Origin of the sequence: Allopseudospirillum japonicum, from assembly GCF_900108915.1 — a bacterium.
GTDB lineage: Bacteria > Pseudomonadota > Gammaproteobacteria > Pseudomonadales > Halomonadaceae > Pseudospirillum > Pseudospirillum japonicum.
The window spans coordinates 115,344-172,707 of sequence record NZ_FNYH01000006.1 but is presented as its reverse complement, the minus strand read 5'-3'; the positions used below and the strand labels follow the sequence as shown (position 1 = coordinate 172,707).

Below are 57,364 nucleotides of genomic sequence, written 5' to 3'. Positions count from 1 at the left end.
GACTAGCGGTGTCCAACGAAGCGTCAAAAAAGAAAAGTTAGCGGCTTAGGCCGTTATCTTGGAAGCTCGCTGCTTTAGCTGCGAGTAGTTCACATAAGTTAAGTTACTCAGCGACAGTCTGTGCATTGACTTCTTGAATAAATTGATTGGAATGTTCAATAGAAGCTTGCATATTCCTAATAAGGTGTTGGATATTCGTTTCTAAACCTGCAAACTCCGCTTTTAATGCCCCAATGGCTTGTGCATTTAAGTTATGTTTTAAAAATAAAACATTATCACGCAAGGTGGTTAATACCGGCTGCATACTGGCTTCTGCTTTTTGCATAGCGGTGAGCATAGCTTGATAACGGCGGCGGGTTTCTCTCAAGCTACGCTCGCTGGCTTGGCGGTATTTGGCATTTTGAAAGCTGGCCAATTCTTCTTCCCATTCATTAAATAAGGCTTCAGAGACACCTTGAATCGCCGCAATGCGTGCAGAAACACGTTCGGCTGCGGCTAAACTCATTTCATATTCATCATTTAAGCTTGTATAAATTTGCTGGAGCTCACTGGGCGGTAAGTTAACAATCGAAGCGAAGCGTTCCAATGCTGATTTAAACTGTTCACCCGCTTCTGTTTGTGTATCACGGGCATCTTCAACACGCGACACCATAATATCGCGTTTTGGCACCCCGAATTGTTCCATCATGCCATAATATAAGGCATTATCCGTCAGCCCCAAGGCATAGCTGGGAAAACTGGTACCAGATAGCACTATTGCCAATCCGGTGGTCATCAACAAGCGTTTGGCGTATTTCATTACATCGACCTCATTAAAGTAGGAGAAAGCCCATGCTCACATTGGCAGTAGGCCAACATGCGATCCAGTCTTTCCGAGATTGGGATCAGTTTGCTACTTCGATGGAACATGAAGTGGCCACAGCGGCAGGTCAAGGGGCTGATATTTTAGTCTTTGGTGAGCATTTAGGGTGTTTATTAGCACGTACTTTTAGTTTAGATGTGTATACAGACTTATATGCTCAATTAGAAGCCTTGCAAACGTTGCAAAATGATTTTATTGATATTTTTGCATATTTAGCTCGAACCTACCAAGTGAACCTGATTGCACCCAGCATTCCTTGGCAGGAAGAAGCGGGCACCTCTTATCACGCCAGGACTTGGGTTTTCAATCATCAAGGTGCGGGTGCTTACCAAGATAAACAAGTCTTGACACGTGCAGAAAATGAACATTGGGGGATGCGTGCTGCCAAGGTACAGCAGGTTTTTGCACTGGCTGGTGGGCGTATTGGCATTTTGCCCGGTTATGCTGCGGAGTTTCCACAGTATGCGCGTGCCTTGTGTGAACAAGGTGCGAATTTACTACTGGTGCCTAGTTGGACGCAAACCCATGCTGGTTATTGGCGTTTACGCTATGCCTGTCAAGCGCGTGCTGTCGAGCAGCAATGTTATGTAGCACAAGCGACTGTGATTGGTGAAAGTGATTGGTCGCCCATGCTGGATCAAGGCATGGGGTCTGCGGGTGTATTTACCCCTTGTGATTATGGTTTTCCTGCGGAAGGTGTCTTGGCTTTAGGTGATGGTCAACGCAGTGGTTGGGTCTATGCCAAAGTTGATTTGGGGCGTATTGATCATATTCGTGCCCACGGACAAGTGCTTAATTTCCGTGATTGGGGGCGTTATCAAGGGATGAGTACACAAAAGGCTGCTTTGCATACAGGATTTTTTTGATTGCGCACGAATCCGCGTTAAGATTCGGGTTCGCATTGTATTTTTGCATTTTATTCATCGACATATTAGGGAACACATAAGGCTTATGCGTGCCACTCAATTGTTAATTTCTACTCTGAAAGAAACCCCTGCAGATGCAGAAGTAATCAGCCATCAATTAATGCTTCGTGCGGGTATGATACGTAAACATGGTGCCGGTCTTTATACTTGGTTGCCGCTTGGTTTGCGCGTTTTGCGCAAAGTGGAAAAAATTGTGCGTGAAGAAATGGACCGCTCTGGCGCACAAGAAGTACTCATGCCTGCAATTCAACCTGCCGAATTATGGCAAGAATCTGGACGTTGGGAACAATACGGCAAAGAGTTATTGCGTGTACAAGATAGGCACGAGCGCGATTTTTGTGTTGGCCCCACGCACGAAGAAGTGATTACGGATTTAATTCGTAAGGAAGTCAGATCCTACCGCCAATTACCGGCTAATTTTTATCAAATTCAAACCAAATTCCGTGATGAAATCCGCCCGCGTTTTGGGGTGATGCGTGCACGCGAATTTATTATGAAAGATGCCTATTCTTTCCATTTGGATGAGGCTTCCCTCAAGCAAACCTATCAAGTCATGTATGACACCTATACCAGCATTTTTACCCGTTTAGGCTTGGCATTTCGTGCAGTAATGGCAGATAACGGCTCTATTGGGGGCAGTGGTTCTCATGAGTTCCATGTACTGGCGGATTCCGGCGAAGACGATATTGTTTTTTCGGATACCTCTTCATATGCCGCTAATATAGAAAAGGCAGAAGCCTTGGTGACCAAAGCAAAGGCGGATGCACCACAGGAAACACTGCGCTTACAAGAAACCCCCAACAGCAAAACCATTGCTGATTTGGTGAAAGATTTTCATGTGCCCATTGAACGCACTGTTAAAACCCTGATTGTTCGTGCTGCTGAAGGTGGCTTGATTGCTTTGATTGTACGCGGTGATCATGAATTAAATGAGATTAAAGCCGCGAATTTGCCCGAAGTGGCTGCGCCTTTAACATGGGTTGAAGAGGAAGAAATTCGCGCACAAGTGGGTGCCGGTTGTGGTTCTTTAGGTCCCCTTGATTTGCCTATGCCCGTGATTGTGGATCGCGCTGTGGCGGTGATGAGTGATTTTTCTGCCGGTGCTAACCGTGATGGTTTCCATTATTTCGGTATCAACTGGGAGCGTGATTTGCCTCTGCCGCAAGTTGCTGATTTGCGCAATGTGGTGGCTGGTGATATTTCGCCCGATGGTGAAGGCCAATTACAAATCAAGCGGGGGATTGAGGTCGGACATATCTTCCAATTAGGTACCAAGTATAGCGAAGCGATGAAAGCGACCATCTTGGATGAACAAGGCCAGCAACGCCCTATGATGATGGGATGTTATGGCATTGGTGTCACCCGCGTGGTTGCCGCAGCCATAGAACAAAATCACGATGAACAAGGCATTATTTGGCCAGATGCTATTGCACCTTTCCATATCGCACTTGTGCCTATGAATGCACATAAATCTGAGTTAGTACGCGAAACCTCCGAGCGCTTATATCAGGAATTAACCTCAGCTGGTTTTGATGTTCTGCTTGATGATCGTGATGAGCGTCCGGGCGTTAAATTTGCGGATCTTGAGCTGATGGGGATTCCGCATCGCTTGGTTATCGGGGAACGCAGTTTAAAACAAGGCCAAATAGAATATAAGGGCCGCCGTGATACTGAGGCAACCTTGGTGGAAGCCCAAACCTTGCTCACTTTTTTGCAAAGCAAAATGAGTGTTTAAGTCATTTTTGAAGATTTTCTTTGAACGTAGCAAACAAGGATGTTTGCTGGAAACACCCCCACGGGCGTGGGGAAGATTCATTCATTAACATGAGCTTGCATCCTTGCTTGGAAACACCCCCACGGGCGTGGGGAAGACCATGACTGCACGATACTGCCACCCCAGCCGCCAGAAACACCCCCACGGGCGTGGGGAAGACGACCGTGTCGCCCCCCTCGAACTTATGAACTAGGAAACACCCCCACGGGCGTGGGGAAGACTCTATAGACCGCCACCACCACTTAATAAAGTTAGAAACACCCCCACGGGCGTGGGGAAGACATATGAACGAGGTGTATGGTGCCTTTGCGGCCAGAAACACCCCCACGGGCGTGGGGAAGACGTTACCGCGCAGAGCTGCACAAAAGTGAGATGGGAAACACCCCCACGGGCGTGGGGAAGACTAGCGTGTCATCAAGCAGTGGTGCGGGGGAGGGGAAACACCCCCACGGGCGTGGGGAAGACGAAGGCATACTTCTGTAAGACGCTATACCACTGGAAACACCCCCACGGGCGTGGGGAAGACAAGGGTTCTAAACATCCCCGCCATTCAGCGGGGGAAACACCCCCACGGGCGTGGGGAAGACAGTTGCTAGAAGTACAAAGAACCTTGCAAAGCAGAAACACCCCCACGGGCGTGGGGAAGACCCTTAGCCTCTATCGCCAAATGAGACTCCACAAGAAACACCCCCACGGGCGTGGGGAAGACAAGCAAAGGGTGCGTGCCCCCGCCAACAAGCTGGAAACACCCCCACGGGCGTGGGGAAGACTTTGCCCCAGCTGATAGCTTGGGGCGACTTTAGGAAACACCCCCACGGGCGTGGGGAAGACGGTTGGCATCAAACCCCCTAAGCACTAGTGAAGGAAACACCCCCACGGGCGTGGGGAAGACATTGTTTGCACAAAGGTTAAAAGATCACTTCTAGAAACACCCCCACGGGCGTGGGGAAGACGAAGACATAACAAACTGGGTCACGGCTCTAAAAGAAACACCCCCACGGGCGTGGGGAAGACACTTTATCCAAGCAACCCTTCCAGCGTGCCGGAGAAACACCCCCACGGGCGTGGGGAAGACTGCAAAACTCCATATCTGTATTTGATGTCACTAGAAACACCCCCACGGGCGTGGGGAAGACATGTCGGTGACGTTGATGATCTTTTAGAGTGTAGAAACACCCCCACGGGCGTGGGGAAGACAAAAAGCTCGCTTGAAAGCATCTACCAGCAAAAGAAACACCCCCACGGGCGTGGGGAAGACTGATAGCAGATATGTCCTCACCAGGATCACACGGAAACACCCCCACGGGCGTGGGGAAGACCCAAGCTTTGCTCAGTATTGCTTTGCGATCATAGAAACACCCCCACGGGCGTGGGGAAGACCGTCTGGTTTGAGTGAGGCTGGTAAAGCGTACAGAAACACCCCCACGGGCGTGGGGAAGACGGCAAAGTCGTCGGCGTTGCCGTAGCAAGATAGGAAACACCCCCACGGGCGTGGGGAAGACGCAGCTCAGCAACACGGAGACCATCTTCAATGAGAAACACCCCCACGGGCGTGGGGAAGACTGACAGTACCCAGTAATGCAGATGCTGTATAAGGAAACACCCCCACGGGCGTGGGGAAGACGATCTCTTGGCGGAATTTACGCGCGTTTTCACGGAAACACCCCCACGGGCGTGGGGAAGACCCGCTGATGACAGCTTCGGCTGGTCTGTTTCTAGAAACACCCCCACGGGCGTGGGGAAGACGTCTTGCGCAAAAGCTGCTGCATCAAGTCTTGGGAAACACCCCCACGGGCGTGGGGAAGACTTTATAACCCTTTGAAAAGTAAAATAACCCCCAGAAACACCCCCACGGGCGTGGGGAAGACTTATCCCCGTAATCTCTTAAATCAAAAAAACCAGAAACACCCCCACGGGCGTGGGGAAGACATTTCTGCGCTCTGGCTTTCTTCTGGAAAGCTGGAAACACCCCCACGGGCGTGGGGAAGACCCCACATAGCCTTTAAAGGCTTCGTGGGATAGAGAAACACCCCCACGGGCGTGGGGAAGACAGCGGTCTTTAACATCCAGATCAATCCACTTTAGAAACACCCCCACGGGCGTGGGGAAGACATTCCACTATTGAAGCAGTGAATTTACTTGGCGGAAACACCCCCACGGGCGTGGGGAAGACCTGGGGATCGTCTGCTAACAACTTGGTCACTGGGAAACACCCCCACGGGCGTGGGGAAGACTTTTGCGCTTGCGCTTGAGCAAGGCTTGTATTGGAAACACCCCCACGGGCGTGGGGAAGACTTGGTCTGCAAAACATGCGCAGCAATGGCGGCGGAAACACCCCCACGGGCGTGGGGAAGACCCGGATTCGCTAAATTTGATCAAGTTATCATAAGAAACACCCCCACGGGCGTGGGGAAGACTTACCTTTCGCCATAGCAGCCTTATGCAGATCGGAAACACCCCCACGGGCGTGGGGAAGACGATAATCTGACACCCGTTGAGCAAGAAGCGCTGGAAACACCCCCACGGGCGTGGGGAAGACCATTTGACATACATAAAACTCCTATGATGGATAGAAACACCCCCACGGGCGTGGGGAAGACTCACGAGTGTCTAAACTTGCAAAGTCCATGTTAGAAACACCCCCACGGGCGTGGGGAAGACTTAACTTAGGCCCGCGTGATGTAGTGCCCATCGGAAACACCCCCACGGGCGTGGGGAAGACCTGCTCGCAAGGTCGGCTTAGAAACCGGCAAAAGAAACACCCCCACGGGCGTGGGGAAGACGCTTAGACAAAATCGGCACGCGCTCCGAGCAGAGAAACACCCCCACGGGCGTGGGGAAGACTAGCGTCCCTCGGCATCGCGGCGGATTTGAATGGAAACACCCCCACGGGCGTGGGGAAGACCAAATGAGCCACTGGGACTATATAGAAACAGGGGAAACACCCCCACGGGCGTGGGGAAGACTCGCTCGCAAATGACGCAGCACGCTTGATTCCAGAAACACCCCCACGGGCGTGGGGAAGACATCTAGCAACGGGGGCGGGGAAGTCTTTAATCGGAAACACCCCCACGGGCGTGGGGAAGACGGTTGTAGCAAGAGCTATGGATGCCGAAAAGTAGAAACACCCCCACGGGCGTGGGGAAGACTGATAAATCAAGGGCTCGAGCCGATTCTTGGGGGAAACACCCCCACGGGCGTGGGGAAGACGATCACTGGAAGACTTTTACGCTGATGTATCGAGAAACACCCCCACGGGCGTGGGGAAGACCAGCGGAACGAATGAAAAATAAGAAGCCGCACGGAAACACCCCCACGGGCGTGGGGAAGACGAATTTTTGGGGACAAGGACTAGCGTTTTTCTAGAAACACCCCCACGGGCGTGGGGAAGACGGAAGGGAAGGCAGGTACAAAGGTGCGCACTTGGAAACACCCCCACGGGCGTGGGGAAGACAGCTTTAAAGAACTTGGCAAAGCATCAAACTTAGAAACACCCCCACGGGCGTGGGGAAGACGTAAACACTGCTTAATCAAAGCAGGAGTATTGAGAAACACCCCCACGGGCGTGGGGAAGACACCAGTATATTGTTAAAGAGCATCCTTGCAAGCACCAAATATAGTATTTATGGATTTTTTAGGGTTTCAATAATCAACTGTAATCCACAAATTTCAGTAATAGGTTTTCGGACTTTGCCTTTGTAGCGAATCTCATAACCCGGAGGTTTTGGAATACTACGAAACAGCATCAGGCCGGAATCAACCGGACAATGCTTGATCAGATAATCCACAACCGTTTGCGCAACAGAATCTTTCACACCAGAGACAAACACATTAGGACGCGGCTCGATAAACCAAAGTTTCATCCGGCCACGTACCGCAGGTGGTAGATCATTTGCTAATACGACGAGCACGACGCACCCCCATCAACTCATTGATATCCGAAGTGACCTGTTTCAGCAAATCCATCTGAATAACCCGCTTACGGAATGCTGCTGATACCTTGTGTTTATCATACCGGCCTGCCATCTCACGGGTCAGATAAAAGGCTAGATCAATACACAGGGGTTCCTTGTAAAGATCTGCCAGATCATAAACAAAGGGCAAAGGGCTGCCGGAATGAACAAAACCAATATGAGGCGAATAACCCATCGCATGTACACCAGAACATAAAATGCCATATAAAGCGGCATTACAGGCGGTCAGTATTTGATTAGTCAAATCACTAAATTCAAATTTGCCTGGTACAAACTGACGGCCTTTCCAGCCAACGCCATACTCCTCGGCTTTTTGCTGATAGAGCGCCCGCACCCGATTACCTTCCATACCCATCATGCTGTTCAGGCTTTTTCCGGCCAGATCTGCATCCGGAAAACGCTTGGCAAACATCATTCGAGCGACTTCAAGAGACTTGGCTTCATCTGCTGCAAGAGTGATCTGGCGTTTCAGATTGCGGGTATCTGCAGTGGGTAAAAAACCTGCCGCATAAAACAGCAGACTGTCTTCCCCTACCCAACTGACCGCACAGTTCGCTGCCGTGGCGGTTTTAATTGCCTCATGGGTGACTGAGGTTCCCGGCCCCAATAACAGCGTATTTAAAGTGGCCACTGGCAAAGGCACGACATTGTTATCTGAATCAATCCATTTGACGCTGCTATCATCAATCTCCAATCGGCCCCGCTCCAGATACAGAAAAGGATACTTATCCTGCACCTGAGGCAGGGATTCACGGGTCACCTTGACAAACAACCGCTCTCCCTGCACCATCTCTTATACCTCTTCGTTAATCGCTTCTAGAAGCGTTACCCGCCGGTCTCGGTAGCGTTTATTCAATCCAAACTGTACTGGCACATCATTTAAGGTCAAGACTTCACCATCGTCTGTCTCCTGCTCCACAACCTGATAACTTAGTACGCGCTCTTTCTGCTCGGCCAGCTGTTCAGCGTGCGCCCAGAGTGCTTCTGCACTGGTAAAAACACCCTGATAAATCAGTTCTGTTGGCACGCAGTTTTTACGCCCCAGATAAAGCGTCCACACCGGATTTTGTAATGCATCAGCTAAAACTTCCGCCTGGTCAGATGTGACCTGCAAGGCAACAGCAAAAGCACTGTCCTGCAGGTAATAGCGGTAGGTCATTTTGGTCCCTCCACCAACCGCCTTTTTACCTTCCGAAGTTTTGGGGATCAGCAGGTTTTGCCAAGGATCAGTATCATCGTAACCACTGCCTACCATATGGAAGTCCCGCAGTGCTGGCTCTCTCATCACTGGCTGACCGTTTTTATCAACCCGGGCATAGGCTCGGACCTCCATCTCAGACGCTGCCATTGCTTCCAGCCATTCGGTTTCAGGCCCACTCGCTCCGCGAGCGCAGCAGAGCAATCCCATCACCCCTGAGCGCGTCGGGAAACTCAGTGTATCGCGCACGCCAAATTTGGAATCGTGCCCCCACGCCTGCATCGGGCCTTCCAGCCAAAGCAGCAGATATTGATTCGGTTCACTCATCTTAAGCCTCCGCTTATAGCTGGGCTTGTAGATCGGCGATCAGGTGATCAAGGCTATATTCCAGATTTTCGCCCCACTGCAGATCAGCCTGCTTGCCAAATAAGGAGCCGGACAGTTTTTCTTTCGCATCCAACCAGTCATTCAGCGCCGTTTTACTGGCAGCAAGATAACCCTCACCTTTGGCCTTGACCGGCTGTTCAAATGAAGCCTGTAGCCCCTGCCCTTTACGTACCAGCACTCGGGCAAACTCCCACGGACACGCCCCAGCCTGAGTGGTCTGGCGGGCATTAGGTACAGCCACATAAAGTGCCTTGACGAAGGCTTCAATGGCAGGTTTCAGGTCGGCATCTTGCCCTAGGGTTTGCTGCAGCTGTCCCAGATCCAGGCTGATATAGCGGTAGTAAGTCGCTGAGTTGTATTCCAGGCTACCCATATGGGCAGAACCGCTTTCCTCGTCGGTTTTACAATCATCCACTGCGGTAAAGAACTCTACTTCGTTAGTCACTTTATGGGTTGAGATGGCGTGCGAGAAAGAGGCTGCAGCCTCCACATTCATATCCGGTGCTTTTGCCACCATACGACCAAATAAAGCGATATCCAGCGCATCCACTGCCGGATTCAGTGCTTTTTTAGCAACCTTAGCCAGTTCTTTCTCTTTAAGTGCTTTGGGATCAAAGGCTTTTTCTTGGGCGTAAGCTGCAAAGGCTTGGGCTTCAGTTTCACTTAAAAATAGCAAGGTATCATCGGCTAATGCTTTAGCCATCGCCTCAGCACAAGCCTGCGCCTCTTCTTCGTTGGCTCCTAGGGCCAAACATTCCTTGGTCAGCAAGGCAGCGATTTTTTTACTACGCACCCCCAGCTTGATACCAAACTCCGGCATCGCCAGACGTACTTGACGCTTCCAGCACTGAGACGAAACACGGGCACGAGGCACGCCACCGATCATAGCGGATTTAGGAGCGCCGACATCATCACGGTTTAGACAGGTCACTGGGAAAGACTGCAGAATGTGGAACTCAATACGGGTATTTTTTAATAAAGTCATGGTGTACTCCTTGAAAGTTAAAATTGGGCAAAGGGATTGTCGATGATGGGCACAATCTGTAACAGACCACAGCCAAAAGCGCGTCCCTTGCCAATACCGTTTTGAAAACTTTGTGCAAATAGTGCAGCGTCAGTCACCGTTAACCGACCTTGTAAGGTGGCACGCCCTATCGTCACTTGGCGCTTGGTTTTATCGATAAACTGCAGTACCTCAATGCCCTCGACCTGCAAGGTGTGCAGATCAACGGAAAAGCCCCAGCTTTTAGGAGCTCGCTCGGCAAACCACTGGGCGACCTTATCTCGGCCTTTAACCGCAATCCGCTTACCACTGGCTTTCTCTTTACGTACTGGGTTGATCTGTACTTTAAAGCAGTAGTTTTTGTGCTCCAGAAAATCAGGGCTGATCGTTTTGGTGATCACCTGACCAAACTGTCCGTCGATCTGCTCAGCCGGCTTACGATCAGAAACCATCAGCACTTTACGCCCCTGAAAATCACCACCCTGATCGGCAAAAAGAATACCGCTTGGGATATGACTCTGCTTTTCATCTTCGCTGCGCACATCAGCAAACAGGCTGTACACCACACGGTGCAGAGAGTAGATATCCGTAATTTTCAGGGCTTTAACCGCCTTGCGATCAAGATGCAGCGCACTGGCATAAAGCTCACTCATTATCCGCTCCCTCTGTGCTGTCTTCTGGCTGACGGTGGTAAAAGTCCTGTGCCCAGCGGGTTCGCACTCGTTCCTGTCCTTGTCCTGAAAACCAGAGCAGTTGCTGTAACAGCAGGCTGAAATTCAGCTTGACCCCACGGCTGGCAATCAGCGCCAGCACGGGGCGTAAAATCTGACAAAGCTCCTCAATACTGGTGCAGGCGAGAAGACGTCGCAGGCGGGCTTTGGCTTGATCGGATTGAGCACCATCCTCATAACAAGCCGCAATGGCCGCACCTAAACCCAGGGTGCCATCGCGCTCCGGTTTGGCTTTAGCCAAAGCGGCACCCAAAGTACAGTAGGGTAGCCGTTGCCAGCTTTTTTCCAGATCCACCCCAAAACCGGCCAAAATCTCCCAGCTCTGATACTCGGTTGCTGGGTTATCTGCCCGACGCAACTTGGCGGCAAAGCCGTTATCTTCTGCCTGACGTTTGAGGACATACTCGACAAAACGGGCGGCAGCTCCCACCGCTGGCTGCGGGTTTGCTTCTCCTTTGGGCTTGGGTTCCATAAAGGCCCTCTCCTTATTCTGCTTGCAGATATTTTGAAAAATTAGGTCGCTTCTGCGCCCAAGCATCCATCTGCCGGGCACTGTGATTGGGGCAAATACGATCAAACACCTCATGGGCGTAGCCGGCAAACACTTTTCGCAGTTGTAAACGCTGCTGTCGGCCTTCTTCGGTGTTGTCACAGGCATCAATCAGAGCTTGGGCCTGACGCTCGCACAGTTGCCAAAACAGGCTAGTGGCTTTTTCTGCTTGGTTGGCAACAAAGGGCTGCGCTTTGCCTGAGCCCGATTTATCGATATCAGATAGCTGGCGGAAGTAACCTACTGTTGCACCCCATAAAGCATTTTTGACTTGATCCAGCAACTGCATCTCATGCTTAAGGTTTTCCAGGAAATAGCTGCCCAAAAGGTCTGCAGTTAACCAGAGTTCTGACTGGACATAATCATCCGTGCCGGATGCGTACTGTTCACCTGCGTTGCTACTGACCCGTAAACCACCGGACCAAAGCGCAAATTCATCGCAAGTATCACGCAGTCGTTTTAACGGCAGTTGTAATTGATAGGTCTGAAAGCCGCTGCTTTTGCCCTGTTCAATAAACTGCAACAGTGATGTTAGTTCCCGCCAAGGTCTTTTTTCTGGATTCACCCAAAGCGCTTTTGGCTTTTTCTGTGAGAAATCCACAGAAGCGGTTGGATCAGCCTTGCCTTCTAGGTATCCGGCGTGTGCAATACCATCGGAATAATGAATCCCAGTTTCAGAGAACAGGCAGAATTTACCCATTGGCAGCAAGCGCCCGATAAAGGTGTTTTGCATTTTTTGCGCAATGGCATCATCTTCCCCTGCCGGCATTTGCTCCCAAGGCGGTACGCCAAGTTCCGGATACATCGCAAGTTCAGAGATATTTTCTTGGGTAAAAAGGTTAATCCAAATGGTTTTGACCAGTGAATCTGCCATCCAATACGAGTGCAGCAACCCCATATGCCCAACAGAAACACCGGCTTTACCAGTGGCTGCCTTGCCCTTGTTATTCTGCTTTCCACGATAGCCTTCTGTCAGCACGACAGTGTTATCAGTTTTTTTACCACTGAGAGCAAAACTCATTTGCTGGATCAAAATCACAGCCCGCTCTGCATCCTGTAAAGCCTGCTCTTTCTGGCTCTGTGTAAGTACGGTTGTATTGCCGGTACTAACTTCCGGTGAAACAACGCCGAGCGACTTTTCAGCCGCACGAGCTATCTGTGGCATCTGCAAAAAGGGTTTTTCACCATACAGATAAAAGCTATCGTGCCACTGGTGTAGGTATGACAAGCATTGATCAGCCATCCCCTGCCAACCCATCTGCTGCCAGTGTTCATCATCTTTGGGTGTGGCCGCAGCTTGTGCGATTGCCAGCAGTAGTTTGGTGAGTGCAATCTTCTGTACTGGGTTACCGCCCAGCGCTCTTAACTCAGGTCGGCTGAACACTGCTTGCAAGCTGACCCGACCAAAATCAGCAACCGGTATCCAAGGCTCATCAATCAGATTAAAGCGATTATCCATAACTATTCCTTATGCTTAATAACCTGGTACCCCAGGTCATCACGATATTCCAAATGCTTGTCACTGCCCACCGCCGCGCCATCTAGGGTACGGATTTCTCCCGTGTCTGTAACCAGAGCGATCCGCAGCAAAGCCTCATCCTGCTGCGGGTCTCCCAGATAAAAAACCTGCCCAAGTTGAAGCTTCTTAAGCTCGTTGTAACTCATTGCAGGCGGACAATCATCAGGTTTAATAGAAACTAACTGTTGGTGTAATGTGGCCGCCAGTGCTCGCCATTGCTGCTTCGTTAAATGCGAACGGCTGCAAGGTAATAAGTGTTCTTGATCATCTAACAAGCGAACGCGAATAGCTTTTATATTTTCGTCGTAGCTGATGGCACGCAGTAATAGGACATCCAGTGTCTGTTGATCACTGTAGCGCGTTTCGGCTTTATGCTCGGGTAATGTTTTGCCGTTGCGGGAGAGTGTCAGCCGCGCCAAGGATTCCAGCGCCTCTTCACCTGTGCGGTATCGGCTGCCCTTTTTCAACATCTGCAATAACGCAGACCATAAGCCGCTTTCTTGCCGATCCTCGTAAGTTTGATCAATCAAACCGCGAATATTTTTCGGCAATACCAAGCGCGTGATGTTTTGCCAAACTTCAAGACTGCGGCACAGCACATAAGGTGCATAAACGCTTGCAGTGGCCCCAAATGCGTTGGCTGGATTAGTTAGCGCCAGCTCAAGATCCGGCGCGATCAGCCAACATTCCCGACAGGCGGTCTCAGGACGCGGGGTTGATGCATGCCGCCATAAACGTCCGATACGCTGCAGCAGCATATCTGTAGGCGCAAACCGGCTGACCAGAAAATCAGCATCAATATCCAGCGACTGTTCAAGCACCTGAGTCCCGACAAGAATACGCCCCTGTTTCCTCCTCTCGCTCCAGCCCGCTTGACCAAAGGCATTGACCCAGCGAGTCTCATTGCGTTGCCGGTCTGCGGGAATAAAACGCGAGTGCAGTAAACTTATATCACAACCCAGTGCATAAGCTCGGCTGGCCAAATCTAGATAACGCTGCTGCGCTTCTGCCACCGTGTTTTCAATCCATAACACCTGCTGCCCCTGCTCAGCTCTTGCTAGGGCTTCTTCAAGCGCTTGCTGATCATCCGATACAAGCTGTACCGAAACTGGAGCAGTGTCTGGCTGATACACAGCCAATTCAATCGGGGGATTGCCGGAGGCATCGACTGCGGTAATCAGAGGATAATCACTTGCAGCACACGGGCTTGCAGTCAAAGCTTCTCTGCGCTGACGGCTTAGGGTGGCGCTTAGAATAATGACGGTACAGCCTATCTGGCGCAGAAATGCGGTTAATTCGTTAAGGATGGTTCCAGTATAAAGATCGTAACTATGAACCTCATCCAGAATAACGACCTTGCCTGCAAGGCCAAACGCACGAACAAAGCCGTGTTTTACATTCATGACTGCCATAAGTGCCTGATCGAGCGTTCCGACCGCAAAGGGTGCGAGAAGACCGCGCTTTTTATGATGAAACCAGGCACCACCGGGGCGGCCCTCTTCCCCCATTTCGGTATCCAGTAACCAAGCGCTAGAATGCAGTAACAAAGCACGGTTAGGTGTATCTGGATGCACGATCTGTTCAAGAAAAGCGTTAAACCTGTCATAGATCTTGTTGGAGGTCAGTTGAGTCGGTAACGCAAAATAGATACCGGTCGCTTGTCCTTGTGCCAGCAGCTTGTAAGCCGCATAGAGCGCCGCTTCTGTTTTGCCCATCCCCATCTGAGCTTCCAGAATATACACGCCTGGGCCTTGTACTTGTTCGAAAAACACCTGTTGGGCTTGCCTTGGCTGCATCTTTTTGTGCTCAGGGTCAAACACCTCGGCAAAGGACAGCCTAGGAATGATTTTTGGCCGGATAAATCCGGCATCAGTTAATGCTTGCCCGATACGGGGCTGCCAGTCTGCGTGAGGGTCTTCGAAGAATGCACCTGAACCGATCCAATCGGCCACAGAAGTTAAACCGGCCACAACCCGAGCTTGTGCTGCGGATTCGAAAACAGGCCAGTCACAATGCAAGGCAGCCTTAAGCGCTTCAACTAGCTTTTGCCGTTCATTTTGCCAGCTTTGGCCACCAAAAATTTCATCACCGGCTCTTTTGTCATCAACCGGAGGATTAAAGCCGTGATGTTGCCCCAGAATCTCAGCGACATATTTAGGAACCTGGAGCGCTTCTGCAGTCACTTGACTCACGCCCGCATGACCGCCCCACTGGGACTCCGTCTCTGGAGTCGCTTGAGCCAAAGCAGGAAGGGTTCGGTAATCCTGTCCCGTGGCCTTAAATAACTTGGCTGCAAAACTGGGGCTGACTTTACCAATATCATGGCTGGCAGAGACGAGTTCACTATCTTCAGGAAACAGCTGGTTGCGTATCGCCGACGGGAATAAGGCCATTAACTGACGGGCGGTCTCTCCAACAATCTGACAATGATTAAACACACTGCGCCCTAAACACACAGTGCCATCTGGCTGCTGCCAGGTTTTAGCGTAACATTGTTGAAAAGGAATCGCTGGGATGGCGATTGAGATGTCTTTTTTTCTTGAGCGAAACCTTGCCATAGAGACTTCCTGTATAAGTCAAAATTAACTTTTTTGTGCTAGAGACCTTGGAACGTTTAAAAACTAGCTTGACTGTATTGACCCAACGATTAATGAGGTGAACCTTTTTAGTTATTATTCGCCGTGATCTTATGGGCTACTTTACTTTAGTATAAGTAACCTAAGTGCTCGTTATTTGAGTCTCCCTTATTTACTAACCAAAGTAAATATTTTTTCTTTGTTGAGATTTTGCATGAAACTTGCAACTTTAGCCTGCAAGCTCTACCTGCTGTTTTAGGCTTGCAATCTTAATGGAGATATTGGTTTAATTGTTTTCAAGGTAGGCATTGCGCCACAATTGATGCTTTGGCAAGGTGGCTATGATCACTATTGCAGCTGACTGAAGAAAATACTATAGGGGGAGCAGTAGCAGATTATAAGGTGGTAGAGAGTGTATGAGTTTGCTAGTATGCAAACCTACTCAGTAGGTTAAGGTACTGATGGGTATCAGCTTAAAGCTTGCTAAGTCAGATACAACAAGATGTGTTAGCAATGTGATCAGGGTACTTCTTATTTATAAGCTGGTTGCAATGATTTCTGCATTAAAAGTAGCTAAGTGTGCTTGCAAAGCATGAAGGGAATTTTCTGGGAGTGTAATTAGCATCTCAACATTGCTTGAATAATTAACTAATGTAATTTCTCCAGATAGTGACATGATTAACTTTCTTAATAAAGCTTCTTCATGGAAAGGACAAGTTAATTTTATGGTTTCTAATGGTGTGTAAATTTGGGTATGCAAAGCTTGCAATGCTTTTTGGGCCGATGCTCTATAAGCTCTTACCAAACCACCAGCACCTAAACGAATCCCACCAAAATATCTCACGCTCACTAGGATAATATTACCAACATTAGCATGCTGAATTTGACTTAGAATCGGTTTCCCAGCGGTACCGCTTGGTTCACCATCATCACAACAAGCGGCATAAGTGGAGTTTTGAGGATCACCTACAAGGTATCCCCAGCAAAGATGGCGCGCATCAGGGTATTGCATTTTCAAATCAGCAATATAAGCCAGTGCTTCTTGTCGGGATGAGATTTTTTTAGCATGGCTAATAAAACGGCTTTTTTTTATTTCGAGCGTTTCACAGGCCGTATTGGTTGGTTCCATAAACATAGTAAGGTATTTTATTCCTTCAGTGATGTAAGTTAATTTCTGTATTGGTTAATATACCAATAGGGTCTAGAGTTATAAAATTAATTCCATAGAGAAGCTTTCTAAAATTTCGCCTTTTCTGTAAATTTTATTTGCTTTAATAAGCTTAAACCCATGCTTTTTGAAAAATGGTCGAGCTGCCAGTGAGGCTTCCACGTACAAGCTTTGTATTTGCTTACGCTTGGCTTCTTCAAGTAAGTGTGTATAAAGTGCAGATGCAACACCTTGCCTTTGCCATTGTGGGTGGACATACAAACAATCGATATGTCCGTCTATATCTAATTCAATAAAGCCCACGATTTTATCGCTAAATTGAGCAACTAAAGGTTTTTTGCGAGCTAAACGTTGTAGCCAAAATGTATCATCAACAGGCAAAGGTGCCCAAGCTCTTTTTTGTGCATCAGTATACAAACTGGCATCAATTGTGTAAATGGCCTGATAAAATACCTCTATAATATCTTGGATATTATTTTGGGTATATTTTTGAATGTTAAGCATCTTGATAACTTTTCCTTGTAAGCCCAGCAGATATTTATTATGTAACTTCTAATAAATGATTTAAAGTAGTCTGCTAACATGATGGCAGTTTTTTAAATTCTGGTATCTGATCAAGGTTCTGGCACCAAGTAGCCTTACTGGATGTAAAAATATGTGCTGTTGGCAATATGGAAACTTTGGTATCTAAACACCCTGCCGGAACGACAAGTAAACCCTCAAGTTGCAAATTTGGCAATGCAGAACCACAGAACTTACAAAAGCTTCTATGATGACGAGTATTTGGGAGTGTATAGGAGGTTACAGCATCGATACCAGCCAACCAAGTCAGTTTTGCTGACTGTGAAAATAGGTTTGCTGCATGTGCAGATCCTGTATCTTTTTGACAATGCTTACAATAACAAAGATAAAAGCTATCAAAAGTTCCTGTGATTTTAAATTGCACAGTACCACACAAACAAGAACCAGTATAATCTTTCAATGCGTTTCTCCCATATTAGTAAACTTAGAATACTTTTATAATCATTAAATTTTTTCTTGCTTTTTCTTTGGGTTCAGGCGTAATTTAGAATAGTATCATTAGATTACCAAAAGTGGCTTGTAATAGATTTTTCTTAAGTGATAATCTAAGAAGGTTAATTTATCTATGCTAGATGCTTGGGCATTTTATAAAAACTCATAGGATATTTACTATGTTTACACTACATTTGCAACTTATACAAGATACAGTTCCTGTTGCCAATTTCCCGCTTTCGCAGCTGTTGATGATGAAAGACAAGCGTTTTCCTTGGTTTATCCTAGTACCACGTATTGATAACATCACTGAGCTGTATCAACTTGCTGTTGATGATCGTCAACAATTTATCGAGGAATCCTGTTTGCTCGCCCGAGCACTTAAGCATGCTTATCAGGGAGATAAGGTCAATATCGCAGCTATAGGTAATAAGGTGCCTCAGTTACATGTGCACCACATTGTACGGTATCTCAACGATTTGGCTTGGCCAGCACCTGTTTGGGGTTTTGGTCTGCCTGAGCCTCTCAGCGAGCAAGAAATACAAATACGTCTACAAAAGTTAATTCCGTATTTGCAAGCATTGGCCAGTAGTGATTTCGAAGTCATTTTTTAAACTTTTTGCAAAAAAAGCCTTATTTCTTTTTTATACCGTTATATTTTTAATATTTTTTAGTTTAGGTAAAAATCAAATACTGCTAAAAAATCCTTGTCACGCTGCGCAAAAACCCAGCTTACCTTTTGAAAAGGTAAAGCCTGTTGCACGCTTTCAATTGCGGCCTTTTGCAGCCATGGGTGTGTGCTCTTTAATACTTCGATGTTAAGCAGGGCACCTTCCGCATTCAGGCGAATTTTTAATTCAACAGTTCCCTCAATACCCCGTCGACGAGCATTCATCGGATAATGTTTATATTCACTTAGATGTTGAATCAATGCTTGATAATACGCTTGTTCTAGCTCTAACTGGGGTGCTTCATCTATGTTTTTATGTGGGCTAACTGGTGCAGGTTGCATAGTTACAGGAGATTTTTCTATTGCTGAAGGAGTTTGCTCAGAAGTTGATGTTTTGGAGTGAATAGGCTGTTGTTTTTTAGGCACAGGCTTTGGCTCTGAGGTAACTGGTTGAACTCCTTTTATTTTTTTTACTGGTGCGTTTGCTTTAGGGATACTCTTTGGGGTTGTGTGCACTATTTTTTGTGTATTATCTGTTTGGGGCAATGTAGCCTTGACTGGCATTGAAGGGGCAGCACTGGGTTGCGGTATTTGATAAGCCTGCAAACTAATTTGTGTTCTTCTAGGCGACGTTTTTTCTGATGGCACCAAAGGATCCTGCCAAGCGATGCCCAACACAGCCCAAGCATGGGTCATCAAAGAGAATAAAAAGGCTAAACCAATCAGCCAAGGTTGATAAGGATGCCAAACACGCATTTTTTTATCCCAGCATTGATATGAATGAGCGGAAAAAATCTCTTTCATTCTAAATAACTTAAGTTGGCATAGACCTGTGGCAAAATGTCGCGTCTTGGGCAATAGAGAAGCTCTCTCCTTAAGTTCTTTATGGTATACTCAAAGCTTATATTTAAGATACACGCGCACTGGCTTGATTGCTCAGAGCTATTATAGCTACAGCTGTAGATGCGCATTAGCTTAAGGATCAGGAATAACTATGGGTGAGATCGCCAGAGAAGTACAAACAGTCAATATAGAAGATGAGCTCAAACAATCTTACCTCGATTATGCCATGAGTGTGATTGTCGGTCGTGCCTTACCTGACGTGCGTGATGGTCTTAAGCCAGTGCATCGACGTGTACTTTTTGCGATGCATGAACTTCACAATGATTGGAATAAGCCTTACAAGAAATCTGCTCGTGTTGTGGGTGATGTCATCGGTAAATACCATCCTCATGGTGACTCTGCTGTCTATGACACTATCGTTCGTATGGCGCAAACCTTTGCTATGCGTTATGTACTCGTTGATGGCCAAGGGAATTTTGGTTCCATTGACGGTGATGCCGCTGCCGCTATGCGTTATACCGAGGTGCGCATGGCAAAGCTTGCACATGAGATGCTGGCTGATTTAGAAAAAGAGACGGTTGATTTTGTTGAAAATTATGATGGTACTGAATTAATCCCTGATGTGCTGCCAACTCGGTTACCTAATTTGCTTATTAATGGCTCTTCAGGAATTGCGGTTGGGATGGCAACGAATATTCCACCCCATAATCTTGGTGAGGTGGTACAAGCCTGCTTAGCGTTATTGGAGGATCCGGATTTAGATACCGAGCATCTTATGGAATATATTCCAGGTCCAGATTTCCCTACAGGTGCTTTAATTAATGGGCGTGCCGGTATTTTAGATGCCTACCGTACTGGACGAGGCCGTATTTATGTACGTGCAAAGCATGAAGTTTTAGTCGACGAACGGACAGGTCGTGAAACTATCTTGATCACTGAGCTTCCTTATCAAGTCAACAAAGCACGTTTGATTGAAAAAATTGCGGACTTGGTGAAAGAAAAGCGCCTTGAAGGAATCAGCGAACTAAGAGATGAATCGGATAAAGATGGTTTACGCGTTGTTATTGAACTAAAACGTGGTGAATCTGGTGAAGTGGTGGTGAATAATCTGTTCAGCCAAACACCGCTACAAATTTCTTTTGGCATCAACATTGTTGCCTTGGAAGACGGTCAGCCAAAGGTACTTAATCTTAAACAATTATTAGAAGCTTTTATCCGCCACCGTAGAGAAGTTGTAACGCGCCGTACTTTATTTGAGTTAAAAAAATCACGTGAACGTGGTCATGTTTTGGAAGGGCTCGCAGTTGCTTTAAGTAATGTTGATGAAGTCGTGCGTGTTATTCGTGCATGTCCGAGTGCGCAAGAAGCACGAGCACAACTGCAAGCGAGTTGCTGGAACTCAGACACTTTGATGCAAATGCTCAACCAAGCAGGGCATCAATTAATAGAAGATGAAAGCCTACCTGTGGCACCTTCAGCACAAGGATATGTCCTGTCGGAAACGCAAGCACAAGCGATCTTAGATTTACGTCTTCACCGCTTAACAGGCTTAGAACAAGATAAGCTATTAGGCGAATATAAAGAAGTGCTGGATAAGATCTGCTATCTACAGGGAATTTTAGCGGATGATACGCGCTTGCTAACGGTGATTTGTACTGAGCTGCAAAGTATTCTTGATGAATATGCAGATCCAAGACGCACACAGATTCTTTTTAACCATCAAGATTTGTCTCGTGAAGATTTAATTACTCCAGAAGAAGTTGTACTGACCTTATCACGCGGTGGTTATGCCAAAACGCAACCTCTGGATGCTTATCAAGCCCAAAAACGCGGTGGTCGCGGAAAAACAGCCTCCGCGCTTAAAGATGAAGATGTGATCGAGCATCTGTTAGTTGCCAATACCCATGATACTGTGATGCTATTTTCCAATTTGGGGCGTTTATATTGGTTAAAAGTCTATGAGATTCCACAAGCGGGGCGTACCTCACGTGGACGACCGCTAGTGAACCTTTTGCCTTTAAGCAAGGATGAATGGATTACAGCTGTTTTACCCTTGTCTTCCTATGAAGCACATCAATATGTCTGCATGGCAACTGCAGCGGGGGTTGTTAAGAAAACAGAATTACGTCATTTCTCACGTCCACGTACAGGCGGTATCATTGCGCTGAATTTAGATGAAGGCGACCGCTTGGTCGGTGTTGCTCTCACCTCAGGCGAACAAGATATCGCCTTGTGTACTAACACCGGCAAGATGATTCGTTTTCCTGAAGAGGCTTTGCGTGCTTTAGGGCGTAGTGCACGTGGTGTGAAAGGGATCAACCTCACAAAAGGCGCGCAAGTGATTAGTTTGATGATCTTGCCTTCTGAAACACAGCAAACCCAAGAAGATACAAATATTTATATCCTTACTGCCAGCGAATCTGGCTATGGTAAGCGTACCTTGATCAATGAATTCAGTGCACAAGGACGTGGTGGTATGGGCGTGATTGCAATGCGTACGAGCGAAAGAAATGGTGCGCTTGTTGCGGCCTCTTTGGTACATGATCAAGATGAGTTGATGCTCATTACTGATAAAGGCACTTTAGTACGGACTCGAGTGGCTGAAATTTCTATCAGTAGCCGTAACACCCAAGGTGTGACTTTAATTCGTCTTGCAGAGGAAGAACGTTTAGTTAGTGCGGTGCGTATTCAGGAATTGAGCGAAACTAGCTTAAACGAAGACGAGGCTCTACTCGTTGCAGAAACCGAAGCGACAAGCGAAGAAGTGGCTGATACTGAAGTCACCTCAGTTGTTTAAAATGCTACCAAGTAAAATCTTATTTGATTGAAAGGATGTATCCTTGTATGACGCGTGTATTTAATTTCTGTGCAGGGCCAGCCGCTTTACCTACTTCTGTGCTAGAGCGTGCACAAGCAGAATTACTTGATTGGCAAGGTCGCGGGCTTTCTGTCATGGAAATGTCACATCGTAGCGATGAATTTGTTAGTATTGCACAACAAGCCGAAGCAAATTTACGCACGCTACTGCAAATTCCTGCAAACTATAAAGTCCTCTTTATGCAAGGTGGTGCCTCAAGCCAGTTTGCGATGGTTCCTTTAAACCTACTTGGTCAAGGGGGCACGCCTAACTATATCTATAGTGGCATTTGGGCAAAAAAGGCTATGGCGGAAGCTAAACGTTATGCTAACCAGCATGTGGCTGCGAGTGCAGAAATCAGTCAGTTGACAGCCATGCCAAGCCAAGCAGATATTCAACTCTCTGCAGATGCCGCTTATTTGCATTACACCAGTAACGAAACCATTGGTGGTTTGCGGGCGCCTGAGGTTTTTCAAACACCTGAACAAGTGCCCTTGGTTTGTGATATGTCCTCCGACATATTGAGTGCACCTGTAGATATAGAAAAATTTGGCATTATTTATGCTGGAGCACAAAAAAATATTGGCCCTGCGGGTTTAACTTTAGTGATTATCCGTGATGATTTGTTAGATCAAGCATTAGAAATCACGCCGACGATGATGCAGTACAAGGTGATGGCAGAGAATGAATCTATGTATAACACGCCGCCCACCTTTGCTTGGTATTTGGCAGGTTTAGTTTTTGATTGGCTGTTAAACGACATTGGTGGTTTGCAAGTGATGGCGCAGATCAATCAACGTAAAGCACAAAAACTTTATCAAGCGATTGATACAAGTGATTTTTATACCAACCCGATTCAGCCCGCTTATCGTTCAATAATGAATGTGCCTTTTCAATTGGCAGATGATGCTTTAAATGCACGTTTTCTTGCTGATGCCCAAGAGGCGGGTTTACTGAACTTAAGCGGTCACAGGTCTGTCGGTGGTATGCGTGCCAGTATTTATAATGCAGTCCCTGAAACCGCCGTTGATGCCTTAATTGATTTTATGCGTGATTTTGAGCAACGCCACGCCTAAGCCATTTTATTAAGGAGAAAAATACATGAGTGATCCTTTACAGTCTTTGCGTGAGCGGATTGACACCCTAGATCAACAGATCCAAGCCTTGATCAATGAACGTGCTCAATGTGCGCAAGAAGTTGCCCAAGTAAAAACTGCCAGTGAAGGCGAACAGACCGTCTTTTATCGTCCTGAGCGTGAAGCACAAGTATTACGCCGCGTGATGGAACGCAATACGGGGCCCTTATCAAACGAAGAAATGGCGCGTTTATTCCGTGAGATTATGTCTGCGTGTTTAGCATTAGAGCGCCCGATTAAAGTCGCTTTCTTAGGGCCAGAAGGTACTTTCACTCAAGAAGCCGCTTTAAAACACTTTGGGCATTCGGCGGTGTGTGTTTCTCTGCCAGCGATTGATGAGGTATTTCGTGAAGTTGAAGCAGGCGCAGCAGATTATGGTGTTGTCCCTGTAGAAAACTCTACGGAAGGCGTGATTAATCATACACTGGATAGTTTTATAGATTCTGGCTTGCATATTTGTGGTGAAGTTGTGTTACGAATCCACCATCATTTGATGATAGGGGAGAACACGCGTCGCGATAAAATTAGTCGGATTTATTCGCATGCCTCTTCTTTAGCGCAATGCCGTAAATGGCTTGATGCACACTACCCGCAAGCTGAGCGTGTGGCTGTCAATAGTAATGCGGAAGCTGCCCGTTTAATCAAAAGCGAATGGCACTCTGCAGCCATTGCTGGTGATATGGCAGCTGACTTGTATCAGTTGCAAAAAGTGGCTGAAAAAATTGAAGATTGTCCAGATAATTCAACACGTTTTTTAATTATTGGCAATCAGGAAGTCCCTGCTTCTCAGGATGATAAAACCTCAATTATGGTTTCTATGCGTAATCAACCGGGGGCTTTGCATGATTTGCTGGAGCCATTCCGTCAGCATCAGGTAGATTTAACGCGCGTAGAAACTCGGCCCTCACGGTCTGGTGCCTGGAGTTATGTCTTTTTTATCGACTTTCGTGGTCATACACAAGACAGCAAAATTCAGCAAGTCCTGCAAGATGTTGCCGAACGCGCTAGTGATCTAAAAATCTTGGGTGCTTATCCGAAAGGCGTTTTATAGATCCTGAATCACAAGGTGCGTCAAACCCCGTCCTTTTTAGGGTGGGGCAAGCGTCAATGTTTGACCCATCAACAACTGGAGCTTGCCTGTATTGTTCTCCAGTTGCTCACTGGCAAAAGTGTATAGAAAAAATAGGAGCGTCTCTGTGCATTCATGTGTCTCTGAAGCAAATGCGGGAATTTTGGGTCTGCAACCGTATCAAGCAGGTAAACCCATTGAGGAGTTGGCGCGTGAGCTGGGTTTAGATCCTCAAAAGATTATCAAACTCGCAAGCAATGAAAATCCTCTAGGGCCTTCCCCACGTATTATTGCGACTTTGGAAGCGGCAGTGACTGAAGTCAGCCGTTATCCTGATGGTAATGGCTTTGCCTTGAAACAAGCCTTAGCTGAACATTTGGATGTCCTGCCTGAACAAATCACTTTGGGTAATGGCTCTAATGATGTACTTGAGCTAATTGCGCGTACCTACCTCAATCCAAATACCGCAGCCATGTACAGCCAGCATGCGTTTGCCGTGTATCCGCTGGCAACGCAAGCGTGTGGTGCACAGCATCAATGCATTCCTGCAATCCATTGGGGCCATGATTTAGAAGCCATGGCGCAGGCTATCACAGAACATACACGGATTGTTTTTATTGCCAATCCTAATAATCCAACAGGGACTTGGCTATCAGAACAACAAATTCATAGTTTTTTAGCGCAAGTACCTGCTTCTGTGATTGTGGTCTTAGACGAAGCTTATTTTGAATATGTTGAGGAGAGTCTCTATCCCAATGGGTTGAGTCTGTTGCAGCAATATCCAAACTTGATTGTGACACGTACCTTTTCCAAAGCTTATGGGCTAGCTGGATTGCGTGTGGGATACAGTGTTTCTAGTGTAGAAATTGCGGATTTACTGAATCGTGTGCGTCAACCTTTTAATGTCAATATCATGGCGCAAGTCTGTGCACAAGAAGCGCTTGCGGATGAAGCCTATTTACAACAAAGTCGCGCGTTAAATCGTGCAGGTTTGATTCAGTTAGAGCAGGAAATCCGTGCGTTAGGTCTTGAGTATATTCCTTCTGTTGGCAACTTTTTGTGTATCGATTTTAAACAAGATGCTTTGCCTATTTATCAAGCTTTATTGCGCGAAGGTGTCATAGTGCGTCCTGTTGCTGCTTACCAAATGCCGCATCATCTGCGTGTGAGTGTAGGTACAGAAGCAGAAAACCAAGGCTTTATTGATGCGTTAACTAGGGTGCTGGAGTGAATATTAATCGACTGCTCATCATTGGTTTAGGGCTCATTGGCGGCTCGGTTGCTTTAGCGCTCAAGCAGGCGGGAAGCTGTCAGCGGGTGCTGGGTTATGATATTAAACCAGATGAGGTAGAAGCAGGACTTGCGCTTGGCGTTATTGATGAGGGAAGTGCAGACACATCCGTGTTGCCTGAATTGGTACGTGCTGCGGATATCATCTTAATTGCCGTACCTGTCGTGCGTATACAGCAAGTGTTTGCCCAGATCAAACCCCATGTGAGTGCACACACACTGATTACTGATGTGGGTTCGTGCAAATCGTCGGTTTATGACGCTGCATGTGCAGTTTGGGAAGTGTATCCGGCGAACTTGGTCTTAGGGCATCCGATTGCAGGATCAGAGAAAAGCGGTGTCCGTGCGGCAAAGGCAGACTTATTTGATCGTCATAAGGTCATTTTAACGCCTGTAGATGCCAACCCCCGTACAGCTATTGAGCAAATTACTGAGCTCTGGGCGGCTTGTGGTGCGCAAGTGCTGTGTATGCAAGTGAAACGTCACGATGAAGTTTTGGCACGCACAAGTCATTTACCCCATTTGCTTGCGTTTTCTTTAGTTGATACCTTGGCACGCCAAGATACTAGCCTAGATATTTTCCGTTATGCTGCTGGTGGTTTTCGCGATTTTACCCGTATTGCCGCCAGTGACCCACAAATGTGGCATGATATTTTCCTAGCCAATCGTGACGCGACTTTAGAAGCGTTAGACGAGTTTACCCAAGGTGTGGCGCAATTACGTACGGCAGTTGCGCAAGCAGATAGTACCGCGTTGTTAAGTGTGTTCACTCGTGCTAAATCAGCACGTGAACATTTTTCTAAAATTCTTGATCATACAGCTTATTCCCCCATGGATACCCAAAATATTCGCTTTCAAGTAACACCTGGTGGCCAAGTCACCGGAAATATTCGTGTTCCTGGTGACAAATCTATTTCGCACCGCTCCATTATGCTTGGTGCGCTTGCTGAAGGATGCACAAAAATTAGTGGTTTCTTAGAAGGCGAAGACAGTTTGGCCACTTTGCAAGCTTTCCGTGATATGGGGGTAAGCATTGATGGTCCTTATGCCGGTCAAGTCACGATTCAAGGTGTTGGTTTGCATGGCTTAAAAGCACCTGCATCTGCCTTATATTTAGGAAATTCAGGAACATCAATGCGTTTGCTAGCAGGCTTATTAGCAGCTCAGACTTTTGATACTGAACTCACTGGCGATACTTCTTTGTCCAAGCGTCCTATGGGGCGTGTGGCAGATCCTTTACGCTTAATGGGGGCTCATATTGACACCAACGAAGGTGGACGTCCCCCTTTAAAAATTCGTGGTGGTCAAACGCTCACAGGAATGGATTACGTGCTACCTATGGCGAGTGCGCAAGTTAAATCTTGTTTATTGCTGGCGGGTTTATATGCACAAGGACAAACGCGTGTGACTGAGCCTGCACCGACACGTGATCATACAGAACGTATGTTGCAAGGCTTTGGTTATCAAGTTACGCGTGAAGGGGCTAGTGCCCAAGTAGAAGGTGGCGGCTGCCTCAGCGCTTGTGAAATTGATATTCCCGCAGATATTTCATCTGCGACCTTCTTTATGGTTGCAGCTTGTATTGCACCTGGCTCTGATATTACTTTGGAGCATGTCGGTATTAATCCAACCCGTATTGGTGTCATTAATATCCTGAAGTTAATGGGCGCTGATTTAGAACTGCTCAATCAAAAATCTGTTGGTGGCGAGCCAGTAGCAGATATTCGTGTACGCTATGCGCCTTTACACGGAATTGATATTCCAGAAGATCAAGTGCCCTTGGCAATTGATGAGTTCCCCGCGTTATTTATTGCCGCAGCTTGTGCACAAGGCACCACACGTTTACGTGGTGCAGAAGAGTTACGCGTCAAAGAATCCGATCGGATTCAAGTGATGGCAGATGGTTTGACAACCTTGGGAATTGAATGCCAAGTCTATGCTGATGGTATTGATATTCTTGGTGGCCATTTGCAAGGTGGTGAAGTTGCCAGCCATGAAGATCATAGAATTGCTATGTCCTTTACTGTCGCCGCTTTACGTGCACAGGGACAAATTACCATTCATGATTGTGCTAATGTTGCGACCTCTTTCCCTGGTTTTGTGGAACTTGCGCGTCGTGCAGGGATTCAAGTGCAAGCACAAACCCAAGCTTAGGGAGTGGATCTTCTATGAGTCCAACATATCCTGTGATTACGATCGATGGCCCAAGTGGTGCAGGCAAGGGCACAGTGTGCATGTTGCTTGCTCGTCAACTCAATTGGCATTTATTAGACTCAGGTGCCTTGTATCGTTTAGTGGCATTAGCGGCAGAGCATCACCACGTCAAGTTGGATAATGAAGAAGCACTTGCCGTTTTAGCTCAGCATCTTGATGTACAGTTTTTAGTTGGTGCAGATGAGCTAGTGCAAGTGGTATTGGAAGGAGAAGACGTAAGCCGTCAGTTACGTACAGAAACCTGTGCGCAAGCGGCTTCCAAAGTGGCTGCGTTACCAGAAGTTCGTCAAGCTTTACTGGCACGTCAGCGTGCATTTCGCGATGCACCAGGTTTAGTGTGTGATGGCCGAGATATGGGCACAGTGGTTTTCCCTGATGCCTCATTAAAAATCTTTTTAACTGCTTCAGCGCAAGAAAGAGCACATAGACGCTTACGGCAGTTGCAGGAGAAGGGGTTTAATGCTAGTCTCGACACCCTTATTCAGGAAATCAGTGCGCGTGATGCTCGTGATAGTGAACGCAGCTTAGCGCCCCTGAAAGCAGCTGTAGATGCCGTATGTATCGATACTACAGCTCTGACAATTCCGGAAGTCCTGACCCGAATTTTAGCCGAGGCACGCAGCCGTAAGCTACTTGATTAAGTTAAAATTCATCCTAGGATCTTTTTTCGGAGAGCGTTTAGTCAGTGTCGTAACCAGGTAAGCTATTAACCTTTTGTGTTGACCTCCTGAAAAGCTTATCTGGTAGTAACCAGCGTTAACATCGCTAAACGCATGTCTATTGTGGCCCACGCTTGTTGGTGGCGTGGAGAATTGCGGCCTAGCCGCTGAACTTTTTATTGATTGATCACGCAGGAAACTCATGAGCGAGAGCTTTGCTGAACTGTTTGAACAGAGTTTACAAGAAGTCAACATGGAACCTGGTTCCATTGTTACCGCAGTTATCGTTGACATCGAAGGCGATTGGGTAACGGTTAACACGGGTCTAAAATCTGAAGGTGTTATTCCTTTAAACCAATTTGAAAACCCATCGCAATTACAAATCGGCGATGAAATTCAAGTTGCGCTAGAAACCGTAGAAGATGGTTTCGGTGAGACGCGCGTATCACGTGAAAAAGCACGTCGTGCAGAATCTTGGAAAGGCCTAGAAGGCGCGTTCGAGAAGAACGAAATTGTTAAAGGCGTGATCAACGGTAAAGTGAAAGGCGGCTTCACAGTCGACATCAACACGATCCGTGCCTTCCTACCTGGTTCCTTGGTTGATGTACGCCCTGTACGTGATACCTTGCACCTCGAAGGTAAAGAGCTTGATTTCAAAGTAATCAAACTTGATCCTAAGCGTAACAACGTGGTTGTTTCACGTCGTGCTGTGCTAGAAGCAGAAAACTCCGCTGAGCGCGAAGCTCTGTTGGCTGCACTGCAAGAAGGTATGGAAATCAAGGGTATCGTGAAGAACTTGACCGATTACGGCGCCTTTGTTGATCTAGGCGGCGTTGATGGTCTTCTGCACATCACAGATATGGCGTGGAAGCGTATCAAGCATCCTTCTGAGATCGTTAACGTAGGTGACGAGATCAATGTGAAGGTGCTCAAGTTCGATCGTGATCGTAATCGTGTATCTTTAGGTCTGAAGCAACTTGGTGAAGATCCTTGGGTAAATATTAAAGCACGTTACCCAGAAAACACTAAAGTCAGTGCACGTGTCACTAACTTGACTGACTACGGCTGTTTCGCTGAGTTGGAAGAAGGTGTTGAAGGTCTGGTTCACGTTTCTGAAATGGATTGGACTAACAAAAATATCCACCCATCTAAAGTAGTCAATGTGGGTGATGATGTTGAAGTGATGGTACTGGATATCGATGAAGAACGTCGTCGTATTTCCTTAGGTATCAAGCAATGCACACCAAATCCTTGGGAAGAGTTCTCTTCTAAGTTTAACAAGGGTGACCGTGTCCGTGGTGGCATCAAGTCGATTACAGACTTTGGTATCTTCATTGGTTTGGATGGTGGCATTGATGGTCTAGTACACTTGTCTGACATTTCTTGGAACGAAACTGGCGAAGAAGCCGTTCGTAAGTACAAGAAAGGTGACGAGCTTGAAACTGTGATCTTATCCATCGATCCAGAGCGTGAGCGTATTTCTTTAGGTATTAAGCAGTTGGAAAGCGATCCTTTCACTGAATACTTAGTGTCTAACGATAAAGGCTCTTTGGTAACTGGTAAGGTTGTTTCTGTTGATGCAAAAGAAGCTGTTATCGAACTCGCTGACGATGTCACTGGTGTTCTAAAAGCTTCCGAAATCAGCAGTGACCGTGTTGAAGATGCACGTAACGTGCTCAACGAAGGTGATCAGGTTGAAGCCAAGATCCTTAACGTTGATCGCAAAAACCGCGTGATTAGCTTATCTGTTAAAGCGAAAGAGCAAGCAGAAGCCAAACAAGCGATGCGTACTATTCGTCAGCAAGAGCCAGAAGCTGCAGGTCCTACCACCATTGGTGATTTGATCAAGCAGCAAATGGAAAGCAACTAAGGTTCTTCCCTTAGATTGATTTCCTGCTAGGTATTTTATACCCGACCCCATAGCCTCACCGCTATGGGGTTTTTCGTTTTTAGCAGTCTTAATAGTTAATTTCTATTGATTAAATAGAAAATGATGGCTTCCAAAAAGATAAGATTATGTTAATTTAGATTTATCGAAAAAAAGCAATGACGACCTAGTCTTTTCTTATTAGGAGTAGCATCATGGAAAATCAAGTCAGCTTTCCACGTTTAAATGAAAAAGCCCCACATTTCAAAGCGCCGACCACAGACGGTGTGAAGTCTTTAGAGGATTATCAGGGTAAGTGGTTAGTTTTGTTCTCACATCCTGCCGATTTTACGCCGGTTTGTACAACAGAGTTTATGGCATTTGCACAACATGCACCTGAGTTTGCCAAACGCAACTGTGAGCTTCTAGGGCTATCGATTGATAGCATTCACTCGCATATTGCGTGGATGCGTAACATTCAAGAAAAATTCGGCGTCGAGATTCCTTTCCCGATTATTGCAGATTTGAAAATGGATGTTGCTCGTGCATATGGGATGATTCATCCAGGCGCAGCAGATACTTCTGCAGTACGTGCCACTTTTATTATTGATCCAAACGGGATTCTACGCGCTATGGTGTATTACCCTATGAGCAATGGGCGTTCAATCCCTGAATTTGTACGTTTATTAGATGCTCTGCAAACGAGTGATACTCATAAGGTAGCCACACCAGAAGGTTGGCAGCCTGGTGACAAAGTGATTGTGCCCCCTGCAGGTACTGCGGAGGAAGCCAATAAGCGCATGAACGCTGGCGATTATGAATGTAAAGATTTTTATTTTTGCACACGCAGCTTATAAATATTTGCGAACACGTTAAACTAAAAGGCAAACATTTTTGTTTGCCTTTTTTGTGCCTTAAGCGGCAGAAAAAAAGCGATAGCAATTTTTGCCTGCCTGTTTTGCCGCATACATGGCTTGATCTGCTTGACGCAAAATATGATGTGTATCTGTGGCTAAGCCCGTGTCTTCTAGCAGGGTAATACCGCAACTCGCAGAGACATGCAAAGGCGTTGTGTGAAAGGTCACAGGTGTTGAACTCACTGCTAATAAACGTTCTACCAGAGGAAGAATCTGGTGTTCATTTTTAATCCCTTTGACCAAGGCAACAAACTCATCACCACCAATACGCGCTAGTGTATCCGTATCTCGTAAGCTAGCTTGCATGCGCTTGGCTAATGTTTTTAATAAGAAATCTCCTGCATCATGGCCGTAAGTGTCATTAATTGCTTTAAAACCATCTAAATCCACAAAAATGACAGCCATACCCTGTTGTGTACCTCGTGCATCTGCCAAGCCTTGAGTTAAACGTTCTGATAAAAGTGTACGATTTGGTAAACCTGTTAGAGCATCATAATGCGCCATATGTTGTAATTGATTTTGATAGGCTTTTTGTGCACTAATATCCATAAATAAGACAACCACATGGGTAATTTCCCCTATGTTAGAATGCACCGCTGAGAGTGTAAGATTTGTCGGATATTCTCGGCCTGACGCATGAATATTCCAGACTTCACCTTCCCAAGCACCTTGGTTTAATAAAGATCCCCAACCTTCACGGTAAAAATCTTGTCCTTGGTACTGCGAGTTTAACAAGCGTGGGTGACGCCCTAAAACTTGTTGCCGCGTATACCCTGTAATACTTTCAAAAGCTGAGTTGACATCTAAAATAATCCCTGTCGGTGAGGTAATCATAATAGCCTCACGCGCATGACTAAATACGCTGGCTGCAAGACGGGCTTCTGATTCACGCCTATGGCGCAAAATAGCGTAACGAATAGCTTTGCGCAGCTCGCTCCCTTCGGCATCTTTGGAAAGGTAATCCTCTGCACCTGCATCAATCGCAGGGCTGACAGCATCTAAATCACTCAAACCAGTTAAAACAACCAATGGGCAATCTGGCAGCCTTTTTTTACACTGTACAACCGTATTGACCCCTGTAGAATCAGGCAGATTAAGATCAAGCAAAATGACATCTGGGCGCTGTGTACGGCTAAAGTGTTCTGCTTCATTTAATGAGGCAACCAAATGTACCTGAAAAGCATCAGTTTGTTTTTCTAAGAGTTTCCAGCGAATAAGCTGAGCATCTCCAGGTTCATCCTCTATCACTAAAATAACAGGGGAATCGGACATGGCTAATTCCTGTACATCCAGTATTAATAAAAAGACGGCAATTTTACGAGGCTAATCCAATACTCCTCCAGATTTTGAACTTTTTTGATAAAATCCATTACATCTAAAGGTTTAACCACATAACCCGCAGCACCTAAATTATAAGAGGCCATAATATCAGACTCAGCTTCAGAAGTGGTCAGCACCACAGTAGGTATCATACGCCAATGGTCATTTTCTTTCTGGGCTTGTAAAAAAGCTTTACCATCCATCCGCGGCATATTAAGGTCCAGTAAAATAAGATCTGGACGTTGTGCTTGTTGGTAAGGTGCCTCATTTGCTAAATAAGCAAGTGCTTCTATACCATCTTCAACATGTTGCAGATCAATAAGAATGCGACTCTCTTTAAAAGCCATTTTAATTAAGTGTGCATCTGCTGCTTCATCTTCTACCAATAAAACTCGGAAATTTCTATTTTGATTCATAGGCACGTAAAGATCCTTTAGGTAGATCAAATAAAATACTAATGCCTCCTTCAATACCATCTTCAATAGAAATATGACCTTGGTATTTATGTACATATTTTTGTACTAAGGCCAATCCCATTCCTATACCTTGAGGGTAATCAGAAGCTTTGACTAAACGGGTAAATAGAGAAAAAGCACGTTCTCTATCTGCTGGTGCAATACCGATACCATTATCGGTGAAGCGAAAATGTACCCTGTCTTTATGGACATACCAACTGATTTTAAGACATAAAAAACGTTGTGGGTGCCGATAAGCTAACGCATTTTCAAATAAAAAGGTGAAAATTTCTTGAAATTTCTTCATTTCTAGCTGCACATATGCAGGTGTTTCTGTTAACTCTACCGATCCTTTGATCTGATTTAATCGTGGCCCGAAGTGTTGAACCAATCGATGCAAACTCATATCAACACGCGTACTTGTGTGCTGTTGCGTCACATCTGTTTGATCAACTTCTATGGCAAGATAACGCTGGATTTGTGAAACAAGAAGACTTAAACGTCTTGCTTGCTGTTCGATAAAATCTATACAAAGGCTCGCATCTTGATTTAATTCAGTCTTATATAAAGTAAGACGTTGTGAAAAATTCACTAAACGTCTCGCAGGTTCTTGAAAGTGATGTGCCATAACTTCAGAAAGACGTGCGAGTTGGATATTCGTTTGATGGATTTTTTCAATGAGTACATCTTGTGCTTTGCGTAGGCGCTTTTGCTTTTGTAAACTATAAATAAGATAAAAGATCCATGCGCTTTGCAAACTAATTAATCCTATAAGCAATTGATTAATTTGTTCCCTTGCTAATAAAAGCTTTTGTGCTTGTAAATCCACCATTTCTTCCAAGTTGGCTTGATAATTTTTTAGTAATTCTTGATGAATATCCTCAGTAGATTTTTCCGGCAAACTTAAAATGACTGACAATAATAAAACTTGTTGTGACGCTTGATGATTTTTCACTTTTAAACGCTGGCTATAGACCCTAACTTTATGAAGTTGTCCCTGTGCGTCTTGGTGACGAAAAATAAAAAACTGCCGCTCTTGCTGTGCTGCAAGCGTACGTTCTTGCGCGACTTGCTCTGGAGTAAAGGTATTAATATCTTGAATAAAAAGCTTTTGGAATTCTTCTAAATTATATGCATAGAATTGCTGTGCAGCAGGATTAGCATAATCAATTCGGCCAGTTTCTGGTTCAATTAGCAAGCTAGGAACTTGCATTTGTTGCATCAGTTGCAATAAAGAATTTCTATTAATTGCTTGATCAAGCTCAGCATAGATAGAGGCTGGGCTGAACATCAGGCATATATAAAATAATAAAGAAAATAGTAACGTTTTCATACCAGCGTATCTCGGCAACAAGGTAAGGTAAATTGAATGCAGGTGCCTAAACCTTCGCCTGCAGATTCTGCCCAAATTTGTCCACCGTGACGCTCAACAATCTTGCGACAAATCGCCAAACCTACACCAAAGCCTTCATATTTTTCTCGAGTTTGTAAACGTTGAAAGACTTTAAATAAACGCTCGATTTGATTATGAGCAATGCCTATCCCTTGATCACATACACTAAAACACCAAAAATTAGGATCTTTGTGTTGGTTAACTTGAATGGTGATTTTGGGATTTTGACCGGCAACATGATATTTAATGGCATTACCGATAAGGTTTTGAAATAAACGTGTTAGCTCATCTTGGCTTGCATATAATAAAGGCCATTCGGTTTCTGGCTCTAATCTAATCTCTGCTTGAGTTTCTTGAATTTGTGGAAAGAGAAAATGTAATGCTTCCTGAATACTCGTCTCCACATTTAATGCTTGCATTGGCATACCTTTACGCCCAACACGAGAATATTCAAGTAAAGATAACAACATTTGGTCCATACGTTGTGCACCTTCACGCAGAAAATGCATCATCTGTTGGGTGTCTTCATCTAATTGGACTTTTAATTGGCGTTCTAATAATTGCGTATAACTATTGACCATACGCAAAGGTTGGCGTAAATCATGCGAAACAACATAAGCAAATTCTTCTAATTCAGCATTTGAGCGCTGTAATTCTAAAGTCACTTCTTGCAAAGCTTGCTCAGCTTGTACGCGCTGGCTAATATCTTGAGCAATTCCAGCAGTCCGTGGCTGTTCTTCTATATCTGCCGTGATGGCATAACTACGCGCATGAATCCAACGTATCTGCTGATCTGGGCGTACAATACGATAAACTTCGTCAAATCCGCCTTGTTGTTGACGTGATGCCATCACGGCAGATAAAACACGTGCTTTGTCTTCAGGATGGATACTTTCTATAAAAGCGTTCGGGTTTTGGTATAAATATTCGGTCGTTTGTCCCCAAATATTTTCATAAGCATGATTAATATAAAGAATTTTATCTGTTGTACGTATCCAAAAAACTAAATCCACTGCATTGGCAAACTGTTGAAAGCGACGCTCACTTTCTTCTAATGCACTCTCTATTTGTCGTCGTTCACTAATATCGAAAATATATCCATGCCATAAAATATGGCCTTCAGGTGTTTTTTCCGGTGTTGCATGACCTTCTACCCAAATTAATCCTTTTTGCGGGTGTTGCACACGATAGCGACATGTCCATACACGAAGGCTTTGTGCTGAATTTTGAATGGACTCAACGACAATATTGACATCCTCTGGATAAATACGAGTAAAAATCAAATGCGCATCTTCTTTGACTTCTTCTGGTGTCACACCATAAATATCTTTAATACCTTCACTAGCATAAGGAAAGCTTGCTTGTTTGCTTTGTGGGTCCCAAGCATATTGATATACGACACCCGGAACGAGTTGAGCGAGTTTTTGTAGACGTGCTAATAACTCTTGATGTGCAGCTTGTGATGCTTTAATTTGACTTAAATCATGAAAAATTGCAAGAAAATAAGTTTGCCCTTTGACATCAATACAACAGACTTTAACTCGCATAGGTAATAAACTACCGTCTTTACAAGTATGCCAAGCCTCGAAATCTTCTACCGCACCTGTTTTTAAACGTCGAAAACGTGCTTGCGTTTCTTCTATTGCTTCATTTTGATCAATATCATTAATTGCCAGCTGACTAAACTCAGTATAGGTATATCCAAGTTGCTCATGTGCGACGCGATTAAAATGGACAGGCCGTCCAGTATCTATATTAATAAGCATAATTCCATCTGGAATACTATAAAATAAGCTCCTGAATAAAGCTTCACTTTCTTCTATTTTTAATTCGGCGATTTTTTGCTGGCTAATATCTTGATGTGTACCTGATACAAGTAGAGGCTGTCCGGCAGCATCGCGACGGATTAAACGGCCACGGTCTAAAACCCAGACCCAATGGCCATCTTTATGACGCATTCTTGCTTCGCATTCGTAATAGTCTAAATGACCAGAAAAGTGCTGCTCTAATAATTGACTCGAGCGTTGTAAATCTTCTGGGTGTGTTAGCTTCATCCAAGTATCTATATTCGTTGGTGCCAGTTCTTCTAAGGTATATCCAATCATTTCTGCCCAACGTGAATTAAACCGAGTTTCTCCTGTTTGTACATTCCATTCCCAAGTGCCTGCATGGGTACCATATAAAATATCCGCAAGTCGGGTGCGCTCTTGTTCAAGTGCTTGCTCAGTTTTTTTAAGTTCTGTTTGATCAAATAAATAAAAATGCAAAGCAAGTGCTTTACCCTGTGCATCTCTAATAATTGAGGTGAAATCATAGTACCAATGGTACTGACCTTGCTGATCTTGCAAACGATAGCTATGTTCAAAGCTTTTGACATGGGGGGATTGAATGGCTTGGTTCACTAATTCAATAAATTGATGTCTATCTTGTGGATGCAGCAAGTTAAGATAAGGTGTATTTACTAGCGCCTTCTCTTGATAGCCAGTAAGCTTGGGCGTATTGTCAGAGATTTTTTGGATTAAATAACCTTTCGTTAATTGGCAAATAATGGCAAATATGGGTCCAGAAGAAAGTAATTCATGCTCTGCGTAAAGCTTATTATGTAGCTCTTTAGCATTCTCTAAACTTAAGTGACGCTTCTTTTGATAAAAAAATAAGCCAACCCCGCTCACTAAAATAATAAAAAAGAATAATAGACTGGCAATACCCAGCTCTTGATACCAATCAAGGTAAATAATTTTTAAGTCACGACTAACAGCAACTACTAAAGGAGTATTCATATTTTCTAGATCAATACGGCTTTGTGCTAATAATCGCTGCTCACCCGTTGTGTGTACATGACCTGTCATTAAAGTAATCTTTTTATTTTGCGCTTGGTGGCGTGAGAAAAAAGAATCTGGGTTGGTGCTTAAATCCATGCCAATTAATTCTGGACGTTCAGGCATCATCAAAAATAAACGTCCTTCACCATGCGCTAAAGCGGCACGCGCATCTTGGGTATGAGTGACAGCCTTTAATTGTTGCCCAAAAAAACTAGGATCTAAACTTGCGGAAATCATACCTAAAAAAGTGCCATTAGAACTCATTAAGGCACGACTCAAGCTTAAAACCCAGTCTTGTTCAACTGATGCTGGAAAAGGAGGTGCTACAAATAATTGATCATTAAACGTTGTATCTTGCTTTGAGGCTGTATGCTGGAATGCTTGTTGTTTAACCTGTTGAAAGTGTGCGCGCTGGCTAATATTAATCCCTATCAGGTCTGGGTTGCTACTTGCAATAATCAGGCCCTGTGCGTCGACAAGCGCCAATGTCCGTATTCCAGGCATAATCTTTAATTGTGCACGTAGACGTTTTTCAATCAATTGATGGATGTAGTCACTTTCTTTTAAGCTGGCTAAATGCGGTTGCATACTGAATAAAGGGTAGGCAATTTGTTCACGTGCATTCACTAGAAGGCTATCAATAGCAGTGAGTTGGTAACGGATATTTGTGGTCAGTGTCTGTGCTTGGTGGATTAAATAATCTGATTCTTCCGCAAGCATACGCTGACGATCTTTGTATAAAACAAAGGCCAGTACGAAAGCGAGGATGCACCAAAAGCCAATGACTAGGCTCCATTCAAAGCGTATTAAAGGGGTTTGTGAGTGAACTTGAGTAAAAACACGGGTACACAAAGCACGAATGGATTTGATCATAGAGGCTGGCATCACTGAAGTTGCAAAACAAGACCTTTCTATAATGCAAGATATTTTTAGATTTTTGCAACTGTATTTAGCAAAATCTGTACTTTATGCATATTTTGTATCTGTCAGTTAATCATCTAAGAAGGCCGCGTTAATATCGACACACAAGACCACCAGCTGACCTTGTGCCTCATGCATAAAGCCTTGTGAGATAGTGATATCTAGATCCGCATCTGGTAGGCCTAAATAAGGCTGTGAAAAATGCACTTTTCCTGGTTGGGCCAGTGCATTACGAAAATAAGTGCGACGTGCCCACAAAGCGCCCTCGGCAGCACGCAAAGGCTTGTAGTGTAGCGTCGTTTTACTCGTCGTTTGTGCAGCTTCTAAACGATGCTGACAGGATGGATGAGGACTTAACGTTTCGTGAATTTGGACCCCATGCCGATTCAGTAGATAAATGCGTTTTACTGCTGGGTGCGCTAACAAAGATTGTGTTGCAGCGCTAAGATCTAAACTGAGCTGTAAACTTTGGCAAGCATCTTCGATACTTTGGCGCAATAAGGCTTTTTTATGTGATCTGCGCCTTAATTGAGCAAGCTGGCTTTGGTAAGAAATATGGTGCAAATCACGAATATGTGTACTTAACTCTCGACTGACACTCCCTTGGGCACTCGGACGTGCAAAGTAATAACCTTGTAATAAATCCGCTTCGCTATCTAAAGCCAGTAAGGCCTCGCGCTGGGTTTCAATCCCTTCAATCAGCACTAAGGCCCCAGTTTCTCTAAGTAAAGCCACTAATTTAGGCAATAGGCGCTGCTGCTTAGGGTTAGCCGCTGCATTGGCGATCATAGAACGGTCTAGTTTGACAATGTTGGGTTCAATGCGCCAAATACGGTCAAAATTGGATTGACCTGCACCAAAATCATCAATCGCGACTAAAAAGCCTTCTTCGCGATAATGATGCACAAAATCCGCTAAGAGTCCGGGATCAGAAACGGCATCTTCTAAAATTTCTAACACGATATTATCGGGTTGTAGCCCATGACGTGCCAACATACGACGCATCAAGCCAGCACGCATATTTTGCGTATTAATTTGCTCATTACGTACATTGACAAATAGCCAAGCATCTTGCTTTTGTAGACGCTGAAAATTAAATACATGCAGTAGTAAACATAACAAATCCATAGAGGCAATGGCTTCGTCTGTTTCACAACGCGCGAAAGCAGCCAAAGGTGATAAGGCTTGTTCATTTTGGCTCGCACGTAACAAAGCCTCATAACCGACTGTGCGCCTATGCGTCGGGCTGATAATCGGTTGGAAATGACTACGCAACTGCATTTGTTGCCAATGCCCAACGCATTCATTGGGTGCAGCTTCTAACTTTTGCGCCAAACGTAGCCGTTGTGCAGATAAAGTAAGTTGCCTTTGGTATGAAAAGCTGCAAGCGTTCATAAAAATAAAAGTGCTCTCTTTTTCAAGTGGGGAAGTGCACCCAAAATCTATTGGAAAAATGTGTTGGTAAATATTATTAATGCAAAAAGTGGGCCATTTTCTGCGAAACAGTTGTCTAAATGACTTAAAATGGGGCGTTTGTTAGCACTTTATGCACAAAATTGGTTAACAATGCGCCTTCATCCAGCGTAAAATGCACCAAAATACAGCATTTCGGCGAATAAACGTTTGATTGTGTTTTGCATGGTATTGTGTCTAGGGGGCTTATACAATAAGCCTCCCTATATAAGAAGCTCAAACCAATGGTGAGCTTTTTTGCTAGTTCAATTTTGATGTGCCTGTCATTAGGCTAAATAAGGTAACTCACGATTATGGAACCTACCTACACCCTGGTTATTTCTTGTCCAGATCGCACAGGAATTGTCGCGAAAGTTAGTAATTTCTTGGCCATGTATGGTGGTTGGATTACAGAGGCTAACCACCACTCAGATTTGCAAGCCAATCGTTTTTTTATGCGTCATGAGATTCGCGCTGATTCGCTGCCGTTTAGTTTGGATGAGTTCCGTACCGCATTTGCGCCGATTGCACGTGAATTTGAAATGGACTGGTATATTAGTGATTCTGAAATTAAAAAGCGCGTCGTGCTTATGTGTAGCAAGGAATCACACTGCCTAGTTGATCTTTTATATCGTTGGCATAGTGGTGAGCTGGCTTGTGATATTCCTTGCGTGATCTCTAATCATGAAGATATGCGTTCTATTGTAGAGTGGCATGGGATTCCTTACCACCATGTACCGGTCAACAAAGAAAATAAAGAAGAAGCCTTTACGCAAATTGAAGCCTTAGTTGATCAAGCACAAGCAGATACTTTAGTTCTTGCACGTTATATGCAAATTTTACCACCGAACTTGTGTCAAAAATATACGGGTCGGGTGATCAATATCCATCATAGTTTCTTGCCTTCTTTTGTGGGGGCTAAGCCTTATCACCAAGCCTTTGTTCGCGGTGTTAAATTAATTGGGGCCACCTGTCACTATGTGACCGAGGAATTAGATGCAGGGCCGATTATTGAACAAGATATTCATCGTGTGAATCATCGGCACACGCCAGAAGACTTGGTGCGCATAGGTAAAGATGTGGAAAAAGCCGTATTAGCACGTGGGCTACGTTGGCATTTACAAGATCGTATTATTTGTTGTGGCAATAAAACCGTGGTCTTTAACTAGTAAAGGATTCGCTCTAGCGTAGATAAATGCGCGCTTTTTCTCTAAGATAACCAGAGTTAGCGCATACTAAGTGTGCCTATCTCGGACTGGATTAATTCAATACAATGGGGGCTAACCCATGGCTGGGGTTCTCGATAGTGTGGATTCACGTACCCGTTTGGTGGGTGAGAATCGACTTGAACTACTGATGTTCCGTCTTAAAGGGCGGCAAGTATTTGCTATTAACGTCTTTAAAGTTCAAGAAGTCATGCGGTTACCTCGCTTGACCTCTTTACCTCATCATCATCCTTATGTTGTTGGTGTCACCCATTTGCGTGGGCAGACAGTGACTGTCATTAATCTTGCGCAAGCTATTGGCTTACCACCACTTGCAGACCATAAAGAAGCAAATATCATTGTGACCGAATATAATAACTCGGTGCAGGCTTTTCTTGTGGGCAGTGTGGATCGTATTGTCAATATGAATTGGGATCAGATTATGCCGCCACCACGTACAACAGGGCGTGCACATTATCTCACAGCGATTACACGTCTAGAGGAACAGATTGTAGAGATTATTGATGTTGAGAAAGTATTAGCAGAAATTTCCCCTTATTCTATTCAGCTAGATAGCAGTTTATTGGATGAGAAATTACAAGAAGCGGCACGACAAATGGAAGTTTTGGTGGTCGATGACTCACAAACTGCATTAAATCAAGTACGTGAAACTTTAGGATTTTTGGGACTTAAGGTCCACACGATGACCGATGGCCTTCAAGGGCTTCACCTACTGAAGCAATGGGCCGATCAAGGGGTTGATGTCCCTCAAAAATTACTGATGGTCATCACTGATGCAGAAATGCCAGAAATGGACGGTTATCGTCTCACCCGTGAAATCCGCGAAGATCCACGTCTTAAAGATTTATTTGTGGTTTTACACACCTCCCTATCTGGCAACTTTAATAAAGCGATGGTGCAGAAAGTCGGCTGTGATGATTTTCTTTCCAAATTCCAACCGCAAGCCTTAGCCAATCTGGTACAAGAACAAATCCGCCTGCGTGCGGGTTAGTTTTTATTGATTCTTTGCATTTTATTGACCTTGTAATTAGCCAACAACAGGCATGATATGACCTTAGTGCGATTAGAAAAAGCACATCTTGCTTTTGGTTTACACCCTCTCCTAGACAATGTGGATTTAGTGATTGAAAAAGGAGAGCGTATTGGTTTGATCGGGCGTAATGGCGCTGGCAAATCAAGCTTGCTGAAAGTAATGAGTGGCGAGCTTATATTAGATAGCGGTCAATTGTGGCGCCATCCTAGCTTACGTATTGGTGAGCTGACACAACACCTGCCGCATGCAGATCAGCAAAGCGTGTATGATGTGATTGCGGCAGGTATTCCTGAAGTTGGCCAGTTATTACAAGATTATCATCATCAAGTGATGGCCATTCACACAGAAGCTGACCTCAAGCGTCTAGAACATTTGCAGCATGAGTTAGAAGCACGTGACGGCTGGGCTTTAGGCCAAAAGGTAGACACCCTGATTAGTAAACTGGGATTACCTGCAGATACGCCTATGTCCGCTTTATCCGGCGGCTGGCGGCGACGTGTTGCACTTGCACGTGCTTTGGTGGTTGATCCTGATATTTTGTTATTAGATGAGCCAACCAACCACCTAGATATTGCCACTATTGCTTGGTTAGAAAAGCAGCTACTGGAATTTAAAGGGGCGATTTTATTTATCACCCACGACCGAACCTTTATGCAAGCTTTGGCCACACGGATTATTGAGCTAGATCGAGGTCACCTAACACTTTGGGAGGGAAGCTACCAAGATTTTCTTACCCATAAAGCCCACCAACTAGAAGTTGAAGCACGGCAAAATGCAGTCTTTGATAAGAAGCTTGCCCAAGAAGAGGCTTGGATTCGCCAAGGAATTAAAGCCAGACGTACCCGTAATGAAGGGCGTGTGCGTGCTTTATATGCATTGCGAGAGCAACGCCAAGCAAGACGAGAGCGTCAAGGCCAAGCCCGTTTACAGCTTGAAAAAGCCGCTTCATCAGGCAAGCTAGTCGCTGAGCTGACGCAAGTGACCCATGCTTATCAAGCCCAAGGGGCACCTGTGATTCAGAATTTAGATCTGACATTAGTGCGTGGTGATCGTGTCGCCTTGATTGGCCCAAATGGTGTAGGCAAAACCACTTTACTGAAGATTATCTTAGGCGAGCTGACACCGAATCAAGGCCAAGTCCGCTTGGGAACCAAACTCGAAGTGGCTTATTTTGACCAGTTGCGTGATCAGCTCGAGCCAGAAAAAAGTGTTCTTGATAATCTGGCCCAAGGACGCACCAGTATTAACGTGCAAGGAAAAGAAAAACACGTCATTAGTTATTTAGGGGATTTTCTATTTTCACCAGAGCGTGTTCATACTCCTGTCAAAGCCTTATCCGGCGGTGAATCAAATCGTTTGCTATTGGCCAAACTCTTTGCGCAACCAGCAAATCTATTAGTGCTGGATGAGCCAACCAATGATTTAGATATTGATACCCTAGAGCTACTTGAGGAGTTATTAATTAACTTCCAAGGCAGTGTCTTGTTGGTGAGCCATGATCGAACCTTTGTCGATAATGTGGTGACTTCAACGCTCGTCTTTGATGGACACGGCGGCATTTTAGAATATGTCGGCGGTTATAGCGATTGGGCCGAAATCAGTGGTGGTCATTTAACAGAACCACAAGCACATCCCTATGCAGCCGATCAAACATCCAGTGCAACCAAGGCAACGCCTGAGAAGCCAGCAAATACAGATACAGGGGGCTCGCCAAGTAAAGCATCAAAAAACAAGCCAAAAGTGAAGCTCAGCTACAAACAACAAAGGGAATTAGAAACCCTGCCAGAACAGATTCATGCCTTAGAAACTGCGCTTGAACAAGCACAGCAAACAATCAACCAGCCTGAGTTTTATCAGCAGCCGAGTGATCAAGTAAACGCTGAGTTACAAGCACTAACAGATTTACAAAATGAATTGGATACTAAGCTAGAACGCTGGTTAGAACTTGAGGCCTTAAGTACAGGCGCCTAAGCAGGTCCAGCTAATCACGAGGTTACCTTATGCCAGATCTGGAGAGCATTCAGGAATTTGAAGAGGTCGAGTCTTTATCCATGCCGCGTGTGCTGGTTGTGGATGATGACAGTGCTAACCGTATGGTATTACGCACTTTCTTGTTAAAAGAAGGCTACCAAGTCGATGAAGCCAGCGATGGTCTACAAGCGGTGGAGTATTGTCAGCATACGATGCCGGATATGATCTTTATGGATCTGGCCATGCCAAATATGGATGGTTATGAGGCCACGCGTCGTATTAAAGCCCTCGCAGGTGATGAGTTTGCCGGCATTATTGTGCTCACTGCTTTCAGCGAAGCCGATGCCTTAATGCGCGCGATTGAGGCAGGTGCGGATGATTATCTCACTAAGCCCATTAGTTTTGGACGTCTCAAGGCAAAAATGCTGGTGATGATGCGTATCCGAGCCATGCATGAATCCATGCGCAAACTGCATAAAGAGCGTATGCGTGAGCTAGATATGGCTGAACAGCTATTTAATCATGTGATTTTAGCCGGTGATGAAAGTCACTCCCATCCGGAAACGCTGAAAGTCCATTTACAGGCTGCCGAAAGTTTTTGTAGTGATCTTATCTTGGCGCACCGACATCCATCAGGGCAATTATTTGTTTTGCATGGTGATTTATCCGGCCAAGGTGTGAGTGCTGCTTTGGGAACCTTGCCTGTGTTGGCACGTTTTCGTGGTTTAGTCGAGCAAGGGTATGAAGCAAGACGTCTATTAAAAGCTTTAAATCAGTTAATGTGTGATTTGCTGCCTGCACAGATTTATATGAAGGCTTCTTTGATTATCATTGAGCCTGATGGCCAGAGTGTACAATTCTGGAATGCCGGCATGGAAGAAGTTTGGCTACTGGGTGCAGAAGGCGTACGTGGCTTTCCATCGCGGAACCTGCCTTTAGGCATGAGTCAAACCGACTTAAGCTATCATTTTGAGCAAATTCATCTCAACCCAGGCGAGCGTTTACTGTTTACCAGTGATGGTGTCCGTGAATGTGAAAATGCGAAAGGACAAATTTTCGGTCGCCAACGCTTATTAACTTGGTTGGCAGAGCGTGCGCAACAGGAAAGCCAGACCTCCTTACTTGTCCCTCTGATGGATACTTTGACGGACTGGAGTCAAGGTGTTGCTCTGATCGATGATATTTCTTTATTAGAACTTAAATCCGGCACGCCTTTAGCAGAACGCCATGCGCAAGAAATTGCACCTTTGGCCAAACCTGCTGCTTTATTGTGGACTTTCCGTGGTGAGGGGGACACTTTGGCATCGATTGATCCTGTCCCGCAAGTGATGACCATGCTAGATACCCTCTTGCCTTATCCACAAGTACGCCATGATTTATTTCTCATTATGCGCGAGTTGTATAACCTAGCCTTAGAACAAGGGTTACTTGGCTTGGACTATCAACAAAAACACGATGAAGAGGGGCTAGCGCTTTATTATGAAGCCCGTGAGCAAGGTTTAGCCGATTTGCAAAATGGGCGAGTTGATTTGAAAGTTTGGTTAAATGAGGGTAAGCGTTTAATTCTTGAAGTTGCCTGCGAAGGTGGCTGTGCGGATCGACTTGATATCCAAGAAGAAGCGCTGATCAGACTAAAACGCCATGCGTCCCGAGTGCATTTACAAGATCAGGGACGACGTATGCAAGCGGTTTATGAGCTAACTTCTACATAAAATTAATAAGACTCACAAAAGTGAGTCTTATCCAATGCGTTTTTATGCCCAAGCAGCGGGGTCCTTTTCGATTCTTTGTTGTGCTTCTTGCCAAGCACTAAAACCACCTGCAAGATTGACCACTTGAGTAAAGCCCATATCTTGTAAGGTGCGTGTGGCTAACACACCACGTCCACCAGCTTGGCAATAGACTAGAATTTTCTGTGCTTTATCTTGTAATTGAGGATGGTCTAACACTCGGAACTCTAATACACCACGCGGTAGCATCACGGCTTTTGGTAAATGACCTTGCATAAATTCTTGTGGCTCGCGCACATCTAAAGCGATGGCGCCTTGGTCTAGCAAGGCCGCACCTGCGGTGGGCGTCACTTCACGAATGTGGGCCTTGGCCTCAGCCACAAAATCAGTTGCAACCTTATGACTCATAAAGTACCTCATTGCTTTATAGACTAAGAAGGCCTCCAATGTAGCAGATGCTTTTAATTTAGCCAAATCTTATGTTTTATTCCCCTGATGCTGGGGTATTGAAATGGATCTTTTATGGTTGGTAATACGAACTTACAAACACGTTTAGCCTGGTTGCAACGTGCCGAAGCTTTATGCAAACAACAAGGTGCACGTTTGACACCAACACGCAAACGGGTACTTGAGTTAATCATTGATGCCCCTTGTGGCGCCAAAGCTTATGATATTTTAGATAAACTCACCCAAGAAAATGCTTCTGCTCGCCCACCAACAATCTACCGTGCCCTTGACTTTTTATTAGCACAAGGGCTGATCCATCGTATTGAATCTTTGAATGCCTATGTGGCTTGTTGCGATCCTGAGCATGCACATGGTTATCAACTATTAATTTGCGAATGCTGTGGACAGGTCACTGAACTACCTGCAGCGGCAGTAGAGGCTAAATTATATCAAATTGCTGCGAGTATCGATTTTACACTGAAGCGGCATACGATAGAGCTGCAAGGTATTTGTGCCACTTGCGCACAGGAAACATCCGCTGATTAAATTTAAGTTGGCGATATTTTTGTTATGTTATAACATAAAAACATCTGAGGGTAATATCATGTATGATATGGTGATTAGTCAGGCACAGGTTGTGAATGAAGGATGCATTCAAGTATTAGATGTGGCCATTCAAGGGGAGCGTATCGCTGCAATAGCGCCAGATTTAAGTCAAGCAGCCTGCAAACAAACTCTAGATGCTCAAGGCCGTTACTTGCTCCCTGGCATGATTGACGATCAGGTACACTTTCGTGAGCCGGGTTTGACTCATAAGGGAGATATGGCAACAGAATCAGCGGCTGCCGTCCGTGGTGGTATTACCTCTTTTATGGAAATGCCCAACGTCAATCCCTTAACGATTAATGCGCAAGCTTTGGAAGATAAATATCAGCGTGCCCAAGGCCGTGCCCATGCTAACTATGCGTTTTATCTAGGTGCTAGTAATGACAATCTAGAGCAAATTAAAAGTCTAGATCCAAAAACGGCTTGTGGTATCAAGGTATTTATGGGCGCCTCGACTGGGAATATGCTAGTAGATGATCCCAGAGTATTAGAGGAAATCTTTGCACATGCACCTACTTTGGTGGTAACTCATTGTGAAGATACTCCGAGTATTCATGCATTAGAAGCTGAATATCGAGCGAAATACGGCGAAGATGTACCTATGGCATACCATGCCAAGATTCGTTCGGAAGAGGCTTGCTGGAAATCTTCGTCTTTTGCAGTCGATTTAGCACGTAAGCAAGGGACACAACTCCATGTATTGCACCTTACAACCGCACGCGAGTTAGCCTTATTTACAGCTGGCCCAATCGCCAATAAGCAAATTACTGCCGAGGCCTGCGTGCATCATCTTTTCTTTAATGAAGAAGATTACGCCACTCTAGGCGCCTTAATTAAATGTAATCCTTCGATTAAAACCGCTGCGGATCAAGCGGCTTTGCTGCAAGCTGTAGTCGAAGATCGGATTGATGTGATTGCAACAGATCATGCGCCTCATACTTGGGAAGAAAAGCAACATACTTATTTCAAAGCGCCTTCGGGTTTACCACTGGTGGAACATGCTTTACCAAGTCTATTTGAACATTATCATGCTGGACGCCTCAGTTTAGAAAAAATCGTACAAAAAACTTCACACGCCGTAGCAGAGCGTTTTCAGGTACAGGCGCGTGGTTATCTTCGTGAGGGTTATTTTGCTGATCTTGTATTAGTCGATTTGAACGCAAACAGCCCGATTACCCACGAAAATTGCCACTATAAATGTGCATGGACCCCCTTTGCTGGGCAAACATTTCAATCGCGTATTGAAGCCACTTGGGTCAATGGCCAGCTTGCTTGGAGCCAAACCCAAGGATTAGCCCCTGCTCAAGGCCAGCGTTTGCAGTTTCTGCGTTAGTTTGTTGGGAGCAGGTAATACCTATTTACAACTTTTCTTAAAAAAGGAAAAACCACGTGAAATTTGCTTTATCTGCTCCTAATGCTTTAAAACCTCTAACCCTTGCTTTGAGTATGAGTGCCAGTGTTTGGGCAGGGCACGCCTTAGCAATGCCTCAGGTAATGGTCAGTGTCTTGCCACAAAAATACTTTGTCCAAGAGGTGATGGGGGAAGAGGCAAACATTCATGTGATGGTGCAACCAGGTCACAGCCCCGCAACCTATGAACCCACGCCGAAACAAATGGCAGAAGTTGCCAAAGCACAAATTTATTTTAGTGTGGGAGTCCCTTTTGAGACCGTATGGTTGCCAAAGCTGGCGGCGAATTTCCCAGAAATGCGCATTGTGGATACACGTGAAGGTTTAACACTCAGAACCTTAGAAGCGCATAATCATCACGAAGAAGACGACCATGACCATGACCATGACCATGACCATGACCATGACCATGACCATGACCATGACCAAAAGCATGCAGAAGAAGCACACACAGGTCAAGACCCACATATCTGGACTGATCCGGTAGGTGTGCAACAGCAAGTCAAAACGATTGCACAAGCATTATCAGCACAAGACCCTGAAAATCAACAAAAATATCAGCAGCAGGCTCAAGCTTTTATCGAAGAGTTACAGCAATTAGATCAAGAAATTGCACAAAGTTTGCAAGCCTACCAAGGCCAAGCTTTTATGGTATTTCATCCCGCTTGGGGCTATTTTGCTGATCGTTATCAGTTAAAACAGTGGCCGATTGAGTTTGAGGGCAAAGAACCCAGCGCACGCCAACTCGCTGATATTATTGAAGCCGCCAAGGCAGAAAATATTAAAGTGATTTTTGTACAACAACAATTTAGCCAACACTTGGCGCAACGTATTGCCAAAGAACTACAAGCCGAAGTGGTCACTCTAGATCCTTTAGCCAGTGATTATATGCAAATGATGCGTGATGCATCGCAAGCGATTGCGAGAGCATTAGCAACACGCCATGAATAAACCAAAGATCCATTCATAATCTCCCTTAAGCAGCCTAGCAAGACGCTAGGCTGTTTTGTCTTTGATATCAACAGGAGGCAAACAAGTGCTTGCGCTTGATATTCGCAATTTAACCTATCGCTATACCCCTAAAAGCCCTCCCGTACTGCACCAGGTGAATTTACAGGTACAACAAAATGAATTTATCGCCCTTGTCGGCCCAAACGGTGGCGGCAAAAGTACCCTGTTTAAACTTATTTTAGGGTTGTTGCCTCAACAAGCAGGGCAAATTCATCTCTATGGTCAACCAGCACCACAAAATACCCAGATAGGTTATATGCCGCAAAGTATGCATTTTCCACGGAGTTTGCCGATTAGCGTACAAGAAGTAGTCCTCATGGGACGTTTACAAGCATTACAAGGTTGGCGTGCTTGGTGTTCGCCCAAACGTTGGTGGCGACGTTATTCTGAACGAGATCTTATGTTAGCAAAAGAGGTCATGCAACAAACAGACATTGCCCATCTAGCAGAGCGTTCCATTCAAAATTTATCAGGTGGTCAATTACAAAGGGTTTTACTTGCACGCGCCTTAGTCACTCAGCCAAAGTTGCTCTTATTGGATGAGCCAACTGCTAGTATAGATGCACATATGGAGCGTGAATTATTTGATTATTTACAACAGATTAATCAAGAGATTTGTATCTTAGTGATTTGTCATAATGTGCGCTTAATTCATGATTATGCAACCCGAGTCGCTTGTGTAAATCGTACACTACATTGTCATGAAAATACGCAAATTACCCCTGAGCTTATTAGTCATATGTATGGTCAGCCTTTAGATTATCTTCCACAAAATTCGGCATAAAAGGATATCCTTGTCATGGCTTTTTTTGATGCTTTAGGGCAACAAAATTTTTTACTATACGCCTTATTGGCTGGCTGGCTAGCGAGCTTAGGATGTGGCGTCATGGGGTCTTATGTCGTTGTAAAGCGTATTGGCTATCTGGCAGGCAGTATTGCACATACGGTTCTTGGTGGCATGGGATTCGCTTATTATCTTGGTGTAAATCCCTTATCTGGCGCACTGATTAGCGCCATTTTGGCTGCCTTACTGATTGGATGGGTCAGTCTAAAATACAAACATCAAGAAGATACTTTAACAGGTGCTTTATTTGCTTTAGGTATGGCAACGGGCGTGCTGTTTATTAGTCAAACGCCAGGCTATAACGTGGATTTGATGAGTTATCTTTTTGGTAATATTTTAATGGTGACTGAACAGCAGCTTATATGGATGGCAGTTGCTGATGTCATCATATTATTGCTTGTCATTATTTTTTATCCCATCTTCCAAGCCTTATGCCTAGATGAAGAATTCGCTCATTTACGTGGTATTTCAGTCGCTTTTTTCTATATGCTACTTTTGTGCATGGTTGCAGTCACGGTTGTTTTACTAATCCAAGTGGTTGGCCTCATTTTAGTCATTGCTTTGCTGACTCTGCCAGCGGCAATTGCTTCTCAATATGCAGGGCGTTTGGTACATATGATGTTGGGGGCAAGTTTATTAGGGATGCTCTTCACCAGTGGCGGATTAGTGGTATCCTATGAATACGATCTTCCCGCTGGCGCAAGTATGGTCGTGCTGGCAGGGATTGTGTATCTGGTCTCTTCTTTTATCAATTACTTAAAACCACGCTGGTCGGGAGTTTCTTCCGCACGGGCGCCTGAGCAAGAAATCAATTCCCATGAGTAAAACTTTCTGGAAAGCACAAGAATATCAACAACAACCTTTGGATTTAGCAGAAACCTTACCCAAGCTGAATTTTAATCAAGAAGGTTTAATTGCAGCGATTGCTCAACAGCATGATACGGGTGAAGTTTTAATGTTAGCTTGGATGAACTTAGCCGCGATTCAAGCAACGTTAGCAGAAGGGCGTGTGTGCTACTGGTCACGTTCGCGCCAGCAACTATGGCGTAAAGGTGAAACCTCAGGGCAAATGCAAACTTTAATGAGTATGGCCATTGATTGTGATGGTGATGCGCTTTTATTGCAAGTGGATCAAATCGGGCCTGCTTGTCATACAGGACGTAGACATTGCTTTTTTCATCAAGTTGATACGCAACACCAGCACATTCATACGCAAGGCGAGGTTTTAATTGATGCAAAAACTTTATACGGCCATAAATAACGCCTTTGTTTTTTTGCTTTCGCTACTGGTGAAATTTTATCGCTATGCCATTAGTCCTATGATGGCGAGTCATTGCCGTTTTGAACCAAGCTGTTCAGCGTATATGCTAGAAGCCTTACAGGAACAAGGTGCGATCAAAGGGTTATATTTAGGAATCAAACGTATTTTACGTTGTCATCCTTGGAGCCCTGGTGGTTATGATCCGGTACCTAAAAAATCTTGCTGTGTCGATATTTCTCAACAACCTTAAAGTCTTGTACCGCCTTAAGCCTAGGCGGTTTTTTAATTTGCCATCTATTACGTAATACATTTTACGTAAATTAAATAGTGCGTCTAAAAAACCTGCATCCAGCTATCCTATCCCCCCTCTTTTAACTTTCTTTAATTGCTATTAAAAAAAGAATAAGTGAAAGGTATGTTTTTGCACGTACTAAGGGGAAGAAACTTTTAAAATCTACAAATCCCCTTCTTGGCTAAGGGGAAGGCGAAAGACTTGCCTGATAAGCCACCAAACCAAGCCTTTCTCACTTATAGCTTTGCTTTCAGTGGGTACTTTTCGGGATGCTTAAAAAACATCCCCGATTCACAGCCAAGTATATTATTTGTGTAAGGTAAGGCGCTGCAAATTGGCAAGGGCTCTTGCTTGCGCGTGATCTTCTTCGATAGCTTCTCGGTTGAGTGCGCTACATACTTCCAAGGTGTCCGGCGTTAATGCACGCGCAAAGACACGCTGACGATCTGCTTGATAAAAATTCAGCGGTAGAAAATGCAGTTCATTAGCATCTTGCGGCAAGTGGCCCGTGTTCGCCAAGGGTGAGCGTGAATACACAAGCTCAAAATGATCATCGATCACAATCCCAATTTCTTGCCATTGTTGGTAAGGCGTATTCGGTTTTAATACAGGCTGAAAATATCTGCGCTTAATACGCCCAACATAATAAGGGAAGGGCGCTTCCCCACCAGCTTGTATACAAGCATGATTAATCACCAAGGTACGAGCGCCAGGACACAAATCCAATAACCCCAAAGCGACTCCTGTTTTCGTGGTGACCTGATCCGGCTGGGTTTCTTGTGTTGTAATAGGACCATGCAGTATTAATTCTGGCAGTGCTGGATAATTTTCTTGCGCACGCGCAAATGCTGGTAGCAAATAGCGCGAACGGCTTGCATTACCTGCGAGCAACACATGCACTTTTTCGGGCTCATGCGCTTGATCTAACCAAGCTTGTTGCATCGCAAGCAAAAACTTCTCAGCACCCTCGTACAGGCGTTTTTGCAAATAAGCTTCTAATTTTTCATAATCTACAGCCAATTCTAGATGCTTGGATTCCCCTGTACGCTTTACTAATTTTACTTTCACAAGTCCTTGCTGGCTTTGCTTTCCTTCTTCCCAAAAAGCACGTAAACGCCCTATTAATACTTGGGTATTGGTTCGTGCCGTTTGCGTAGATGCAATCAACATTTCCGCACCCAAAAAAGGTTCTGCATCCAAAGGACAAGTGATCACAATTTGTTCTTGGCGCAGGCTGGCTTCATTCTCCTTGAAAACCAAATACGCCAAATGCTCTAATAGATTTTCACCACCAAGAAACTTATCCCCCGCTGCACCAAAATGCTCGAAAACAAATTCATAGCCTTGGTCTTCCTCTTCTGGCGTTGGCTCCCGGTATACACCAAAATCAAAATCCGTTGTTCCCCCGCCAAAATCAAAGACCGCATAACTGACGCCCTCTAGGGTGGGCTCGATTCCATGGAAAGGCAAAGCAGCGACGGCAAAGGCTGCCGGTTCAGACGCACGTTCTTGCACACAAAAGGTATCAAAAGCGGGTTGATTTACCAAAGAAGCAGGCAAACTCCTTTGTAAACCACGGCGGAAAGACGCCAAAATGTTATCTTTCACCACCTGCGGATAAGCCACCGGAAAGGTCATATAATATTGCAGAAAAATCCCACGCTGACGCCAGTTGATGCTTAAGCCCAAAAAGTAAGCGTATAACTCAATGGGATCAAAAGGGTCCTGTTCGCTTACGCTTAAAGCTTGGCCTTTTACTGGATTGCGCAAGGTTAATTTAGGCAAGATAATCTCTTGCTGACGTGCACGATCTTGCAAAATAACAAGATTTTGATCGCTTTGATGCAAAGCCCAGTGTTTTAACCTGGTCAAAATACTGGCCACAACCCCCACTTCGTTTTCGTTATCACGTAAACTTGCAAGTGCCTCATGCGAGGCGCGTACATCTCCCCAACGCACCGGCGGACGATAAGCCACTTGTTGCCAAGGCGTACACAAGGCTTGCCAATCCACAATTTCTAGCAAGGTCGGATTTTCGAAATGCTCAGCCTGAACTGGACTATAAAAATCCTTGACTCCAACACGCAGTAAACGTTTTTTACCCCCTTCGCGATAGGCCACCACAGTGCTACTCGTCCCAAAGTCAATCGCAACTGGCCAAGCCTGCACATCTTGTGTTGGATTGCGTGCACGCACTCCTAAAGCAGCTAATTCCTCGGCGGACGTTCCCCAAAGCTCCCATAAACCTTTTGTAGGATCTGTTAAATCAGCAGGCTCTAACTCAGGTAAAGGGCTGCTCCTTGCATCCAGAGCACGGAAGGCCACACTAGCTTGTGCCTGGACCAATGCACATGGAGCTTGCCTTAATCCCTGTACAAAAGCCGCTACATTGGGGGTGTTGCTAGATGGACGATAGTGTGTGTGCAACTGGCGGGTTAAATCTGGGGTATTGGCAATCAGGCGTCCCCCTTGTTGCTGGCTTAGCCTTAATAGCGCATCCCAAGTGATTCTTATCATTCCCAAGCAATAGCCATAATCATCATCACTATCCCTCGGGCTAGGCTGGCTGTCATCAAGATCAATTTCCCCTGCTACCGTTAGCCAGTCGTATCGATGAAATAAGCGTGCATTCTTGCCCTGGCGCATTGGGTTTTCTGGCGTTTGTGCAAAGCTAACCAAGGCCTCTACACTGGGTAACTGCCAGGCTTGGCCCTGCCAACACGGCTTTTCTATTAGCAATGATTTGCCGTCACTTATCTTAAATAAGGAAAAATCACCCACACTTATAGGTAAACACCATAGCCTTTGGTGCTGGCGCTCGTATAAGTAGGCGTCTTCCCCCAGCACCAGCCAATAAAAGGGGGCATTTAAGGAAGCCAATACCGGCTGACAAGCCGCCCATAGGGCTGCGGTTAAACTTTGGGTTAAGGCGGCTTCATCCACAAAAGCTTGTAAACACTGAGGGGCCGCTTGCTTGCTGATACGGATTTGTTGTTGTAAGTGCTGAATTTCTTGCTGTAAAAGCTCGGACATGGGTTGCTTCCTTCCATAGGGTTAAAATATGGCCGCCAAGGTTTTTTCTGTCATTAACTGGCAAGCCTCCCCTTCACAGGGGAGGGCCTCGCGTTTATATTGCCAATCTGTGTAAAAGAGAGGGAACTAACCCAAAGTAATCTTTTGTTGATTACTGATTTCTCCCGCTTCGACAGCTTCACGATGAACCCCAGTACAAAGCTCAATTTGATAAGGGGTTAATGGACGCACAAACACCTTATGCCCTTGGGCATGGACGAAAGTTAAACGCTGATGAATTAAGGTAGGATCATCCTGTGCGAGCAAACCTGTATTGGCAGCAGGGGATTGAGAGCTTACCAAGGTAAAGGTATTTTCACGGACTGGGCCGGCTTCCTGCCAGACACCATAAGGTGCGTGGCGTTTTAGCGCAGGCTGGAATTGACGGCGGCGAATAGCTCCCACATAAAAATTAAAAGGTGCCTCCCCTTGGCTGGTTAAAGCAGCGCGATTGACAATCGCCATAGGTGAACCGGGGCACAAGTCCAATAACCCCAAAGCCACCCCTGTTTTAGTCGTCGCTTGATAAGGATCTTGAGGGTTTTCTGTAATGGGTTGGAAGAGCACAAATTCAGGCACAGACTTGCCAAATATCTGATGTACCCAAGCTTGCACCTCCTCACTGCCGGCTTTGGCAAGGGCTAATGCTGTTTCGTCGGTTTCTTCTCCTTGAGCCCCCTCAGCGGTGGGTGCGATCCATGCAAATAATCTCTGCAATCTTGGTGATAAGCTGGCATTCCCAGCCAGGAAAAGATGGACTTTTTCCGGCATCAAATCCGCTTCAGTAAAGGCTTTATGTAACGCGGTAAAAAAGTTTTTCACTCCCTGTAATAAGCGCTGCTGCAAAAATGCCTCTAAGTCCTCATAAGGGAGACTGAGTTCGCAGTTGACTTCCTGCCCTTGGCGATCAAGTAATTTAACCTTTTCAATCCCTTGGCTGTTATGCTCGTTTTTCTCCCAGAAAGCGCGCAAACGTCCCATTAAAACTTGGGTATTGGTAGCAGCGGCTTGGGTTTGCTCTAATAACAGCTCACTACCGGGGAAATCCTCCCCATCCAGAGGTTGCGTAAAAGCTAGGGATTTGCTGCGGCAAAGGTCTAAATTGGCTTTAAACGTCTCATATGCCAAATGCTCTAACAAGTTTTCACCACCGAGGAACTTATCCCCCGCAGCGCCAAAATGTTCTAGCACTTCCTCATAGCCTTGGTCTTCTTCTTCGGCGTTTGGCTCTCGGTATACACCAAAATCAAAATCCGCTGTCCCACCGCCAAAATCAAACACCCCATAGGCTTGGCCTGCCGCTGTGGGTTGAATCCCAAAATAGGGCAAGGCCGTTGCTGCAAAAGCCGCAGGTTCAGACGCGCGCTCTTCCACGCTAAAATCATCAAACTGTGGCGAATTAAGCAAAGTTTGCGGCAAACTCCTTTGCAAGCCACGACGGAAAGAAGACAAGATTTTATCTTTCACTGCCTGCGGATAAGCCACCGGAAAGGTCATGTAATATTGCAGAAAAATCCCGCGCTGACGCCAGTTGATGCTTAAGCCCAAAAAGTAGGCATATAACTCAATCGGATCTAAAGGATACTCTGAATCCACCTGCAAGGCTTGGCCTTTGGTTGGGTTCCTTAAGGTGAGCGGGGCTAAGGTAAAGGCTTGCCCTTGTACCTGATCACAGAGGCGAATGCTAGTATCCTGGGTATCACGCAAAGCCCATTGCTTCATCTTGGCCAAGATACTGGCCGTAATCCGCGTATCCCCTTCATTATCGCGTAAACTGGCTAAGGCCTCGTGCGAACATCGCATCGCGCCCCAGGGTATCCGTGGACGATAAGGGGTACTTTGCCAGGCTTGCATACTTGTGGCGATATCCACAAATTCTAAAATGGTGGGGTTTTCAAAATGAATCTGTTCAACTGGGCTGGTAAAATCCTTCACCCCAATCCGAATCAGCTTTTTACGCCCCTGCTCCAAATACCCCACCACAGTGCTACTGGTCCCAAAATCAATCGCCACCGGGCACGCCCGCACATCTAAGGCGGGGTTACGCGCTTGGGCTGCGAGATCTTCTAATGTTTCCGCGGGTAAGCCCCACAATTCCCATAACCCCAGATCTTGCATTTGCTGCACTGTTAATGGGGGTAAAGGGCTAATCTCAGCATCCAGATGCGTCAAGCTTTGCATCACTAACGCCCGCACCCGCGCAGGGATTTGCTGATCAAAATCCGGTAAATCCGGTAAATCTGCATTATTAGGCAAATCCTGTAAACTTTGCTGAAGTTGCGCCAAGTTAGGGGTATCCCCGCCGTGCAGGGCCTCTTGAGTTTCGGTGGAAACTGGGCTGGCGGCCACTAAACGCCACCCCTTATCAGCACAAAGCGCGAGCAAATCGGCCCAAGTATGCTGGCCATAGGCCTTGATGACCCCGAGGCAGGCGCCTTTTCCATCTTTTGTAGGGTCTGTAAACGCATTATCAAGATTTATCCACCCTGCGGTTGTTAGCCAGTGGTATCGATTAAATAAGCGTGCATTGCTGCCCTGGCGCATCGGGTTATTTGGCGTTTGTGCAAAAGTGTGCAGCTCGTCCGCGCTGGGTAATTGCCAGCGCTGGTGGGCTTCCACACCTGTATCTTGGCTGAGGCGGGTTTGGGCGGCCTTTGTATCCAGATCCTCCAAATCCTTAGGGATTTGCCATACCCAATGGGTACGGGCTTCTAATAAAAACACTTCCTCAGCTTGTACTAGCCAATAAAATGCTTGTTGCGGGGCCTGTGCCAGCTGGACATGGCGCGCTTTAATCACAGGTACCACTTCCGCCATCAGGGTGGTGACTAAGCTTTTAGGATGCAGCAAAGGCTGTAAGCTTGCAGGTAAACGCCGGACCTGCTGCTGGACTT

General features: G+C 45.6%; 43 protein-coding genes and 1 CRISPR repeat array (1 of these 44 running past the window's edge). Of the genes, 22 read left to right on the top strand and 21 right to left on the bottom strand.

From position 1 onward, the window contains the following. Window positions 1-103: 103 nt before the first annotated feature. Complete coding sequence (locus BMX05_RS07500) at window positions 104-799, bottom strand: DUF2959 domain-containing protein (RefSeq protein WP_245710537.1); 696 nt, start codon at window positions 797-799, stop codon at window positions 104-106. Window positions 800-831: 32 nt separating this feature from the next. On the opposite strand from BMX05_RS07500, the gene BMX05_RS07495 reads away from it, so the two are divergent. Continuing rightward, entirely contained in the window at window positions 832-1,728 is an 897-nt protein-coding gene (locus BMX05_RS07495) for a nitrilase-related carbon-nitrogen hydrolase (RefSeq protein ID WP_093309555.1), read from the top strand. Between the two features lie 85 nt (window positions 1,729-1,813). After that, window positions 1,814-3,523, top strand: coding sequence for a proline--tRNA ligase (locus BMX05_RS07490; protein ID WP_093309553.1), 1,710 nt, complete (start codon window positions 1,814-1,816; stop codon window positions 3,521-3,523). A 49-nt stretch (window positions 3,524-3,572) separates the two neighbouring features. Further along, window positions 3,573-7,138: direct repeats of the CRISPR family, unit length 28 nt; unit sequence GAAACACCCCCACGGGCGTGGGGAAGAC. 47 nt (window positions 7,139-7,185) lie between these two features. Here the strand turns inward: BMX05_RS07490 and cas2e are convergent. The 11 genes from cas2e to BMX05_RS07435 form a co-directional block, all read right to left on the bottom strand. Beyond that, entirely contained in the window at window positions 7,186-7,473 is a 288-nt protein-coding gene (cas2e, locus tag BMX05_RS07485; RefSeq protein ID WP_093309551.1) for a type I-E CRISPR-associated endoribonuclease Cas2e, read from the bottom strand. Continuing rightward, window positions 7,451-8,326: a type I-E CRISPR-associated endonuclease Cas1e gene (cas1e, locus tag BMX05_RS07480; RefSeq protein ID WP_093309549.1), complete on the bottom strand. Its 876-nt coding sequence runs from the start codon at window positions 8,324-8,326 to the stop codon at window positions 7,451-7,453. The genes cas2e and cas1e overlap by 23 nt, the downstream gene beginning before the upstream one ends. 3 nt (window positions 8,327-8,329) lie before the next feature. Next, a complete protein-coding gene (gene cas5e, locus BMX05_RS07475; protein WP_093309547.1) occupies window positions 8,330-9,061 on the bottom strand; it encodes a type I-E CRISPR-associated protein Cas5/CasD in 732 nt (243 codons plus the stop codon). A gap of 13 nt (window positions 9,062-9,074) precedes the next feature. Continuing rightward, the gene (gene cas7e / locus BMX05_RS07470) at window positions 9,075-10,106 is read right to left on the bottom strand and encodes a type I-E CRISPR-associated protein Cas7/Cse4/CasC (RefSeq protein WP_093309545.1); all 1,032 of its coding nucleotides are present in this window, start codon (window positions 10,104-10,106) and stop codon (window positions 9,075-9,077) included. Window positions 10,107-10,123: 17 nt separating this feature from the next. After that, complete coding sequence (cas6e, locus tag BMX05_RS07465) at window positions 10,124-10,777, bottom strand: type I-E CRISPR-associated protein Cas6/Cse3/CasE (protein WP_093309544.1); 654 nt, start codon at window positions 10,775-10,777, stop codon at window positions 10,124-10,126. Then, a complete protein-coding gene (gene casB, locus BMX05_RS07460) occupies window positions 10,770-11,327 on the bottom strand; it encodes a type I-E CRISPR-associated protein Cse2/CasB (RefSeq protein ID WP_093309542.1) in 558 nt (185 codons plus the stop codon). Before casB ends, cas6e begins: the two co-directional genes overlap by 8 nt. 13 nt (window positions 11,328-11,340) lie before the next feature. After that, window positions 11,341-12,864, bottom strand: coding sequence for a type I-E CRISPR-associated protein Cse1/CasA (gene casA, locus BMX05_RS07455; protein ID WP_093309540.1), 1,524 nt, complete (start codon window positions 12,862-12,864; stop codon window positions 11,341-11,343). A gap of 2 nt (window positions 12,865-12,866) precedes the next feature. After that, the gene (gene cas3, locus BMX05_RS07450; RefSeq protein WP_093309538.1) at window positions 12,867-15,482 is read right to left on the bottom strand and encodes a CRISPR-associated helicase Cas3'; all 2,616 of its coding nucleotides are present in this window, start codon (window positions 15,480-15,482) and stop codon (window positions 12,867-12,869) included. Window positions 15,483-16,035: 553 nt separating this feature from the next. Further along, entirely contained in the window at window positions 16,036-16,635 is a 600-nt protein-coding gene (locus BMX05_RS07445) for a YigZ family protein (RefSeq protein WP_093309536.1), read from the bottom strand. A 72-nt stretch (window positions 16,636-16,707) separates the two neighbouring features. Beyond that, entirely contained in the window at window positions 16,708-17,172 is a 465-nt protein-coding gene (locus BMX05_RS07440) for a GNAT family N-acetyltransferase (RefSeq protein ID WP_093309533.1), read from the bottom strand. A gap of 73 nt (window positions 17,173-17,245) precedes the next feature. Then, entirely contained in the window at window positions 17,246-17,650 is a 405-nt protein-coding gene (locus BMX05_RS07435; protein WP_093309531.1) for a GFA family protein, read from the bottom strand. 211 nt (window positions 17,651-17,861) lie between these two features. Here BMX05_RS07435 and BMX05_RS07430 point away from each other — a divergent pair, with 211 nt between their 5' ends. Beyond that, entirely contained in the window at window positions 17,862-18,296 is a 435-nt protein-coding gene (locus BMX05_RS07430; protein ID WP_093309529.1) for an HIT domain-containing protein, read from the top strand. A gap of 56 nt (window positions 18,297-18,352) precedes the next feature. On the opposite strand, the gene BMX05_RS07425 is transcribed toward BMX05_RS07430, so the two are convergent. Next, window positions 18,353-19,156, bottom strand: a complete 804-nt coding sequence (locus BMX05_RS07425) for a TonB family protein (RefSeq protein WP_093309527.1) — start codon at window positions 19,154-19,156, stop codon at window positions 18,353-18,355. A gap of 190 nt (window positions 19,157-19,346) precedes the next feature. On the opposite strand from BMX05_RS07425, the gene gyrA reads away from it, so the two are divergent. The 8 genes from gyrA to BMX05_RS07385 all read left to right on the top strand — a co-directional run bounded on the left by gyrA (window position 19,347) and on the right by BMX05_RS07385 (window position 31,144). Next, complete coding sequence (gyrA, locus tag BMX05_RS07420; RefSeq protein WP_093309525.1) at window positions 19,347-21,992, top strand: DNA gyrase subunit A; 2,646 nt, start codon at window positions 19,347-19,349, stop codon at window positions 21,990-21,992. Between the two features lie 47 nt (window positions 21,993-22,039). After that, on the top strand, window positions 22,040-23,128 hold the full coding sequence (serC, locus tag BMX05_RS07415; protein WP_093309523.1) for a 3-phosphoserine/phosphohydroxythreonine transaminase: 1,089 nt from the start codon (window positions 22,040-22,042) through the stop codon (window positions 23,126-23,128). A 25-nt stretch (window positions 23,129-23,153) separates the two neighbouring features. Next, entirely contained in the window at window positions 23,154-24,239 is a 1,086-nt protein-coding gene (pheA, locus tag BMX05_RS07410; RefSeq protein WP_093309521.1) for a prephenate dehydratase, read from the top strand. A gap of 145 nt (window positions 24,240-24,384) precedes the next feature. Next, the gene (hisC, locus tag BMX05_RS07405) at window positions 24,385-25,488 is read left to right on the top strand and encodes a histidinol-phosphate transaminase (protein ID WP_093309519.1); all 1,104 of its coding nucleotides are present in this window, start codon (window positions 24,385-24,387) and stop codon (window positions 25,486-25,488) included. Next, window positions 25,485-27,701: a bifunctional prephenate dehydrogenase/3-phosphoshikimate 1-carboxyvinyltransferase gene (locus BMX05_RS07400; protein WP_218139004.1), complete on the top strand. Its 2,217-nt coding sequence runs from the start codon at window positions 25,485-25,487 to the stop codon at window positions 27,699-27,701. Before hisC ends, BMX05_RS07400 begins: the two co-directional genes overlap by 4 nt. A gap of 14 nt (window positions 27,702-27,715) precedes the next feature. Then, on the top strand, window positions 27,716-28,402 hold the full coding sequence (gene cmk / locus BMX05_RS07395) for a (d)CMP kinase (protein ID WP_093309516.1): 687 nt from the start codon (window positions 27,716-27,718) through the stop codon (window positions 28,400-28,402). 220 nt (window positions 28,403-28,622) lie between these two features. Then, the gene (rpsA, locus tag BMX05_RS07390; RefSeq protein WP_093309514.1) at window positions 28,623-30,290 is read left to right on the top strand and encodes a 30S ribosomal protein S1; all 1,668 of its coding nucleotides are present in this window, start codon (window positions 28,623-28,625) and stop codon (window positions 30,288-30,290) included. Window positions 30,291-30,502: 212 nt separating this feature from the next. Next, on the top strand, window positions 30,503-31,144 hold the full coding sequence (locus BMX05_RS07385; RefSeq protein WP_093309512.1) for a peroxiredoxin: 642 nt from the start codon (window positions 30,503-30,505) through the stop codon (window positions 31,142-31,144). 57 nt (window positions 31,145-31,201) lie between these two features. Here BMX05_RS07385 and BMX05_RS07380 read toward each other — a convergent pair whose 3' ends face one another. The 5 genes from BMX05_RS07380 to BMX05_RS07360 form a co-directional block, all read right to left on the bottom strand. Further along, entirely contained in the window at window positions 31,202-32,476 is a 1,275-nt protein-coding gene (locus BMX05_RS07380) for a two-component system response regulator (protein WP_093309510.1), read from the bottom strand. A gap of 23 nt (window positions 32,477-32,499) precedes the next feature. Next, complete coding sequence (locus BMX05_RS07375) at window positions 32,500-32,940, bottom strand: response regulator (protein WP_093309508.1); 441 nt, start codon at window positions 32,938-32,940, stop codon at window positions 32,500-32,502. Further along, entirely contained in the window at window positions 32,927-34,312 is a 1,386-nt protein-coding gene (locus BMX05_RS07370) for a sensor histidine kinase (RefSeq protein WP_093309506.1), read from the bottom strand. The genes BMX05_RS07375 and BMX05_RS07370 overlap by 14 nt, the downstream gene beginning before the upstream one ends. After that, window positions 34,309-38,067 (bottom strand): PAS domain-containing protein, encoded by a 3,759-nt coding sequence (locus BMX05_RS07365; RefSeq protein ID WP_177166827.1) that lies wholly within the window; start codon window positions 38,065-38,067, stop codon window positions 34,309-34,311. The genes BMX05_RS07370 and BMX05_RS07365 overlap by 4 nt, the downstream gene beginning before the upstream one ends. A gap of 117 nt (window positions 38,068-38,184) precedes the next feature. Continuing rightward, a complete protein-coding gene (locus tag BMX05_RS07360) occupies window positions 38,185-39,510 on the bottom strand; it encodes an EAL domain-containing protein (RefSeq protein WP_093309502.1) in 1,326 nt (441 codons plus the stop codon). Between the two features lie 371 nt (window positions 39,511-39,881). Between BMX05_RS07360 and purU the strand changes: the two genes are divergently transcribed. The 4 genes from purU to BMX05_RS07340 all read left to right on the top strand — a co-directional run bounded on the left by purU (window position 39,882) and on the right by BMX05_RS07340 (window position 45,509). Next, window positions 39,882-40,736 carry a formyltetrahydrofolate deformylase gene (gene purU, locus BMX05_RS07355; protein WP_093309500.1) on the top strand — a complete coding sequence of 285 codons (855 nt, stop codon included), beginning with the start codon at window positions 39,882-39,884 and terminating at the stop codon, window positions 40,734-40,736. A 118-nt stretch (window positions 40,737-40,854) separates the two neighbouring features. Beyond that, window positions 40,855-41,784, top strand: a complete 930-nt coding sequence (locus BMX05_RS07350) for a chemotaxis protein CheV (RefSeq protein ID WP_093309498.1) — start codon at window positions 40,855-40,857, stop codon at window positions 41,782-41,784. A gap of 57 nt (window positions 41,785-41,841) precedes the next feature. Then, window positions 41,842-43,797, top strand: coding sequence for an ATP-binding cassette domain-containing protein (locus BMX05_RS07345; protein ID WP_093309496.1), 1,956 nt, complete (start codon window positions 41,842-41,844; stop codon window positions 43,795-43,797). Between the two features lie 29 nt (window positions 43,798-43,826). Beyond that, on the top strand, window positions 43,827-45,509 hold the full coding sequence (locus tag BMX05_RS07340; RefSeq protein ID WP_093309494.1) for a PP2C family protein-serine/threonine phosphatase: 1,683 nt from the start codon (window positions 43,827-43,829) through the stop codon (window positions 45,507-45,509). 42 nt (window positions 45,510-45,551) lie between these two features. Here BMX05_RS07340 and BMX05_RS07335 read toward each other — a convergent pair whose 3' ends face one another. Next, window positions 45,552-45,935: a rhodanese-like domain-containing protein gene (locus tag BMX05_RS07335; RefSeq protein WP_093309492.1), complete on the bottom strand. Its 384-nt coding sequence runs from the start codon at window positions 45,933-45,935 to the stop codon at window positions 45,552-45,554. A 114-nt stretch (window positions 45,936-46,049) separates the two neighbouring features. On the opposite strand from BMX05_RS07335, the gene BMX05_RS07330 reads away from it, so the two are divergent. The 7 genes from BMX05_RS07330 (at window position 46,050) to yidD (ending at window position 51,356) form a co-directional block, all read left to right on the top strand. Further along, window positions 46,050-46,520 (top strand): transcriptional repressor, encoded by a 471-nt coding sequence (locus BMX05_RS07330; protein WP_093309490.1) that lies wholly within the window; start codon window positions 46,050-46,052, stop codon window positions 46,518-46,520. A 58-nt stretch (window positions 46,521-46,578) separates the two neighbouring features. Continuing rightward, window positions 46,579-47,913 carry a dihydroorotase gene (locus BMX05_RS07325; protein WP_093309488.1) on the top strand — a complete coding sequence of 445 codons (1,335 nt, stop codon included), beginning with the start codon at window positions 46,579-46,581 and terminating at the stop codon, window positions 47,911-47,913. Window positions 47,914-47,969: 56 nt separating this feature from the next. Then, entirely contained in the window at window positions 47,970-48,941 is a 972-nt protein-coding gene (locus tag BMX05_RS07320) for a metal ABC transporter solute-binding protein, Zn/Mn family (protein ID WP_093309485.1), read from the top strand. 85 nt (window positions 48,942-49,026) lie between these two features. After that, complete coding sequence (locus BMX05_RS07315) at window positions 49,027-49,785, top strand: metal ABC transporter ATP-binding protein (protein ID WP_093309483.1); 759 nt, start codon at window positions 49,027-49,029, stop codon at window positions 49,783-49,785. A gap of 15 nt (window positions 49,786-49,800) precedes the next feature. Beyond that, window positions 49,801-50,670, top strand: a complete 870-nt coding sequence (locus BMX05_RS07310; protein WP_093309481.1) for a metal ABC transporter permease — start codon at window positions 49,801-49,803, stop codon at window positions 50,668-50,670. After that, complete coding sequence (hisI, locus tag BMX05_RS07305; protein WP_093309480.1) at window positions 50,663-51,106, top strand: phosphoribosyl-AMP cyclohydrolase; 444 nt, start codon at window positions 50,663-50,665, stop codon at window positions 51,104-51,106. The genes BMX05_RS07310 and hisI overlap by 8 nt, the downstream gene beginning before the upstream one ends. After that, complete coding sequence (gene yidD, locus BMX05_RS07300) at window positions 51,078-51,356, top strand: membrane protein insertion efficiency factor YidD (protein WP_093309478.1); 279 nt, start codon at window positions 51,078-51,080, stop codon at window positions 51,354-51,356. The genes hisI and yidD overlap by 29 nt, the downstream gene beginning before the upstream one ends. A gap of 348 nt (window positions 51,357-51,704) precedes the next feature. Here the strand turns inward: yidD and BMX05_RS07295 are convergent, their stop codons facing one another. Both BMX05_RS07295 and BMX05_RS07290 read right to left on the bottom strand, forming a co-directional pair. Beyond that, the gene (locus BMX05_RS07295; protein WP_093309476.1) at window positions 51,705-54,431 is read right to left on the bottom strand and encodes a hypothetical protein; all 2,727 of its coding nucleotides are present in this window, start codon (window positions 54,429-54,431) and stop codon (window positions 51,705-51,707) included. Window positions 54,432-54,557: 126 nt separating this feature from the next. After that, window positions 54,558-57,364, bottom strand: the 3' portion of a protein-coding gene (locus BMX05_RS07290; protein ID WP_093309474.1) for an Hsp70 family protein. Its footprint extends 802 nt past the window's final position; the window shows 2,807 of its 3,609 coding nt (coding positions 803-3,609); the start codon falls outside the window, past its right edge; it ends in the stop codon at window positions 54,558-54,560.

Excerpts from the sequence above, each read along its gene's own strand:
- BMX05_RS07500 (WP_245710537.1), bottom strand. The coding sequence starts at position 799 with ATGAAATACGCCAAACGCTTGTTGATGACCACCGGATTGGCAATAGTG.
- BMX05_RS07495 (WP_093309555.1), top strand. The coding sequence starts at position 832 with ATGCTCACATTGGCAGTAGGCCAACATGCGATCCAGTCTTTCCGAGAT.
- BMX05_RS07490 (WP_093309553.1), top strand. The coding sequence starts at position 1,814 with ATGCGTGCCACTCAATTGTTAATTTCTACTCTGAAAGAAACCCCTGCA.
- cas1e (WP_093309549.1), bottom strand. The coding sequence starts at position 8,326 with ATGGTGCAGGGAGAGCGGTTGTTTGTCAAGGTGACCCGTGAATCCCTG.
- cas5e (WP_093309547.1), bottom strand. The coding sequence starts at position 9,061 with ATGAGTGAACCGAATCAATATCTGCTGCTTTGGCTGGAAGGCCCGATG.
- cas7e (WP_093309545.1), bottom strand. The coding sequence starts at position 10,106 with ATGACTTTATTAAAAAATACCCGTATTGAGTTCCACATTCTGCAGTCT.
- cas6e (WP_093309544.1), bottom strand. The coding sequence starts at position 10,777 with ATGAGTGAGCTTTATGCCAGTGCGCTGCATCTTGATCGCAAGGCGGTT.
- casB (WP_093309542.1), bottom strand. The coding sequence starts at position 11,327 with ATGGAACCCAAGCCCAAAGGAGAAGCAAACCCGCAGCCAGCGGTGGGA.
- casA (WP_093309540.1), bottom strand. The coding sequence starts at position 12,864 with ATGGATAATCGCTTTAATCTGATTGATGAGCCTTGGATACCGGTTGCT.
- cas3 (WP_093309538.1), bottom strand. The coding sequence starts at position 15,482 with ATGGCAAGGTTTCGCTCAAGAAAAAAAGACATCTCAATCGCCATCCCA.
- BMX05_RS07445 (WP_093309536.1), bottom strand. The coding sequence starts at position 16,635 with ATGTTTATGGAACCAACCAATACGGCCTGTGAAACGCTCGAAATAAAA.
- BMX05_RS07440 (WP_093309533.1), bottom strand. The coding sequence starts at position 17,172 with ATGCTTAACATTCAAAAATATACCCAAAATAATATCCAAGATATTATA.
- BMX05_RS07430 (WP_093309529.1), top strand. The coding sequence starts at position 17,862 with ATGTTTACACTACATTTGCAACTTATACAAGATACAGTTCCTGTTGCC.
- BMX05_RS07425 (WP_093309527.1), bottom strand. The coding sequence starts at position 19,156 with ATGAAAGAGATTTTTTCCGCTCATTCATATCAATGCTGGGATAAAAAA.
- gyrA (WP_093309525.1), top strand. The coding sequence starts at position 19,347 with ATGGGTGAGATCGCCAGAGAAGTACAAACAGTCAATATAGAAGATGAG.
- serC (WP_093309523.1), top strand. The coding sequence starts at position 22,040 with ATGACGCGTGTATTTAATTTCTGTGCAGGGCCAGCCGCTTTACCTACT.
- pheA (WP_093309521.1), top strand. The coding sequence starts at position 23,154 with ATGAGTGATCCTTTACAGTCTTTGCGTGAGCGGATTGACACCCTAGAT.
- cmk (WP_093309516.1), top strand. The coding sequence starts at position 27,716 with ATGAGTCCAACATATCCTGTGATTACGATCGATGGCCCAAGTGGTGCA.
- rpsA (WP_093309514.1), top strand. The coding sequence starts at position 28,623 with ATGAGCGAGAGCTTTGCTGAACTGTTTGAACAGAGTTTACAAGAAGTC.
- BMX05_RS07385 (WP_093309512.1), top strand. The coding sequence starts at position 30,503 with ATGGAAAATCAAGTCAGCTTTCCACGTTTAAATGAAAAAGCCCCACAT.
- BMX05_RS07380 (WP_093309510.1), bottom strand. The coding sequence starts at position 32,476 with ATGTCCGATTCCCCTGTTATTTTAGTGATAGAGGATGAACCTGGAGAT.
- BMX05_RS07375 (WP_093309508.1), bottom strand. The coding sequence starts at position 32,940 with ATGAATCAAAATAGAAATTTCCGAGTTTTATTGGTAGAAGATGAAGCA.
- BMX05_RS07370 (WP_093309506.1), bottom strand. The coding sequence starts at position 34,312 with ATGAAAACGTTACTATTTTCTTTATTATTTTATATATGCCTGATGTTC.
- BMX05_RS07365 (WP_177166827.1), bottom strand. The coding sequence starts at position 38,067 with ATGATCAAATCCATTCGTGCTTTGTGTACCCGTGTTTTTACTCAAGTT.
- BMX05_RS07360 (WP_093309502.1), bottom strand. The coding sequence starts at position 39,510 with ATGAACGCTTGCAGCTTTTCATACCAAAGGCAACTTACTTTATCTGCA.
- purU (WP_093309500.1), top strand. The coding sequence starts at position 39,882 with ATGGAACCTACCTACACCCTGGTTATTTCTTGTCCAGATCGCACAGGA.
- BMX05_RS07350 (WP_093309498.1), top strand. The coding sequence starts at position 40,855 with ATGGCTGGGGTTCTCGATAGTGTGGATTCACGTACCCGTTTGGTGGGT.
- BMX05_RS07345 (WP_093309496.1), top strand. The coding sequence starts at position 41,842 with ATGACCTTAGTGCGATTAGAAAAAGCACATCTTGCTTTTGGTTTACAC.
- BMX05_RS07340 (WP_093309494.1), top strand. The coding sequence starts at position 43,827 with ATGCCAGATCTGGAGAGCATTCAGGAATTTGAAGAGGTCGAGTCTTTA.
- BMX05_RS07335 (WP_093309492.1), bottom strand. The coding sequence starts at position 45,935 with ATGAGTCATAAGGTTGCAACTGATTTTGTGGCTGAGGCCAAGGCCCAC.
- BMX05_RS07330 (WP_093309490.1), top strand. The coding sequence starts at position 46,050 with ATGGTTGGTAATACGAACTTACAAACACGTTTAGCCTGGTTGCAACGT.
- BMX05_RS07325 (WP_093309488.1), top strand. The coding sequence starts at position 46,579 with ATGTATGATATGGTGATTAGTCAGGCACAGGTTGTGAATGAAGGATGC.
- BMX05_RS07310 (WP_093309481.1), top strand. The coding sequence starts at position 49,801 with ATGGCTTTTTTTGATGCTTTAGGGCAACAAAATTTTTTACTATACGCC.
- hisI (WP_093309480.1), top strand. The coding sequence starts at position 50,663 with ATGAGTAAAACTTTCTGGAAAGCACAAGAATATCAACAACAACCTTTG.
- yidD (WP_093309478.1), top strand. The coding sequence starts at position 51,078 with ATGCAAAAACTTTATACGGCCATAAATAACGCCTTTGTTTTTTTGCTT.
- BMX05_RS07295 (WP_093309476.1), bottom strand. The coding sequence starts at position 54,431 with ATGTCCGAGCTTTTACAGCAAGAAATTCAGCACTTACAACAACAAATC.